Origin of the sequence: Polaromonas sp., from assembly GCF_029945895.1 — a bacterium.
Classification (GTDB): Bacteria; Pseudomonadota; Gammaproteobacteria; order Burkholderiales; family Burkholderiaceae_C; genus Polaromonas.
This window is the reverse complement of the sequence record NZ_JAQSDL010000032.1, coordinates 1-54,291: the sequence shown is the minus strand read 5'-3', so window position 1 is coordinate 54,291 and position 54,291 is coordinate 1. Positions and strand designations below refer to the sequence as shown.

Annotated in this window: 49 protein-coding genes and 1 pseudogene; 19 read left to right on the top strand and 31 right to left on the bottom strand. The window is 64.1% G+C overall.

The genetic code is table 11. The annotated features are described in order from the left end of the window. The coding region (locus tag PSV33_RS04070; protein WP_300558987.1) for a hypothetical protein at positions 1-361 on the top strand (361 nt) is incomplete at its 5' end. 114 nt (positions 362-475) lie between these two features. On the opposite strand, the gene lysS is transcribed toward PSV33_RS04070, so the two are convergent. From lysS to PSV33_RS03955, 23 genes are all read right to left on the bottom strand, one after another. Next, entirely contained in the window at positions 476-2,035 is a 1,560-nt protein-coding gene (lysS, locus tag PSV33_RS04065) for a lysine--tRNA ligase (RefSeq protein WP_300558984.1), read from the bottom strand. A gap of 135 nt (positions 2,036-2,170) precedes the next feature. Beyond that, positions 2,171-2,827: an LON peptidase substrate-binding domain-containing protein gene (locus tag PSV33_RS04060; protein WP_300558981.1), complete on the bottom strand. Its 657-nt coding sequence runs from the start codon at positions 2,825-2,827 to the stop codon at positions 2,171-2,173. A gap of 247 nt (positions 2,828-3,074) precedes the next feature. Next, positions 3,075-3,947, bottom strand: coding sequence for an acetyl-CoA carboxylase, carboxyltransferase subunit beta (gene accD / locus PSV33_RS04055; protein ID WP_300558978.1), 873 nt, complete (start codon positions 3,945-3,947; stop codon positions 3,075-3,077). Between the two features lie 82 nt (positions 3,948-4,029). Then, positions 4,030-4,863 carry a tryptophan synthase subunit alpha gene (gene trpA / locus PSV33_RS04050; protein WP_300558976.1) on the bottom strand — a complete coding sequence of 278 codons (834 nt, stop codon included), beginning with the start codon at positions 4,861-4,863 and terminating at the stop codon, positions 4,030-4,032. Beyond that, positions 4,860-6,128, bottom strand: a complete 1,269-nt coding sequence (gene trpB / locus PSV33_RS04045) for a tryptophan synthase subunit beta (RefSeq protein ID WP_300558973.1) — start codon at positions 6,126-6,128, stop codon at positions 4,860-4,862. The genes trpA and trpB overlap by 4 nt, the downstream gene beginning before the upstream one ends. Beyond that, positions 6,106-6,804: a phosphoribosylanthranilate isomerase gene (locus PSV33_RS04040; protein WP_300558993.1), complete on the bottom strand. Its 699-nt coding sequence runs from the start codon at positions 6,802-6,804 to the stop codon at positions 6,106-6,108. The genes trpB and PSV33_RS04040 overlap by 23 nt, the downstream gene beginning before the upstream one ends. Before the next feature lie 2 nt (positions 6,805-6,806). Further along, positions 6,807-7,589: a tRNA pseudouridine(38-40) synthase TruA gene (truA, locus tag PSV33_RS04035; protein WP_300558970.1), complete on the bottom strand. Its 783-nt coding sequence runs from the start codon at positions 7,587-7,589 to the stop codon at positions 6,807-6,809. Positions 7,590-7,618: 29 nt separating this feature from the next. Beyond that, positions 7,619-10,273, bottom strand: a complete 2,655-nt coding sequence (locus PSV33_RS04030; RefSeq protein WP_300558968.1) for a FimV/HubP family polar landmark protein — start codon at positions 10,271-10,273, stop codon at positions 7,619-7,621. Positions 10,274-10,524: 251 nt separating this feature from the next. After that, a complete protein-coding gene (gene asd / locus PSV33_RS04025) occupies positions 10,525-11,664 on the bottom strand; it encodes an aspartate-semialdehyde dehydrogenase (RefSeq protein WP_300558966.1) in 1,140 nt (379 codons plus the stop codon). 287 nt (positions 11,665-11,951) lie between these two features. Further along, the gene (gene leuB, locus PSV33_RS04020; RefSeq protein ID WP_300558963.1) at positions 11,952-13,028 is read right to left on the bottom strand and encodes a 3-isopropylmalate dehydrogenase; all 1,077 of its coding nucleotides are present in this window, start codon (positions 13,026-13,028) and stop codon (positions 11,952-11,954) included. Positions 13,029-13,114: 86 nt separating this feature from the next. After that, positions 13,115-13,765 (bottom strand): 3-isopropylmalate dehydratase small subunit, encoded by a 651-nt coding sequence (gene leuD, locus PSV33_RS04015; RefSeq protein ID WP_300558960.1) that lies wholly within the window; start codon positions 13,763-13,765, stop codon positions 13,115-13,117. Positions 13,766-13,776: 11 nt separating this feature from the next. Next, complete coding sequence (gene leuC, locus PSV33_RS04010) at positions 13,777-15,198, bottom strand: 3-isopropylmalate dehydratase large subunit (RefSeq protein ID WP_300558957.1); 1,422 nt, start codon at positions 15,196-15,198, stop codon at positions 13,777-13,779. A 27-nt stretch (positions 15,199-15,225) separates the two neighbouring features. Further along, positions 15,226-16,170, bottom strand: a complete 945-nt coding sequence (locus PSV33_RS04005) for a LysR family transcriptional regulator (protein ID WP_300558954.1) — start codon at positions 16,168-16,170, stop codon at positions 15,226-15,228. Between the two features lie 198 nt (positions 16,171-16,368). Next, positions 16,369-16,749 (bottom strand): hypothetical protein, encoded by a 381-nt coding sequence (locus PSV33_RS04000; RefSeq protein WP_300558952.1) that lies wholly within the window; start codon positions 16,747-16,749, stop codon positions 16,369-16,371. An 83-nt stretch (positions 16,750-16,832) separates the two neighbouring features. Then, entirely contained in the window at positions 16,833-18,143 is a 1,311-nt protein-coding gene (gene gltA / locus PSV33_RS03995) for a citrate synthase (RefSeq protein WP_300558950.1), read from the bottom strand. 21 nt (positions 18,144-18,164) lie between these two features. Further along, complete coding sequence (locus PSV33_RS03990) at positions 18,165-18,488, bottom strand: succinate dehydrogenase assembly factor 2 (protein WP_300558947.1); 324 nt, start codon at positions 18,486-18,488, stop codon at positions 18,165-18,167. A gap of 2 nt (positions 18,489-18,490) precedes the next feature. Beyond that, on the bottom strand, positions 18,491-19,195 hold the full coding sequence (locus PSV33_RS03985) for a succinate dehydrogenase iron-sulfur subunit (RefSeq protein WP_300558945.1): 705 nt from the start codon (positions 19,193-19,195) through the stop codon (positions 18,491-18,493). A gap of 16 nt (positions 19,196-19,211) precedes the next feature. Beyond that, on the bottom strand, positions 19,212-21,005 hold the full coding sequence (sdhA, locus tag PSV33_RS03980) for a succinate dehydrogenase flavoprotein subunit (RefSeq protein WP_300558942.1): 1,794 nt from the start codon (positions 21,003-21,005) through the stop codon (positions 19,212-19,214). A gap of 50 nt (positions 21,006-21,055) precedes the next feature. Continuing rightward, entirely contained in the window at positions 21,056-21,421 is a 366-nt protein-coding gene (gene sdhD, locus PSV33_RS03975) for a succinate dehydrogenase, hydrophobic membrane anchor protein (protein WP_300558939.1), read from the bottom strand. A gap of 16 nt (positions 21,422-21,437) precedes the next feature. Then, on the bottom strand, positions 21,438-21,881 hold the full coding sequence (gene sdhC / locus PSV33_RS03970; RefSeq protein ID WP_300558937.1) for a succinate dehydrogenase, cytochrome b556 subunit: 444 nt from the start codon (positions 21,879-21,881) through the stop codon (positions 21,438-21,440). Between the two features lie 214 nt (positions 21,882-22,095). Next, positions 22,096-23,679, bottom strand: coding sequence for a cryptochrome/photolyase family protein (locus tag PSV33_RS03965; RefSeq protein ID WP_366945579.1), 1,584 nt, complete (start codon positions 23,677-23,679; stop codon positions 22,096-22,098). A 55-nt stretch (positions 23,680-23,734) separates the two neighbouring features. Further along, the gene (locus PSV33_RS03960; RefSeq protein WP_300558931.1) at positions 23,735-23,914 is read right to left on the bottom strand and encodes a DUF2256 domain-containing protein; all 180 of its coding nucleotides are present in this window, start codon (positions 23,912-23,914) and stop codon (positions 23,735-23,737) included. Positions 23,915-23,922: 8 nt separating this feature from the next. Then, positions 23,923-24,693, bottom strand: coding sequence for a GntR family transcriptional regulator (locus PSV33_RS03955; protein WP_300558928.1), 771 nt, complete (start codon positions 24,691-24,693; stop codon positions 23,923-23,925). 212 nt (positions 24,694-24,905) lie between these two features. Between PSV33_RS03955 and PSV33_RS03950 the strand changes: the two genes are divergently transcribed. From PSV33_RS03950 to PSV33_RS03935, 4 genes are all read left to right on the top strand, one after another. After that, positions 24,906-25,892, top strand: coding sequence for a malate dehydrogenase (locus tag PSV33_RS03950; RefSeq protein ID WP_300558925.1), 987 nt, complete (start codon positions 24,906-24,908; stop codon positions 25,890-25,892). Positions 25,893-25,912: 20 nt separating this feature from the next. Beyond that, complete coding sequence (locus tag PSV33_RS03945; protein WP_300558922.1) at positions 25,913-26,902, top strand: aldolase/citrate lyase family protein; 990 nt, start codon at positions 25,913-25,915, stop codon at positions 26,900-26,902. A 39-nt stretch (positions 26,903-26,941) separates the two neighbouring features. Further along, entirely contained in the window at positions 26,942-27,556 is a 615-nt protein-coding gene (locus tag PSV33_RS03940; protein ID WP_300558920.1) for a hypothetical protein, read from the top strand. A 61-nt stretch (positions 27,557-27,617) separates the two neighbouring features. Then, entirely contained in the window at positions 27,618-30,233 is a 2,616-nt protein-coding gene (locus PSV33_RS03935) for a bifunctional aconitate hydratase 2/2-methylisocitrate dehydratase (protein WP_300558917.1), read from the top strand. A gap of 140 nt (positions 30,234-30,373) precedes the next feature. Here the strand turns inward: PSV33_RS03935 and PSV33_RS03930 are convergent, their stop codons facing one another. After that, complete coding sequence (locus PSV33_RS03930) at positions 30,374-30,757, bottom strand: hypothetical protein (protein ID WP_300558915.1); 384 nt, start codon at positions 30,755-30,757, stop codon at positions 30,374-30,376. Between the two features lie 17 nt (positions 30,758-30,774). Next, positions 30,775-31,275: a pyridoxamine 5'-phosphate oxidase family protein gene (locus tag PSV33_RS03925; protein WP_300514873.1), complete on the bottom strand. Its 501-nt coding sequence runs from the start codon at positions 31,273-31,275 to the stop codon at positions 30,775-30,777. Positions 31,276-31,711: 436 nt separating this feature from the next. On the opposite strand from PSV33_RS03925, the gene PSV33_RS03920 reads away from it, so the two are divergent. The 3 genes from PSV33_RS03920 (at position 31,712) to PSV33_RS03910 (ending at position 34,419) form a co-directional block, all read left to right on the top strand. Further along, positions 31,712-33,157 carry a DHA2 family efflux MFS transporter permease subunit gene (locus PSV33_RS03920; protein ID WP_300558913.1) on the top strand — a complete coding sequence of 482 codons (1,446 nt, stop codon included), beginning with the start codon at positions 31,712-31,714 and terminating at the stop codon, positions 33,155-33,157. An 83-nt stretch (positions 33,158-33,240) separates the two neighbouring features. Next, positions 33,241-33,603, top strand: a complete 363-nt coding sequence (locus PSV33_RS03915; RefSeq protein ID WP_300558910.1) for a DUF1428 domain-containing protein — start codon at positions 33,241-33,243, stop codon at positions 33,601-33,603. A gap of 18 nt (positions 33,604-33,621) precedes the next feature. After that, a complete protein-coding gene (locus PSV33_RS03910; protein ID WP_300558908.1) occupies positions 33,622-34,419 on the top strand; it encodes an SDR family oxidoreductase in 798 nt (265 codons plus the stop codon). A gap of 106 nt (positions 34,420-34,525) precedes the next feature. On the opposite strand, the gene PSV33_RS03905 is transcribed toward PSV33_RS03910, so the two are convergent. Together PSV33_RS03905 and PSV33_RS03900 are read right to left on the bottom strand one after the other, a co-directional pair. Beyond that, positions 34,526-36,742, bottom strand: coding sequence for a molybdopterin oxidoreductase family protein (locus PSV33_RS03905; protein WP_300558905.1), 2,217 nt, complete (start codon positions 36,740-36,742; stop codon positions 34,526-34,528). 46 nt (positions 36,743-36,788) lie between these two features. Beyond that, the gene (locus PSV33_RS03900) at positions 36,789-37,622 is read right to left on the bottom strand and encodes a helix-turn-helix transcriptional regulator (protein ID WP_300558902.1); all 834 of its coding nucleotides are present in this window, start codon (positions 37,620-37,622) and stop codon (positions 36,789-36,791) included. A gap of 171 nt (positions 37,623-37,793) precedes the next feature. Here PSV33_RS03900 and PSV33_RS03895 point away from each other — a divergent pair, with 171 nt between their 5' ends. From PSV33_RS03895 to PSV33_RS03875, 5 genes are all read left to right on the top strand, one after another. After that, positions 37,794-38,219 (top strand): hypothetical protein, encoded by a 426-nt coding sequence (locus PSV33_RS03895; protein ID WP_300558899.1) that lies wholly within the window; start codon positions 37,794-37,796, stop codon positions 38,217-38,219. A 99-nt stretch (positions 38,220-38,318) separates the two neighbouring features. Then, complete coding sequence (gene serC / locus PSV33_RS03890) at positions 38,319-39,401, top strand: 3-phosphoserine/phosphohydroxythreonine transaminase (protein ID WP_300558896.1); 1,083 nt, start codon at positions 38,319-38,321, stop codon at positions 39,399-39,401. Beyond that, positions 39,394-40,620: a phosphoglycerate dehydrogenase gene (locus PSV33_RS03885; RefSeq protein WP_300558893.1), complete on the top strand. Its 1,227-nt coding sequence runs from the start codon at positions 39,394-39,396 to the stop codon at positions 40,618-40,620. The genes serC and PSV33_RS03885 overlap by 8 nt, the downstream gene beginning before the upstream one ends. Positions 40,621-40,688: 68 nt before the next feature. After that, on the top strand, positions 40,689-43,550 hold the full coding sequence (locus PSV33_RS03880) for an aconitate hydratase (protein ID WP_300558891.1): 2,862 nt from the start codon (positions 40,689-40,691) through the stop codon (positions 43,548-43,550). 57 nt (positions 43,551-43,607) lie between these two features. Next, complete coding sequence (locus PSV33_RS03875) at positions 43,608-44,783, top strand: FAD-dependent monooxygenase (protein WP_300558889.1); 1,176 nt, start codon at positions 43,608-43,610, stop codon at positions 44,781-44,783. A gap of 150 nt (positions 44,784-44,933) precedes the next feature. Here the strand turns inward: PSV33_RS03875 and PSV33_RS03870 are convergent, their stop codons facing one another. Next, positions 44,934-45,689 carry an SDR family oxidoreductase gene (locus PSV33_RS03870; protein WP_300558886.1) on the bottom strand — a complete coding sequence of 252 codons (756 nt, stop codon included), beginning with the start codon at positions 45,687-45,689 and terminating at the stop codon, positions 44,934-44,936. A gap of 216 nt (positions 45,690-45,905) precedes the next feature. Here PSV33_RS03870 and kynB point away from each other — a divergent pair, with 216 nt between their 5' ends. From kynB to kynA, 3 genes are read left to right on the top strand one after another with little or no spacing between them, the layout of a single operon-like run. Beyond that, positions 45,906-46,574 (top strand): arylformamidase, encoded by a 669-nt coding sequence (kynB, locus tag PSV33_RS03865; protein ID WP_300558883.1) that lies wholly within the window; start codon positions 45,906-45,908, stop codon positions 46,572-46,574. Continuing rightward, positions 46,571-47,851: a kynureninase gene (kynU, locus tag PSV33_RS03860; protein ID WP_300558881.1), complete on the top strand. Its 1,281-nt coding sequence runs from the start codon at positions 46,571-46,573 to the stop codon at positions 47,849-47,851. The genes kynB and kynU overlap by 4 nt, the downstream gene beginning before the upstream one ends. A 2-nt stretch (positions 47,852-47,853) precedes the next feature. Continuing rightward, positions 47,854-48,693: a tryptophan 2,3-dioxygenase gene (gene kynA / locus PSV33_RS03855; RefSeq protein WP_300558878.1), complete on the top strand. Its 840-nt coding sequence runs from the start codon at positions 47,854-47,856 to the stop codon at positions 48,691-48,693. A 207-nt stretch (positions 48,694-48,900) separates the two neighbouring features. Here the strand turns inward: kynA and argF are convergent, their stop codons facing one another. Continuing rightward, the gene (gene argF / locus PSV33_RS03850) at positions 48,901-49,833 is read right to left on the bottom strand and encodes an ornithine carbamoyltransferase (protein WP_300558990.1); all 933 of its coding nucleotides are present in this window, start codon (positions 49,831-49,833) and stop codon (positions 48,901-48,903) included. Positions 49,834-49,913: 80 nt separating this feature from the next. Then, entirely contained in the window at positions 49,914-51,137 is a 1,224-nt protein-coding gene (locus PSV33_RS03845; protein ID WP_300558875.1) for an aspartate aminotransferase family protein, read from the bottom strand. Between the two features lie 233 nt (positions 51,138-51,370). On the opposite strand from PSV33_RS03845, the gene PSV33_RS03840 reads away from it, so the two are divergent. Beyond that, positions 51,371-51,682 carry a DUF3579 domain-containing protein gene (locus PSV33_RS03840; protein WP_300558872.1) on the top strand — a complete coding sequence of 104 codons (312 nt, stop codon included), beginning with the start codon at positions 51,371-51,373 and terminating at the stop codon, positions 51,680-51,682. A gap of 263 nt (positions 51,683-51,945) precedes the next feature. Here PSV33_RS03840 and rpsT read toward each other — a convergent pair whose 3' ends face one another. Continuing rightward, entirely contained in the window at positions 51,946-52,254 is a 309-nt protein-coding gene (gene rpsT, locus PSV33_RS03835) for a 30S ribosomal protein S20 (RefSeq protein ID WP_096667998.1), read from the bottom strand. Between the two features lie 266 nt (positions 52,255-52,520). Here rpsT and murJ point away from each other — a divergent pair, with 266 nt between their 5' ends. Together murJ and PSV33_RS03825 are read left to right on the top strand one after the other, a co-directional pair. Beyond that, complete coding sequence (murJ, locus tag PSV33_RS03830) at positions 52,521-54,086, top strand: murein biosynthesis integral membrane protein MurJ (protein WP_300558871.1); 1,566 nt, start codon at positions 52,521-52,523, stop codon at positions 54,084-54,086. A gap of 54 nt (positions 54,087-54,140) precedes the next feature. Next, positions 54,141-54,291, top strand: a pseudogene (locus PSV33_RS03825) (transglutaminase); the annotation flags it as partial.

Sequence of the window (54,291 nt, the reverse complement as noted above, 5' to 3'; positions counted from 1 at the left end):
TTCATGGCTCAATCTTCTCAAAGGTTGGAGCCTCCTCAAAACCCGGGGCGATTCAAACCTCATGGGACAGAAGCTCAGTGCACCTGACTTATCGCTGTATCGCGCCGTTGACGAAGTTCTGCATTACGTCTGGGACCCAATCGGCGTATGCGGGGTGCCGCAAGCACGGGACGAATACCGCGGCTACTTGCCGCAGGTCTTCGGCTTGTTGCGCGAGGGGGCGGACCAGTCCGCAATCGCGGCATTTCTCACATCTATCACGATGGAGCGCATGGGACTTTCGTCGCGACCGGATCATGACAGCGAAGTTGCTCGGGTTCTTCTCGACTGGAAGGAGAGCGTGCGTGAACATGAGGTTTAACTGGTCGTTCGTGTGGGACGGTTGCGCCGCCCCACAACTTCAACGTTAAACACAGAAGCAGATGCGGTCACCGGCCGATCCAAAGCGGAGTGCCTGCCTAGCCCAGACCGAGCCTCAAGCCTCGTGCCGCAGCGCCGGGAACAAGATCACATCGCGGATGCTGGCGCTGTCGGTCAGCAGCATCATCAGGCGGTCGATGCCGATGCCGCAGCCGCCGGTGGGGGGCATGCCGTATTCGAGGGCGCGCACATAGTCGGCGTCGTAATGCATGGCTTCCTCGTCGCCGCCGTCCTTGGCGTCTGACTGGGCGAGAAAACGCGCGGCCTGGTCTTCGGCGTCGTTGAGCTCGCTGAAGCCGTTGCCGAACTCGCGGCCGGTGATGTAGAGCTCAAAGCGCTCGGTCACTTCAGGGCGCGCGTCGTTGGCGCGCGCCAATGGCGAGATCTCGGTCGGGTGCTCCATGATGAAGGTGGGCTGCCAGAGTTTTTCCTCGACCAGCTCTTCAAAATAAGTCACCTGCAGGCTGGGCAGCGAGCGGGTATCGAGCCTGTCCCTGGCGCTGAACTTGCCGAGTTTTTTCAGCGCGGCCAGCAGCCAGGCGGCGTCGTCCACGTGGACGCCGGCGTCGGTGTGTTTGAGGATGGCTTCGCGGATGGTCAGGCGTTCAAACGGCTGGCCCAGGTCCACCGGCCGGCCCTGGTAGCTCAGCTGTGTGCCGCCGGTCACCCGGGTGGCGACATGGCGGATCAGGTCTTCGGTGAAGCTCATCAGGTCTTCGTAGTTCCACCAGGCGGCGTAGAACTCCATCATGGTGAATTCGGGGTTGTGCCGCACGCTGATGCCTTCGTTGCGGAAGCTGCGGTTGATCTCGAACACGCGCTCGAAGCCGCCGACGATCAGGCGCTTCAGGTAGAGCTCGGGCGCAATGCGCAAAAACATCTGCTGGTCCAGCGCGTTGTGGTGGGTCACAAAAGGCTTGGCATTGGCGCCGCCCGGAATCGGGTGCAGCATGGGGGTTTCGACTTCGAGAAAATCGTTGTCGACCATGAAGTTGCGCATGGCCGAGACGGCTTTGCTGCGGGCGGCAAAACGCTTGCGCGCGGCTTCGTCGGTGATCAGGTCCACATAACGCTGTCGGTATTTGACCTCCTGGTCGGCCACGCCGTGAAACTTGTCGGGCAGCGGCCGCAGGCTTTTGGTGATCAGGCGGATGCTGGTGGCGTGAATCGACAACTCGCCGGTCTTGGTCTTGAACAGTGTGCCGGTCGCGGCCACGATGTCGCCCAGGTCCCAGTGCTTGAAGGCGTTGTGAACCTCTTCCCCCACGCCCTCGTTGTTGATGTACACCTGGATGCGCCCGCCGGAGGGGCCGAAAGACGCGTCCTGCAGCGTGGCAAAACTGGCCTTGCCCATCACGCGCTTGAGCATCATGCGGCCGGCCACGCTGACGTTGACGGCCAGTGGCACCAGCTCTTCCTTGGTCTTGCCGTCGTACTGCGCAAACAGCGCTTCGGCCCGGTGTTCCGGTTTGACGTCGTTGGGAAAGGCCACGCCCTTGCCGTCGGCCTGGTGCTGGCGCAGGACCTTGAGCTTTTCGCGGCGCTCGGCCATGAGCTGGTTCTCGTCATGCGCGGGCACGGTAGCAATAGCGGGGCTGGTGATGGTGTTGGACATGAAAAGTTTTCTCGAACAAAAGGGGCTGGCCGGGCTGCGCCCTGCGGCGGGCTGGAAAAACCTGCAGGACCGGGCAAAGTGCCAAACCCCTGATTTTAGGCTGCGTTGCCGCCCGCACCGGGGGCGGCCTGGGGGCTACATGGCGATGCCGGTTTTTTCGAGGATGTCGCTGACCAGTTCCAGCCGGACCAGCGGGTTGTCCAGCTCCATCAGGCGCTGTTTCAGCTCCAGCGGCATGGGCAGCAGTTCGCACCAGCGGTTGGCCACCCAGCCGCAGTCGTCGAGCCGGTAGGGCGGCTCCAGCGGCATCTGGTCCGGTGGCACCCCGCGCTCCTGCAGGGTGCGGATCAACTTGCCCAGCGCATTGGCCGTGCCGCGCAAATCCTCGGGAACCGCAATGGTCTGGTCGTCGTCCAGCCGCGTCACGTCGGCGATCCACAGGCCGTGCCTGAGCTTCTCACGGCTGGAAATCTCGAACCGCTGGGTGCCGCTGCAGCGAATCACCATCAGGCCGGGCTGCGGCACGGAAAAGCTGGTGATGGTGGCCAAGGTGCCGACGTTGTAAAAGGCCTCGCTGGCAAAACCGTCGCCGCTGGGGCCATCCCCAGCCTTGCGCACTTCGGAGCCCTGGGTCAGGGCCACCACGCCGAAGGGCGCGCCGGTCTTGTGGCATTTGCCGATCATGTCGAGGTAACGCACCTCGAAAATCCGCAGCGGCAGCAAACCGCCGGGGTAAAGCACCGTGCCCAGCGGGAAGAGCGGCAGCGAGGAGAGGGTGAGCACGTCAGACATCGATCAGGCGGGGGAATTTCCGGGATGCACTATCTTCCCACGATCCTGTTTCCCCATGTGCGGGCTTGGGTGTCCGCCCGGTTCTTGCTGTCAGGCGCTTCGCTCGCGGGCAGTCCAGCCTGGCACCGCCCGGGGCGTGCGATCATGCATGAAATAGCCCTCCAGCCCTTTGCAGTAGGGCGCGGGCAGCTATCAATTCAGGAGTGATGGCGGCTGGAGTGGCGCCCGTGTTCGGGGCGCCACGGCCTCAGGCGACGGCGTCCGCCGGCTGGCGCAGCAGCATGGCCAGCGAATTGGCCACAGTCTTGCGCAGTTCACGCCGGTCGCAGATGAAATCGACCGCGCCCTTGGTCTGCAGGAACTCGGCACGCTGAAAGCCTTCCGGCAGGGTCACGCGCACGGTGGACTCGATGACACGCGGGCCGGCAAAACCGATCAGCGCTTTCGGTTCGGCAATCACGATGTCGCCGACAAACGCGAAGCCGGCGCTGACCCCACCCATGGTCGGGTCGGTCAGCACGCTGATGTAGGGCAGGCCTTTTTTGGCCAGGCGGGTCAGGGAGGCATTGGTCTTGGCCATCTGCATCAGGCTCAGCAGGCCTTCCTGCATGCGCGCACCGCCGGTGGCCGTAAAGCAGATGAACGGCACTTTCTGCTCGATCGCCGCATGCACGCCGCGCACGAAACGTTCGCCGACCACGCTGCCCATGCTGCCGCCCATGAAGTCAAACTCAAAGCAGGCCACCACCACGCCTATGCTGTGCACCGCACCGCCCATGACCACCAAAGCGTCGGTCTCGCCGGTGTTTTCCAGCGCCTCTTTCAGGCGCTCTGGGTACTTTCGGCTGTCCTTGAACTTGAGCGGGTCGACCGGCAGCACTTCCTGGCCCAGCTCGTAGCGCCCCTCGGGGTCCAGAAACGAGTCCAGCCGGGCCCGTGCGTCCATGCGGTGGTGGTGGCTGCACTGCGGGCAGACGTTCTGGTTTTTCTCCAGGTCGGTTTTGTAGAGAACGGCTTCACAGCTGGGGCATTTGACCCACAGGCCTTCGGGCACGCTGCGGCGCTCGGTCGGGTTGGTCGGGCTGATTTTCGGCGGGAGGAGTTTTTCTAGCCAAGACATGATGGGTCCTTCTGTCCTTGTGGGGTGGTGCCCCCGGGCGGCGCGGGCCGCTCGCAGGGGGCAAACCGGAAAAGAAAGGCGATTATGCGCTGTCTCCAGGCCCGACCGGCGCGTCCAGCGCCTGGCGGATGCCGGCGAGAAAATCACGCACCAGCGGCACCACTTGCCCGCGCGGCTGGTCGGTGATCAGCTGGATGATGCGGCTGCCGATGACCACCGCGTCAGCCACCCGGCCGATGGCCTTGGCGGTGGCGGCGTCGCGGATGCCGAAGCCCACACCCACCGGGATGCTGACGTGACGGCGTATGCGGGGCAGCATGGCTTCCACCGCGCCCAGGTCCAGCGTGCCGGCACCGGTGACGCCCTTGAGCGAGACGTAATAGACATAGCCGCTGGCCACTTTGGCGATCTGCGCCATGCGTTCGGAGGTAGAGGTGGGGGCCAGCAGGAAGATCAGGTCCATGCCGTGGTCACGCAAGGTGCCGGCAAAAGCCACGCATTCCTCGGGCGGGTAGTCCACCACCAGCACGCCGTCCACACCGGCCGCGGCCGCATCGCGCACGAAGGCGGTTTTGCCGCGCTTGAGGTCGTAGGCCTCGATCGGGTTGGCATAACCCATCAGCACCACCGGCGTCTTGTCGTCCTGCTGGCGGAACACCCGCACCATCTCCAGCACCTGCGCCAGGCCGATGCCCATTGCCAGCGCCTGGTCACCGGCTTTCTGGATGACCGGGCCGTCGGCACTCGGGTCCGAAAAGGGCACACCCAGTTCAATCACGTCGGCGCCGCCGGCCACCATGCCGTGCATCAGTTCTGGCGTGATGTCGGCAAACGGGAAGCCGCCGGTGACGTAGGGAATCAGCGCCTTGCGGCCTTCGGCCTGCAGCGCGGCCAGGGTGGGCTGGATGCGGCTCATCGCAGCACCTCGACCACGCTGGCGCCGCCTTTGACGCCCAGGCCCTGGCATGACGGCCTGCAATAAAAATCCGCCTTCGACAGGTCCGCCACGGTGCCGATGTCCTTGTCGCCGCGCCCTGACAGGTTGACCAGGATGGACTGGTCGGCCCGCATGGTTTTGGCGAGTTGCATGGCGTAGGCCACGGCGTGGCTGGACTCCAACGCGGGAATGATGCCTTCGGTGCGGCACAGGTAGTGGAAGGCCGACAGCGCCTCGGCATCGGTGATGCCGACGTACTCGGCGCGGCCGATGTCCTTGAGGAAGGCGTGTTCAGGGCCAACACCGGGGTAGTCCAGGCCGGCGCTGATGCTGTGCGTCTCGGTGACCTGGCCGTCCTCGTTTTGCAGCACATAGGTGCGGTTGCCGTGCAGCACGCCGGGCACGCCGCGCTGCAGGGAGGCTGAATGTTTGCCGCTGTCCATGCCTTCGCCGGCCGCCTCGACGCCGATCAGGCGCGTTTTTTCATGCGAGATATAGGGGTGGAAAATGCCCATGGCATTGCTGCCGCCGCCCACGCAGGCAATCACCGCGTCGGGCTGTTTGCCGCCCGTCATCTCGGGCATCTGGGTCAGGCATTCCTCGCCGATCACGCTCTGGAAGTCGCGCACCATCATCGGGTAGGGGTGCGGGCCCGCCACCGTGCCGATGATGTAGAAGGTGTTGTCCACATTGGCGACCCAGTCGCGCATGGCTTCGTTGAGTGCGTCTTTCAAGGTCTTGCTGCCGGACTCGACCGGCACCACGGTGGCGCCGAGCAGCTTCATGCGGTAGACGTTGGGGCTCTGGCGCTTGACGTCTTCGCTGCCCATGTAGACCACACATTCAAGACCGTAACGCGCGCAGATGGTGGCCGTGGCCACGCCGTGCTGGCCGGCGCCGGTTTCGGCGATGATGCGCGGCTTGCCCATGCGCCGGGCCAGCATGGCCTGGCCGATGGTGTTGTTGATCTTGTGCGCGCCGGTGTGGTTCAGGTCTTCGCGTTTGAGGTAAATCTGCGCGCCGCCCTGCTCGCGGCTCATGCGGGCTGCATGGTAGATCGGGGAGGGGCGGCCGACGAAATGCTTGAGCTCGTAGTGAAACTCTGCAAGGAACGCCGGGTCGTGCTGGTATTTTGCGTAAGCGTCTTTGAGCTCGTTGATGGCGTGGGTCAGTGTTTCGGAAACAAAACTGCCGCCGTAAATCCCGAAGTGGCCTGTCGGGTCAGGTTGCTGGTAGGTGTACATGATTCTTTGCAAGTATGTCGTCGGCGGCACGAACGGCTGCGACGAACTGATGGATCTTGTCGGCGCTTTTGATTCCTTTCGAAATCTCGACGCCCGAACTGACATCGACGGCCAGCGTCTTACAACGCGGCCGCACTTGCAAAATGCCATCGGTCACATTTGCAGGTGTGAGTCCACCAGACAAAACGAGGTGAGCGTTGACGCTTGGAGGAAGAAGTGACCAATTGAATGTTTTTCCGCCGCCCCCGAATCCGTCGACATGGGCGTCGAGCAGGATGGCCTGGGCGGCCTTGAAGTCCTGAGCGTATTTTACGAGATCAAAAGTGGTGCCGCCACCCGTGGGGCTTTCATCGAGAGGAATACGTGCCGCGCGCAGGAAAGGCCGCCCGGCCTGCAGGCAGTTTTCGGGCGTTTCATCACCATGAAATTGAAGCAAGGCCGTTGGTATGCGGGCGCAGGAAGCTATGATTTCAGGAGCATCCGCGTTGACGAAAAGCAGCACCGGCGTGACAAAAGGCGGCAGTCGGCGGGCCAGTTCGGCGGCGCGCTCAAGGCTGACGCTGCGCGGGCTGGGCGCGTACATGACAAAACCCACGGCATCGGCGCCCGCCGCCACGGCGGCGTCCACATCCTCTTCGCGCGTGAGGCCGCAGATCTTGATACGAGTCCTGTACATGGTCATGGCAACCAATCATAAGCCGCGGTGCGCTCGGGCAGGCCGTAGTGCGCCTCATAACGCGGACCGAGAAAATACAGGCCGTCGGGGGAAAACGTGGGCGCGGCCACATCCCGGCGGCGTGCGTCGCGGACCTCGGCCATCCAGCCGGGCGGCTGCTGGCCCTGGCCGATGGTGACCAGGCAACCCATGATGTTGCGGATCATGTGGTGCAAAAAGGCATTGGCCTCAAACTCGAAACGCCAGTAGCCGGCGCGTTGGGAGACCTCGATGCGCGCAATGGTCTTGACCGGGGTTTTGGCCTGGCACTGGGCGGCGCGGAAGGACGAAAAATCGTGTTCGCCGACCAGGTGGGTGATGGCCTCGCGCATGGCTGCGCCGTCCAGCGGGCGATAGACCCAGCCAACCCGGCCGGCCTCGACGCTGGGGCGCACCGGCGACTCGAGCAGCACATAGGCATAACGCCGGCTTGTGGCGCTGCCGCGGCAGTGGAAGTCGTCAGGCACCGCGCGTGCCCACTGCACGGCAATGTCGCGGGGCAGAAAAGCGTTGGTGCCGCGCACCCAGGAGGGCAGCTCGCGCTGCAGGGGGGTGTCGAAATGGACCACCTGCATCAGGGCGTGAACCCCGGCGTCGGTACGCCCGGCGCACAGGGTGCGCATGGGCTGGGCGGCAAACTTGCCGAGCGCCTTTTCGAGCCGGTCCTGCACCGTGTTGCCCGAGAGCTGGCTTTGCCAGCCCTCGTAAGCGGTGCCGCTGTAGCTCAGTCCCAGAGCGATCCTCACGGGCGGCCCTCAGGAGAAAGGTGCAAGGGTCAGGCCAGGGCGTTAAGAAATGCCTGGGCCTTGCTCTTGAGCGAGCCGCTCGATTGCGCCACCACTTCCTCGGCCAGCGAACGGGCGCCATCGACATCGCCAATCGCGCGGAACTCCTCGGCCAATGCAAACTTGGTTTCCAGCGGATCGTCACTGTCCACGGTCGGCGCGAGAGCGCTCGCGGCGGTGTTTTTCGGACTTTCGGTGGTCGGGCCATCGAGATCGAGCGACAGGGCGCCCATATCGAATTCAAGCATGCCGCCAGAGGTGTCCAGGTTGCCTGCGCCGGTGTTCAGGTTGCCGGCACCGGTGTTCAGGGCGGCCGGTTCTGTGGCGAAGTTCAGGCTGTTGTCTGCTGCGGGCGGGGGAGCGACGGGTTTCGCTGGAGCGGGTGCCGCCACAGGCGTCACCAAGGTTGCGGAACTGAAGTCCAGGCTGTTGTCGGTGGGCGCGGCTGCCGGCATGGCCAGGACGGGTTGGACCGGAGCCGCAGGGACCGGTGCCACCGGGGCCGGCGGGGCAAGGGCTACCGGCGCGTCGGGTTCGTCACCCAGCGAGAAATCAAGGTCCAGGTCGAAATCCACGGCCGCCGCCGCCGGTTCTGGCGCGGGACGGGCGGCCTGGGCCAGGGTTTGTCCAGCGGCCAATGCTGCGACGCTGGCGCCGGCGACAGCCATGCTGCTGGCGGTTGGAGACACGGGCTGTCCACCGGGTTGGTACATCGGGTTGGCAGGGTCCAGCTCACGGCCCATTTCAGCCATGTGCGCCCATTCAACGCCCTGGCCGCGGGTCAGGTTGTACGCTTCGGTCGCCACCATTTCAAAAGCCCTGGTGTCCCGGCGTTTGGCATAAATCTCCATCAGCTTCGCATGGATGGCCACGCGTGTGGGGCTCACACGGATGGCTTCCTTGAGGATTTCCTCGGCTTGCAGGTCACGCCCGTAAGCCAGGTACACATCGGCTTCCGCCACAGGATCCACATCACCGGCGGCGTCAAGCTGGCTCGGTGAATAAACCATCGACGAGCCGGTCACGTTGGCCTCGTTGGTGTCGATGCGCTGGCCGCCACTGGCGCCGAAGAAGGAGTCGGGCTGCAGTCGGCTTTCGAGGAAGGAGCTGTCGACCGAGGCGGCATTTTTACGTTGGCGGGAGCGGTACACGCCGAAGGCGGCCAGAAGCACCAGCAAGGCAGCGGCGCCGGCCAGCATCAGCGGGTTGTCAAGCAACTCGTCGATCAGGCTGGGTTCCGGAGGCGGAGGAGGAATCACAACGGGTTTTTTCACCGGCGCGGGGGCGCTTGCCGCCGGGGCAGCTGCTGCAGGCACCGGTGTGGCGGCGCTGGCTGCGGGCGCAGCCTCGCTGGCCGGGCTCGCCGCGGGCATGGCGACGGGTGCGGAAGCCGCGGGGGCTGCAGCAGCCAACGCGCCCGGTGCAGCGGATGCGGCTGCCGGTGTTGCCACGGCCACCCCCGGCACGGCCGGGCTGGTGGCGGCGGGCGCCATGGGGGGCGTGGCAGGCGTCGCCGGTGCGGCGGGCGCACTGGTGAGCTTGTTCAGGTCGCTGATGTTTTTCGACAGTTCGGCGACGCGGGCGGCCGCCTCCTTGGCCTGACGGTCCTGCGCGATTTTTTCTTCGGCCGCTGCCTTGCTCTGAACCGCACCTTTGGAGAGCGTCAGTTTGTCGGGCGTTGCAGCGGCAGGCGCCTTGTCCTCGACTTTGGCCTGGACCTGGCCTGCGGCCTTGCGGTCTGCGCCGGCGACCTGGGTCGTCGGGGCGCCTTCTGCCAGCTTGCGGCGGAATTCGTTGAAGTCCTTGCTCTGGGCAACGATGGTTCGACTTGCTTCGGCGGCAGGAATGTATTCTGCCTGGTCGCCCGTCGGGACTTCCAGGACGGCGCCGGACTTGAGTCGGTTCACGTTGCCACCGATGAAGGCATCGGGGTTGCTGCGCAGCAGTGCGACCAGCATCTGGTCCAGCGACACGCTGGCCGGTTTGGCCTGCGCCGCAATTTTCCCGGCCGTGTCGCCAGGTTTGACAACAATTTTCTGGCTGTCCGCGGAGGCTGTGCGCTCGGCGGGTACGGGCTGTGGCGCGGGCGCCTTGGCCATCGGGGCGGGCTGTGCCGGCGCGACGGACGGTCGCGATGGAGCGGGCATGGAGGCCAGCGGGGGCGGAGGGGCCGGTCGCGAAATGAGGGGCGCGGTCGGTGCCTGCATGGCCGGCGCGGCGGCCTGGCGCAGGTTCGGTGGATCAAACAGCATCGTGTAGTCACGCACGATGCGCCCGGATGCCCAGCGGGCTTCGAGGATCAGGTCGACAAAAGGCTCGCTGACGGGTCGGTCGCTGCTCAGGCGCAGGTAAGACCGGCCATCGGTGCGGCGCTGCAGGCTGATCTGGACATTGGCAACGGCGGCGGTGTATTCCAGGCCGGCGGCCTTGAAGGCATCGGCATTGGCGACGCTGGCGCGAAGGGAGGCGGCTTCGTCGGCGCTGATTTCGACAATTTCGATTTCTGCGCGGAGAGGTTCTCCCAAGGCGGACTGGACGATGACCCGGCCCAGCCCCAGAGCATGTGCCGGCAAGGTGGCGATGCTGCCCAAAACGGCCATGGCAGCCGCCACGGCTCCCATGCGCCAACGGACGGGTTGATTCATGGGAATTGGGGCCTCCGGTGCCCGGGTTGCATTAAATTTTATTCTGCTGGTCCGCACAAAAACCTCAACGCTAATTTTCGACAAAACAACATTAACATCAAGGCATTAGGCTGACAAGCTAAGACAGCACTTAAGTTTTGACACCCCGGGTTAGCATCAACTTACAACTTGCAGATGTTGCCTGACGACAACGGGCTGTCACAAGTGGTTACGGCTGGTGGCTGGGTATGACCAGCCACCCATGCCTTGTGTCAGTCCTGCAGCAGGATGCGCAGCATGCGGCGCAACGGTTCTGCCGCACCCCACAGCAACTGGTCGCCGACCGTGAAGGCGCCGAGGTAGTCCGGGCCCATGGCCAGCTTGCGCAGGCGGCCGACCGGAATACCCATGGTGCCGGTCACGGCGACGGGCGTCAGTTCAGTGATGCTGGCTTCGCGGGTGTTCGGCACCACCTTCACCCACTCGTTGTCGGCGGCGATCATGGCTTCGATGTCGGCCAGCGGCACGTCCTTTTTGAGCTTGAAGGTGAGCGCCTGGCTGTGGCAGCGCATCGCGCCGATACGCACGCAGAAACCGTCCACCGGCGTCTCGGCCGTGCCGAAGCTGGCGCCCTGACCCAGGATCTTGTTGGTTTCGGCGCCGCCTTTCCATTCTTCCTTGCTCATGCCATTGCCGAGATCCTTGTCGATCCAGGGGATCAACGAGCCGCCCAGCGGCACGCCAAAATTGGTCATTTCAGCGGGTGAGAGCGATTGCTGTTTCGCCAGCACGCGGCGGTCGATTTCAAGAATGGCCGATTTCGGGTCGTCCAGCAGCGCACGCACTTCGGCATTGAGCGTGCCGTACTGGGTCAGCAATTCACGCATGTGCTGCGCCCCACCGCCGGATGCCGCCTGGTAGGTCATGGAGGTCATCCACTCGACCAGGCCGGCCTTGTACAGCGCACCGACACCCATCAGCATGCAGCTGACGGTGCAGTTGCCACCAATCCAGTTTTTTCCGCCGTTGGCCAGCGCGTTCTGGATGACCGGCAGGTTGACGGGGTCCAGCACGATGATGGCGTCTTCATTCATGCGCAGGGTCGAGGCGGCGTCGATCCAGTGGCCGGTCCAGCCGGCGGCGCGCAGCTTGGGATAAACCTCGGAGGTGTAGTCGCCGCCCTGGGCGGTCAGGATCACGTCGCACTTCTTCAGGGCCTCGATGTCGAAGGCGTCTTTCAACGTGGTTTCGTTTTTCGCCTGCGCCGGGGCTTTGCCGCCGGCGTTGGAAGTCGAAAAGAAGACCGGCTCGATCAGGTCGAAGTCGCCTTCGGCCTGCATGCGGTCGATCAGCACCGAGCCGACCATGCCACGCCAGCCGACGAGTCCCGTGAGATTGCCCTTGAGTTTCATGATGTTGCCCTTCAAAAAGTCAAAAATATGGCTTTTGGGCCCGGCTCATCGAGCCGGCAGGGCACGACGAACCGGGCTTGTCAGCCTTTAATGGTGGTCGTTTTGGTGATCTGGGCAAAAACCGGCGCAGCGCTGATCGCGCGCGAAGCGGCGACGAAGCGGGTGGAAGCGGGGTTTTTACGCATGTGCCTATTGTAATCAAGGCCGGCCGGCCAGGCGCCCGAGAGCGCCATTTGCCGGTTTGGCCTGTGGCTGCCAGCCAACGACCAATCGTCGGCGGCGGCTTTTCAGGACTGGCTGAGGGCTTTGACCACCGCGTCACCCATCTGCACCGTGCCGACTTTGGTCGTGCCTTCGCTGTAGATATCCGGCGTGCGCAGGCCCTGCGTCAAGACCGCATCCACCGCCTTTTCGATACGCGCGGCGGCTTCCGGCTGGTTCAGGCTGAAGCGCAGCATCATGGCCGCGCTCAGGATGGTGGCCAGGGGATTGGCAACGCCCTGGCCGGCGATGTCTGGCGCGCTGCCGTGGCTGGGTTCGTACAGGCCCTGGTTTTTGGTGTTCAGGCTGGCCGAAGGCAACATGCCGATGCTGCCGGTCAGCATGGCGGCCGCGTCGCTGAGGATGTCGCCGAACATGTTGCCGGTCACCACCACGTCGAACTTCTTGGGCGCCTTGACCAGCTGCATGGCCGCGTTGTCCACATACATGTGGTCCAGCGCCACGTCCGGGTACTGCAAGCCGACTTCGGTGACCACGTCTTTCCAGAACTGGAAGGTTTCCAGCACGTTGGCCTTGTCCACGCTGGTCACGCGGCTGCCGCGCTTGCGTGCCGCCTGGAAGGCGACGTGGGCGATGCGTTCGATCTCGGGGCGCGAATAACGCATGGTGTCGAAGGCTTCCTCGGCGCCGGGGAAGTGGCCGTCGGTGGCCGTGCGGCGGCCGCGCGGCTGGCCGAAGTAGATGTCGCCGGTCAGCTCGCGGATGATCAGGATGTCCAGGCCGGACACCAGCTCGCGCTTCAGGCTGGAAGCGTCGACCAGCTGCGGGTAGCAGATGGCGGGCCGGAAGTTGGCGAACAGGCCCATGTTCTTGCGCAGACCCAGGATGGCCTGCTCGGGACGCAGGGGGCGGTCGAGCTTGTCGTATTTCCAGTCGCCGACGGCGCCGAACAACACCGCGTCCGAGGCCTGCGCCAGCTTGAGCGTGGCGTCGGGCAGCGGATGGCCGTGCGCTTCGTAGGCGGCGCCGCCGACCAGCGCAGTTTCCATCTCCAGTTTCAGGTCCAGCACCTGAAGGACCTTGACGGCCTCGGCGACGATTTCGGTGCCGATGCCGTCACCGGGAAGAATTGCGATTTTCATAGTTGCTCTTTTATTGATAGCTGTTGGCACCCGTCCCATAAGGGCTGGAGGCACTTTTTGTATATAAAAACAGGGGAATCAGGCGATCAGGCGATCAGGGTATGCGCCAGCCAGGGCTTGGTCGCCAGACGTTCAGCTTCAAAGGCCTTGATCTTGTCGCTCTGGCGCAAGGTCAGGCCGATGTCGTCGTAACCACCGAGCAGGCAGAACTTCTTGAAGGCCTGCACCTCGAAGGCGATCTCTTCCCCCTGCGGCTTGATCACCACCTGGCGCTCCAGGTCGATGGTGAGCTGGTAGCCGGGGAAAGCCAGTGCCTCGTCGAACAGCTGGCTCACCTGCGCTTCGCTGAGCACGATGGGCAGCAGGCCGTTCTTGAAGCTGTTGTTGAAAAAGATGTCGGCGTAACTCGGCGCGATGATGGCGCGAAAACCGTACTGGTCCAGCGCCCAGGGCGCGTGCTCCCGCGAGGAGCCGCAACCGAAGTTCTTGCGCGCCAGCAGGATGGAAGCGCCTTTGTAGCGCGGCTGGTTCAGCACGAAGTCCGGGTTCGGTCTGCGTGTGGCCGGGTCCTGGCCGGGAAAGCCCGGGTCGAGGTAGCGCCAGGCGTCGAACAGGTTGGGGCCGAAGCCGGTCTTGCGGATGGACTTGAGGAACTGCTTGGGAATGATGGCGTCGGTATCGACGTTCTCGCGGTCCATCGGAGCGACCAGGCCTTTGTGAACGGTGAATTTCTGCATGATGCGGCCTCTCAGGAAAATTTTCTGATATCAACAAAGTGACCGTGCACGGCGGCGGCGGCGGCCATGGCGGGACTGACCAGATGTGTGCGGCCGCCGGCGCCCTGCCGGCCTTCGAAGTTGCGATTGCTGGTGGAGGCGCAGCGCTCGCCCGGCTCGAGCCGGTCGGCGTTCATGGCCAGACACATGGAGCAGCCGGGCTCGCGCCACTCGAAACCGGCGGCGACGAAAATCTTGTCCAGGCCTTCACGCTCGGCCTGTTCCTTGACCAGTCCGGAGCCGGGCACCACCATCGCCAGCTTGACGTTGCCGGCGACCTTCTTGCCGATTTTCTGCAGGATGGCAGCGGCTTCGCGCATGTCCTCGATGCGGCTGTTGGTGCAGGAACCGATGAAGACCTTGTCGACCAGGATGTCGTTGATGGCCTTGCCGGGCTGCAGGCCCATGTAGGTCAGGGCGCGTTCGATCGCATCGCGCTTGTTGGCGTCTTTTTCCTTGTCCGGGTCGGGTACGCGGTCGTCGATCGACAGCACCATCTCGGGCGAGGTGCCCCAGGTGACCTGCGGCCGGATCTGGCTCGCGTCGAGCTGCACCACGGTGTCGAACACGGCATCGGCATCGGACTGCAGCGTGCTCCAGTACTGGACCGCCTGGTCCCACTCCACGCCGGTGGGGGCCAGCGGCTTGCCCTTGACGTAGGCGATCGTCTTGGCATCCACCGCCACCAGACCGGCACGGGCGCCGGCTTCAATGGCCATGTTGCAGACCGTCATGCGGCCTTCCATGCTCAGCGCGCGTATCGCCGCGCCGCCGAACTCAATCGTGTAGCCGGTGCCGCCGGCGGTACCGATCTTGCCGATGATGGCCAGCACGATGTCCTTGCCGGTCAGGCCCGGGGCCAGCATGCCGTCCACGCGGACCAGCATGTTTTTGGCTTTTTTGGCAAGCAGGGTCTGCGTGGCCATCACGTGTTCGACTTCGCTCGTGCCAATGCCGTGCGCCAGTGCGCCAAAGGCACCGTGGGTGGAAGTGTGCGAGTCGCCGCAGACCACCGTCATGCCGGGCAGGGTGGCACCGGTCTCTGGCCCCATCACATGCACGATGCCCTGGCGTTTGGACAGGAAGGGGAAGTAGGCCGCCGCGCCGAACTCGGCGATGTTGCTGTCCAGCGTGGTGATCTGCTCCTTGCTGACCAGGTCGGTGATGCCGTCGTAGCCGAGCTCCCAGCCGGTGGTCGGCGTGTTGTGGTCGGCAGTGGCAACGATGGAGCTGATGCGCCAGACCTTGCGGCCGGCCTCGCGCAGACCCTCGAAGGCCTGCGGGCTGGTGACTTCATGCACCAGGTGCCGGTCGATGTAGAGGATGGCCGTGCCGTCTTCCTCGGTGTGGACGACGTGTTCGTCCCATATCTTGTCGTAAAGGGTGCGTCCCATGGTGTTTTCCTTCGTGGTCTGTCGATTTTAAGTGGCTGAGGCCGTGTTGCCCGTGTCGTCCGCACGGGCTGTGAGGTGGTCGACCAGCAGGCGGGCAGTGACCGGCAAGCTGGAAAAATCGCGCGCCACCAGTGCGATCTGGCGTGATGCCCAGGCATCGGTCAGCGCGACCGATTCGAGTTCGCCGACGCCATGCATGAGCTCGAACGCCCGCTGCGGCATCACGCCGACACCCAGGCCGTTGTGGATCATGCGGCACATTGCGTCCAGCCCGGTGACGTGGATGCGCAGCTTGATCGTGCGCCCGGCCTGGGCCGCAGCGTCGCGCATGGCGAGGTAGATCGAGCTGTTCGAATGCAGGCCGACGTGGTCGAAATCCAGGCTGTCCGCAAAAGCGATGCTGTCCTGTCTGCCCAGCACATGGCCGCGCGGCACGATCATCACGAGCCGGTCCTGGCGGTAGTGCAGGGTCTGCAGCTGGCCAATGCCGTCGGCGGTGTTGCAGATGCCCAGGTCCGCCGCGCCTTCCTGCACCGCGCGCACGACTTCCGTGCTCAGGTGTTCCTCGAGGTCGATCTTGACCTCCGGATGCTGGCTGATGAAGGTGCCCAGGTCTTCGGGCAGGAACTGCACGATGGCCGAGATGCTGGCATGCACCCGCACATGGCCGCGCACGCCGGCCGCGTATTCGCTGAGCTCGCCCTGCATTTTCTCGAGGCTGAACAGCACCGAACGGGCATGGTGGAGCAGGCTCTGGCCGGCCGGTGTCAGGTCCACGCCGCGGGTGTGGCGGTAGAGCAGGGGCGTGTCGAGCGCGGCTTCGAGGTCGGACAGGCGTTTGCTGACGGCCGATGCGGCAATGAATTCCCGCTCCGCCGCCTTGCCGATGCTGCCAAGCTCACACACGGCCACAAACAATTGCAGCGACGTGAGGTCCATGCGGCGGGCGAAATTGCGTTCTGAGCTGCTCATCAAAAAGGGTGAAAGTCATCGCGGTTCACGATGCATGTCTATTTTGAACGCTTTATCCAGCCTTTGTCATCGCGGAATGCGATGACTGGCTTTCCCGCTGGCTGGGGCCTGCGGGGCCTCCCCGTGGCTGGTTTTGTGTGTGTTTTTGGCCTAGAGCCCAGCAGGGACGGGCGCGAACAGCTACTGATTTAATAGCACTCAGTCAATGATCCTGCCGGGATCGAGTGCCCGCACCCGGGGGTCCACGTTGTAGCCGCCGAACTCGGTGTAACGCAGCAGGTGCCGTTCGCAGCGGCCGCAGTGCCAGACCTCGCAGCGGTTGTAGGGGAAAAAGCCGACAGCCACCGGGGCATCGGGTGAGTCGTAACGCGTGCCTTCGGGATGTTTTTCTTCCAGCGTGGGTTCATCCACGGCGGGGTCGCGCAAGGTGGCGACCCGGGTCATCTGCCCGGCTTCCCAGCGGTATTCGGCCAGGCTCTCCCAACCGGCGCAGGCGCCCAGCGCGCACTCGCAGGCGCGGGGCGCAGTGGGGCGGACGATGGCCGCACGCAGTTCGGCGGCAGTGGGGATGAATGTCAAGGTCGGACTCCTCAAGCGGCCAGGGCCGCAAAAAAGCCCGCCCCTGTTGCCACGGGCGGGCCGGATTCAGGCGTCTTGGCAGATCAGCGTGCGTTGATCGGCTTGACGTCGCGCTGGACTGATCCGTTGAACAGCTGGCGCGGACGGCCGATCTTGTACTCGGGGTCACCGATCATCTCGTTGAGCTGGGCGATCCAGCCGACCGTGCGGGCCAGCGCGAAAATCGCGGTGAACAGCGGCACGGGGATGCCGATGGCGCGCTGCACGATGCCGGAGTAGAAGTCCACGTTGGGGTAGAGCTTGCGCGAAACGAAGTATTCGTCTTCCAGGGCGATTTTTTCCAGCGCCATGGCCAGCTTGAACAGCGGGTCGTTTTCCAGGCCCATCTCCTTGAGAACTTCCTTGCAGGTTTCCTGCATCAGCTTGGCGCGCGGGTCGTAGTTCTTGTACACGCGGTGGCCAAAACCCATCAGCTTGACGCCGGAGTTCTTGTCCTTGACCTGCTTGATGAACTCGCCGATGTTCTCGATGCCGCCGTTCTTCTGGATGTCGCCCAGCATGTTGAGGGCTGCTTCGTTGGCGCCGCCGTGAGCCGGGCCCCAGAGGCAGGCCACACCGGCTGCAATGGCTGCAAACGGGTTGGTGCCGGACGAGCCGCACAGGCGCACGGTAGACGTGGATGCGTTCTGCTCGTGGTCGGCGTGCAGGATGAAGATGCGGTCCAGCGCGCGTTCGAGCACCGGGTTGACCTTGTACTCCTCGCATGGCGTGGCAAACATCATGTGCAGGAAGTTGCCGGCGTAGCTCAGGTTGTTCTTGGGGTACATGTAGGGCTGGCCCATGGTGTACTTGTAGGCCATGGCGACCAGCGTTGGCATCTTGGCGATCAGGCGGATCGCGGCAATCTCGCGGTGCTCGGGATTGTTGATGTCGGTGCTGTCATGGTAGAAGGCCGACAGGGCGCCCACCAGGCCGGTCATGATGGCCATCGGATGTGCGTCACGGCGGAAGCCGCGCAGGAAAAACTGCATCTGCTCGTTGACCATGGTGTGGTTGGTCACGCGGCTGACAAATTCCTTTTTCTGGTCGGCCTTGGGCAGTTCGCCGTACAGCAGCAGATGGCAGGTCTCCATGTAATCGCAGTTGGTGGCCAGCTGCTCGATCGGGTAGCCGCGGTACAGCAGTTCACCCTTGTCGCCGTCGATGTAGGTGATGGCCGACTGGCAGGAAGCGGTGGACAGGAAGCCCGGATCGTAGGTGAACATGCCGGTCTGGGCATACAGCTTGCGAATGTCCACGACGTCGGGACCGACGCTGCCGTGGTACACCGGCAACTCAACACTGGGGCTGCCATTGCTGAAGGACAGGGTGGCTTTGTTGTCAGCTAGCTTCATTTTTGCGTCTTTCTTGTCAAATCAAAGGGGGTCGGTCAGGGAGCCTGTGGCTGCGGCGCGAATCAAGTTTAAGACCTGCACGGCCTCGTAAGTAGATGCACTTACCTGTGCATCCGTTTCTGAAAGCTGGCCGGGTTCCCGACGTTTTAGCAGAAGGTCCAGCAGGTCGTTGTCAGACAATTCCATTAAATCATTCAGGCCTTGGGCCTGGCTGACGGTCAGCGTGGCTTCGTGCTGCCTGAAAAACTTCTCGATCAGCAGGTCGTTTTCCAGCAGGCCGCGGCGGCAGCGCCACTTGAGTTTGCTCAGGGCGCGTTCGCCAAGAAGTTCGTCAGCTGTATGCATGCTCAGACGGCGCGCAGGACCATCATTTCCTTGATTTTTCCGATGGCCTTGCTGGGATTGAGTCCCTTGGGGCAGACATCGACGCAGTTCATGATGGTGTGGCAGCGGAACAGGCGGTACGGGTCTTCAAGATTGTCCAGGCGCGCGGCGGTGGCCTCGTCGCGACTGTCGGCGATGAAGCGGTAAGCCTGCAACAGGCCGGCCGGACCGACAAACTTGTCCGGGTTCCACCAGAAACTGGGGCAGGCGGTCGAGCAGCTGGCGCACAGGATGCACTCGTACAGGCCGTTGAGCTCGTCGCGTTCTTCAGGGCTTTGCAGGCGCTCTTTTTCGGGCGGCACGTTGTCGTTGATCAGGTAGGGCTTGATCGAGTTGTATTGCTTGAAGAAGTCCGTCATGTCGACGATCAGGTCGCGCACCACCGGCAGGCCCGGCAGCGGCTTGAGCACAATCTCGCCTGGCAGCGTGCGCATGTTGGTCAGGCAGGCCAGGCCGTTCTTGCCGTTGATATTCATGGCGTCCGAGCCGCACACGCCTTCGCGGCAGGAACGGCGGAAGGAAATGGTGGGGTCCTGCGCCTTGAGTTTCATCAGCGCGTCCAGTAGCATGCGTTCGCTGCCGTCGAGTTCGACCTCGATGGTCTGCATGTAGGGCTTGGCGTCGGTGTCCGGGTCGTAGCGGTAGATCTTGAAAGTACGTTTGGTCATGGGGTTCCCGCTTGTCTTAAAAGGAGCGAACGGTCAGGGGGATGGAGTCCACGGTCAGGGGCTTCATCTGCACGGGCTTGTAGCTCAGGCGATTGCCCTGGCTGTGCCACAGGGTGTGTTTGTGCCAGTCGGTGTCGTTGCGGCCGTTCGGATGCTCCGGTGTATCGCCGTAGTCGTCCACCGAGTGCGCGCCGCGGCTCTCGTGGCGTGCAGCGGCCGAGACAATGGTCGCCTGGGCAGCTTCAATCAGGTTTTCGACTTCCAGCGCCTCAATGCGCGCGGTGTTGAAAATCCTTGACTTGTCCTTGAGCCCGATGTTGTTGACACGTTCGCGCAGAGCGGCGACCTTGGCCACGCCTTCGTCCATGATGGCCTGGGTACGGAAAACGCCGGCGTGCTGCTGCATCGCTGCGCGGATGTCGTTGGCCACGTCCTGCGCGTATTCACCGCCGGTCGCGTTGTCCAGCCGCGCGATGCGCGCCAGCGTGGCGTCTGCGGCGTCGGCCGGCAGTGACTTGTGGGTGGTGGTTTTGTTGAACTCGACGATATGGTTGCCGGCCGCGCGGCCGAACACCAGCAGGTCGAGCAGCGAGTTGGTTCCCAGGCGGTTGGCGCCGTGCACGCTGACGCAGGCGCATTCGCCGACCGCGTACAGGCCGCCCACGACCTGGCTCTTGTTGTCGGCGTCCTGCGTGACCACCTGGCCGTGGATGTTGGTCGGGATGCCGCCCATCTGGTAGTGGATGGTGGGCACCACGGGAATCGGTTCCTTGGTGATGTCCACGTTGGCGAAGTTGTGGCCGATCTCGAACACCGAAGGCAGGCGCTTCATGATGGTCTCGGCGCCCAGGTGGGTCATGTCGAGGTTGATGTAGTCCTTGTTTGGCCCACAGCCGCGGCCTTCCTTGATTTCCTGGTCCATGCAGCGAGAGACATAGTCGCGCGGTGCCAGATCTTTATAAGCCGGTGCGTAACGCTCCATGAAACGCTCGCCGTTGCTGTTGCGCAAAATCGCGCCTTCACCGCGGCAGCCTTCGGTCAGCAACACGCCAGCGCCATGCACGCCGGTCGGGTGGAACTGCCAGAACTCCATGTCTTCGAGCGGGATGCCGGCACGCGCCGCCATGCCCAGGCCGTCGCCGGTGTTGATGAAGGCATTGGTTGACGCCGCAAAAATGCGGCCCGCGCCGCCGGTGGCCAGCAAGGTGGTCTTGGCTTCGAAGATATGCACGTCGCCGGTTTCCATCTCGATGGCCGTCACGCCGACGACATCACCGGCGGCGTCACGGATCAGGTCCATCGCCAGCCATTCAACGAAGAAGCTGGTTTTTTCCTTGACGTTCTGCTGGTACAGCGTGTGCAGCATGGCGTGGCCGGTGCGGTCGGCCGCGGCGCAGGCGCGCTGCACGGCTTTTTCGCCATAGTTGGCGGTGTGGCCGCCGAAGGGGCGCTGGTAAATCGTGCCGTCGGGGTTGCGGTCGAAAGGCATGCCCATGTGCTCGAGGTCGTACACGACCTTGGGCGCTTCGCGGCACATGTATTCAATCGCATCCTGGTCGCCGAGCCAGTCGGAGCCCTTGACGGTGTCGTAGAAGTGATAGTGCCAGTTGTCTTCGGACATGTTGCCGAGCGAGGCACCAATGCCGCCCTGGGCCGCCACCGTGTGCGAGCGTGTCGGGAACACCTTGGAGAGCACGGCGACGTTCAGGCCGGCACGCGCCAGTTGCAGGGAAGCGCGCATGCCGGAGCCGCCGGCTCCGACGATCACCACGTCAAATTTGCGTTTGGGAAGCTTGGAGGATGCAGTCATGGTTACTTCTTCAAAAGTCGGTCGTCAAAAGTGGATACCGGTACCAAGGATCACAGGCGCCACAGAACCTGGATGCCCCAGCCGGCGCAAGCCACCAGCCACACGATCGTGAACACGTTGAGGGAGAGCTTCAGCCACACAGGCTTGATGTAGTCCATCAAGATGTCGCGCATGCCCAGCCACACGTGGTAGAGCAGGGCAAGAATCACGACAAACGTCAGCACTTTCATCCACTGCGAAGAGAAGATGCCGGCCCAGAGGTCGTAACCGAGCGGGCCCTTGGTGAAAATCACCTGAGCCAGCAGCAGAACAGTAAAGAGGGCCATCAGGGCCGCGGTGACACGCTGGGCCAGCCAGTCAGTGGTACCGTAATGCGCGCCGACAACGAGGCGCTTGGAGCCGTAGTTCACAGACATGGGTTGCTCCTTGGTATCAGTAGAGGCCGAACAGCTTGGCACCCAGCATCAGCGTGAGCGTGATGCTCAGTACCAGCGTGACCAGTGCGGTGCTTTTGCCGAATTCGTTGCTCAGGCGGTGCGTGGCGTCCATGTAGAGGTGGCGCAAGCCTGCCAGAAAGTGCTGAAGGTAGGCCCAGATCAGCGCGAGGGCCACCAGCTTCCAGATGAAGCCCGGCAAACCCAGCATGCCAATGTTGAAGGCGGCCTTGAATTTTTCGAATGAAATTTCTGAAGAAATCGAGGTGTCGAACATCCAGATGATGAACGGCATCAGGAGAAACATGATGGCGCCACTGGCGCGGTGGAGTATGGAAACCCAGGCCGCGGCTGTCATGCGGTAGGTCGTCAGGTCTGTAAAAGCGTTGATGTTGCGGTACTCGGGCCGCTTGGGACGCTGTTTGGATGCCAGCTCTGTCATTGTTGGGCTTTCGTGGGGAGAGGACTGGTAACTGCCTGGTAACTGCCCGTGAAGCACGAAGCAGTTACAACTGAAAACCTTCGAATTCTATTGCAACGCAGCAATGAACCTGCCCGCTCAGACCATGGCAGCAGGGTTTTGTCAGGAAATTGGGGCGAAAAAAACGCCACAGTCCGGTCGAAGCGCGCGAAACCGGGGCAAGCTGACGGGAACATTACAGCTGATCCAGTCCGGCCAGCATGTCCTGCGCCTGTGCACGCAACAGCTGCCTGTCCTGCGGCGCCATGCGCTGCAGGTGCTTGATCATCAGCGCCGTCCGCGGGTTGGCTGTGAAAGCCGTTTCGTGCCGGTCCAGAAAATTCCAGTACAGCGTGGTCATCGGGCAGGCGTTGGGGCCGGTCCGCGTTTCGGGCTCATACCGGCAGCCGCTGCAATAGTTGCTCATGCGTTTGACATAGGCGCCGCTGGCCACATAAGGTTTGGAGGTGAAACGCCCGCCGTTGGCAAACAGCGCCATGCCGGCCGTATTGGGCAGCTCCACCCATTCCACCGCGTCGACATACACCGCCAGATACCAGTCGCACAGCTGCTGCGGACTGATTTGCGCAGTGACTCCGAACATGCCGGTCACCATCAGGCGCTGGATGTGGTGCGAGTAGCCATTGGCCAGTGTCTGGCTGATGCACTGGTGCATGCAGTTCATGTGGGTTTCGCCGGTCCAGTACCACGCGGGCAGGGGCCGGTCGTGGCCGAAGTGGTTGGCGGTCTTGAGCTCGGGCATGTCCAGGAAATACACGCCGCGGATGAATTCGCGCCAGCCCAGCACCTGGCGGATAAATCCTTCCACGCTGGCCAGATCAAGGTTGCGGGTCCGATAGGCGTTCTCGGCGGCAAGCACCACCTCCAGCGGGTTGAGCAGCTTGAGGTTGAGCGAGCTAGACAGCAGGGCGTGCCAGCCAAAGTCCAGACCGGTCCACATGGCATCCTGGTGTTTGCCGAAGTCGGGCAGGCGCTCGGTGATGAAGTCGGCCAGCGCCTGCAGTGCCTGCTCACGCGAAACCGGCCAGTTGAAGCGCTCCAGGTCACCGGGATGACCGGCAAACTCCTGCCCGACCAGCGCCATGACCTCGCGTGTGATGGCGTCGGGTTCAAACACCGGGGGGCGAGGCAGATGCTGCGGCCCGGCCTTGCCAAACCCCTTGCGGTTGTCGGCGTCGTAGTTCCACTGCCCGCCTGCCGGTTTCCCGTCGTCCATCAGCACCTGGTACTCCTGGCGCATCATGCGGTAGAAAAATTCCATGCGCAGGCTGCCCGACTGGCCGGCCCAGCGCCGAAACCGCGGCAGCGCGCACATGAAATGTCTGTCTTCACGCCATTCCATGAAGGAGGCCGGCTGTTCAGCCGCTGTGGCGGCGGACGGGGTGACGAGGGATTCAAGAGCTTCGTCCATCTGCCTGCGAACCCGCAGGTCGCCCGGCTCCACACCAATGACGCGTTCAGGCCGGTACCGGGCGATTGCGGCGCGCAGGCCATCGGCCAGTGTGAGGTCGCCTTCCGCATCGATGGCGCGGTAGGCCACGCGCCAGCCGCGCTGCCGGAGCGTGTCGGCGAAATGCCGCATGGCTGACAGAAACAACACCGTGCGCGCCTTGTGCGACCAGACGTGGGTGGACTCTTCCCGTGCCTCGATCATCAGCACGACGTCCCGGGTGGGATCGAGGTGGTCGAAAGCAGCGGAGTCGCCGTCGAGCTGGTCGCCCAGGATCAGGATCAGGTGGCGGCAGGAAGCGGGAGGCATTGCCTTCATTGTCCCTGAACCGTGCGGCCGTCAATGCCCCGCGCTGCAATACGGCCTATGTTTTGTCGGCTACTGGTGCCGGTTTTCCTGTTGCTGGTTTGTTCGCGCGGCAGGCCTGGGAGCAGTATTTGACCTGGTCCCAGTTTTTGGCCCAGCTCTTGCGCCAGCTCATCTCGCGGCCGCACGCCAGGCAGGTCTTGCTCGGCAGCGATGACTTGTTGCCTTTGAAGCCCATGGCCGCTTTCAGCTCAGGGTATTGCGGTAGTAGTGGGTGTCGGTGCGGTAATAACCGCGCCGCAATTCCATCGGCACATCGTTGTAGGTGTAGGCGATGCGCTCCACGCTCAGCAGGGGCGTGCCTTGCTCCACTTTCAGGAGCAGCTCGCGCCCGTCGGTGGCGGCCTCGGCGCGTATTTTTTCTTCGGCGCGAACCATGCGCACATTGAACTCGATCTCGAACAGCGCGTACATCGGGCCATGGTAGTCGGCCAGCCGCTCAGTGGTCAGCCCCTTGAACGGGGCCGCGGGCAACCAGAGGTCTTCCAGAATCGTCGGTGTTCCGGCAAAACTCAGCACACGGCGTGCCTGCAGCACGGCGTCGCCGGTGCGCAGCGCCAGCGCGCGGGCGATGTCGGCGCTGGCGCGCACGCGCCGGCAGTCGATGATGTCGCGCTGGGCCGGGCCTTCGCTGCCCGGTGTGCCGCTGTCAGGCACGAGTTTGAGAAAACGGAACTGCACATGCTGCTCGGCGTGCGTGGCCACAAAGGTGCCCTTGCCCTGACGCCGCACCACCAGGTTGTCGGCGGCCAGCTCATCAATGGCTTTGCGCACCGTGCCCTGGCTCACGCGGTAGCGCGCGGCCAGGTCCATCTCGGAGGGAATCGCTTCGCCCGGCTTCCACTCTCCCGATTGCAGGCTTTGCAGGATCAGGCCCTTGATCTGCTGGTACAACGGGCTGAAGGCCGGCGTGGCACCTGCAAAATCATCGGCGGACGGGGGAGGGATGGCGGCCATGGGGGGTGTGTGAAGCTGTCCGATCATATCTTATATAAGACATAAGACAAATTGACGTCTGCGGGTTTTCCAGCGTAAAATCTTTGGCTGAGTCGACGCAACGCTTTGCCCCCGTGTGATGTAGGTCACATGCGTTCGGGGCGCCCAGGCTGCGCAAACCACTTCATTGTTACCTCTTCAACCGATTTACAACCTTCCTGGAGTTCTCCACCATGAGCAAAAAACCCGTCCGTGTTGCCGTTACAGGGGCCGCTGGTCAAATCGGTTACGCACTTCTGTTCCGCATCGCTTCCGGTGAAATGCTGGGCAAGGACCAGCCGGTGATCCTGCAATTGCTGGAAGTGCCGGTGGAAGGCCCGCAAAAGGCGCTCAAGGGCGTGATGATGGAGCTCGACGACTGCGCCTTCCCGCTGCTGGTCGGCATGGAGGCGTATGACGATCCCATGAAGGCCTTCAAGGACGCCGACTACGCGCTGCTGGTGGGTTCGCGTCCCCGCGGCCCGGGCATGGAGCGTGCCGAACTGCTGGCCGTCAACGGCGCCATCTTCACGGCGCAGGGCAAGGCACTCAACGCCGTGGCCAGCCGCAACGTCAAGGTGCTGGTGGTTGGCAATCCCGCCAACACCAATGCCTACATCGCGATGAAAAGCGCGCCCGATCTGCCGCGCAAGAACTTCACCGCCATGCTGCGCCTGGACCACAACCGTGCTGCCAGCCAGCTCGCCGCCAAAACAGGCAAGGCCGTGGCCGACATCGAAAAACTCACGGTCTGGGGCAACCACTCGCCGACCATGTACGCCGACTACCGCTTTGCCACCATCAATGGCGAAAGCGTCGCCAAGATGATCAACGACCAGGAGTGGAACGCCAACACCTTCCTGCCGACCGTCGGCAAGCGCGGCGCCGCCATCATTGAAGCGCGCGGTTCGTCTTCCGCCGCTTCGGCTGCCAACGCCGCCATCGACCACATGCGCGACTGGGCGCTGGGCACCAAGGGCAAATGGGTCACCATGGGCATTCCATCGGACGGCCAGTACGGCATTCCCAAGGACGTCATGTTCGGCTTCCCCGTCACCTGCGAAGGTGGCGAGTACAAGCTGGTCGAGGGCCTGGAGATCGACGCTTTCAGCCAGGAGCGCATCAACAAGACCCTGGACGAGCTCAAGGGTGAGCAGGACGGCGTCAAGCACCTGCTCTGATTGCGCAGAAGCACACAGTAGTGACACATCCCCGCGACGTTCTTCTTGGCGCCCAGGCCTCGGCAGCTTTGTTGCCGGTCTGTGACCACTACAGCGGCGTCGAGGCACGGATGCGCAAAAGCCTGCAGCTGCAGGCGGAGATGACCGAGGAGTTCGGCACCTGCGTGTTTGACGTGACGCTGGACTGCGAGGACGGCGCGCCCGTTGGTGGCGAGGCCGATCACGCGGCGCTGGTGTGCGCGCTGGTCGCTCAAGCCGCCGACGGCGCGCGTGTGGCGGTGCGGGTCCATGCGGTGGACCATCCGGCGTTTGAAGCGGACATTGCCACCCTTGCCGGCCAGGTCGGCGACAGGCTCTGCCACCTCATGGTGCCCAAGGTCGAATCGGTGGCCGATGTCGAACGCGTGGTGGCTGCCCTGGCCGCGGCCTCGCGGCCTGACCTGCCTGTCCATGTGCTGCTGGAATCGCCCGCGGCAGTGCATCATGCCTTCGCCATCGCGGCCCATCCGCGTGTGCAGTCGCTCAGCTTCGGCCTGATGGACTTTGTTTCCAGCCACGGCGGCGCCATTCCCGCCGCCGGCATGAGCAGCCAGGGCCAGTTCACGCATCCGCTGGTGGTGCGCGCCAAGCTCGAGATCGCCTCTGCCGCCCATGCCTGCGCCAAAGTCCCCTCGCACTGTGTTGTCACCGAATTCAGTGACACTGCAGCCATGAAGGCGGCCGCCCAAAAAGCCGCCCGCGAGTTCGGTTACACGCGGATGTGGAGCATCCACCCGGGCCAGATCCGGCCCATTCTCGAGGCTTTTGCGCCCAGCGAAGGCGAGATCGAGAACGCTACAAAAATAATAGCTGCTGGCGCACATGCCGATTGGGCGCCCATCAGTTTTGAAGGCCAGTTGCACGACCGCGCCAGTTACCGCTATTTCTGGCAGGTGCTGGAGCGGGCGCACCAGACCGGCCGCGTATTACCGCATGAGGCGCAAGCGTATTTTTCTGCCGCGCTTCATTAATTGCTTGCTAGATTGCCGACCTTTTCCCAAGGAAACCCCATGAAACGCACTGTTCTTGCTGCCCTGGCGCTTGCCGCCCCCGCCCTGCTGCTGGCCCAGACCGCCACGCCCAAACCCGCGCCCAAGGCTGCCGCCGTCAAGCCCGCACAGGCGGCCAAACGCGCACCGATCAAACGCTCTGCGGCCAAAGCGGTCGAAGAAGTGACCCCCATCGATGACGACCCCAGCGTCACGCTGACTCCCGAAGACCTGGAGCTTGCCAAGCGGGTTTATGTGGGCACCATTCCGTGCGAACTGGGTGCGTCGGTGACTGTCACGCCAAGCACCAAGCGTCCGGGCTTTTTCCTGGTGCAGACCAGCACCGCGAAGTTCTACATGCACCCGGTGGGGAGCCGCACTGGCGCCATTCGCCTCGAAGATGGCCGGAGAGGCGCGATGTGGCTGCAGCTGGGCAACAAGTCCATGCTGATGAGCCAGAAGCTGGGCCAGCGCCTGGCCGACGAATGCATGAGCCCCGTGCAGTCCACTTTCGCCGAGGAGATGAAGAAGAACCCTCCGGTGAGCATTCTGGAGCCCTTGCCGGCAGCCAAGCCGGCAACCGCGCTGGCTGGCACGGGTTCAGCGCAACCGGCGCTGCCCGCCAAAGCGGAATAGCAGCTGACCGACAACGGCGCGCGCTGCTTTGAATTTTTTTTGAGTACAGGAGAGAAAAACCATGGTGTCCGAGTTCATAACAAGTTATCGCAACCACGTGGCCGAGCGCGCCGCGCTCGGCATCCCGCCGCTGCCGCTGTCGGCCAAACAGACGGGCGAAGTCATCGAGCTGCTCAAGAACCCGCCCACGGGCGAAGAGGCCTTCCTGGTCGAGCTCATCACCCACCGCGTGCCTGCCGGCGTTGATGACGCGGCCAAGGTCAAGGCCAGCTACCTGGCCGCGGTGGCCCACGGCACCGAGAAGTGTTCGCTGATCTCGCGTGAAAAAGCCACGCAGCTGCTGGGCACCATGCTGGGCGGCTACAACATCAGCCCGATGATCGATTTGCTCGACGACGCCGAAGACAGCGTCGCCACCCAGGCCGCCAGCGGCCTGAAAAACACCTTGCTGATGTTCGACCAGTTCCACGACGTCAAGGAAAAAGCCGACAAGGGCAACAAATACGCGAAGGCCGTGCTGCAAAGCTGGGCCGATGCCGAGTGGTTCACCAGCCGCCCGGAAGTGCCGGCGTCCATCAAGCTGACCGTGTTCAAGGTGGCCGGCGAGATCAACACCGACGACCTGTCGCCGGCACCCGACGCCTGGAGCCGCCCCGACATTCCGCTGCACGCGCTGGCGATGCACAAAAATGCCCGTCCCGGCGTCACACCGGAAGAAGACGGCAAACGCGGCCCGGTCAAATTCATCGAGGAGCTGAAAGCCAAGGGCAACCTCGTGGCTTATGTCGGCGACGTGGTGGGCACAGGCTCGTCACGCAAGTCGGCCACCAATTCGGTGCTGTGGTTCACCGGTCAGGACATCCCTTTTGTGCCGAACAAGCGTTTCGGTGGTGTCTGCCTGGGCGCAAAAATCGCGCCGATTTTCTACAACACCATGGAAGACTCAGGCGCGCTGCCGATCGAGCTCGATGTGAGCCAGATGGCCATGGGTGATGTGATCGAGCTGCGACCCTACGAAGGCAAGGCGCTGAAAGACGGCAAGGTCGTCGCCGAGTTCAAGCTCAAGAGCGAGGTGTTGTTTGACGAGGTGCGCGCCGGGGGCCGCATTCCGCTGATCGTCGGGCGCGGCCTGACGGCCAAGGCACGCTGGGCGCTGGGCCTGCCGGTCTCCACCCTGTTCCGCCTGCCGCAGCCACCGGTTGCCAGCGAGCGTGGTTTCACGCTGGCGCAGAAAATGGTGGGTCGTGCGGTTGGCCTGCCCGAAGGCCAGGGCGTGCGCCCAGGAACCTATTGCGAGCCGAAGATGACGTCCGTGGGTTCGCAGGACACCACCGGCCCGATGACCCGCGACGAACTGAAAGACCTGGCCTGCCTGGGCTTTTCGGCTGACCTGGTGATGCAGTCCTTCTGCCACACGGCGGCCTATCCCAAGCCGGTCGATGTGAAGATGCACCACGAGTTGCCCGAGTTCATGAGCGACCGCGGCGGCATCCCGCTCCGCCCGGGTGACGGCATCATCCACAGCTGGCTCAACCGCATGCTGCTGCCCGACACGGTCGGCACCGGCGGTGACAGCCACACACGTTTCCCTATCGGTATCAGCTTCCCGGCAGGCTCCGGCCTGGTCGCTTTCGGCGCTGCCACCGGCGTGATGCCGCTGGACATGCCCGAGTCGGTGCTGGTTCGTTTCAAGGGCCAGATGCAGCCGGGCATCACCCTGCGCGACCTGGTCAACGCGATTCCGCTGTATGCCATCAAGGCCGGCCTGCTGACGGTTGCCAAGCAGGGCAAGAAGAACATCTTTTCCGGCCGCATCCTTGAAATCGAGGGCTTGCCCGATCTGAAGGTCGAACAGGCGTTCGAGCTGTCCGATGCATCGGCCGAGCGTTCTGCCGGCGGCTGCACCGTGCACCTGAACAAGGAACCCATCATCGAGTACATCACCAGCAACATCACCATGCTCAAGTGGATGATTGCCTCGGGTTACTCGGACGTGCGCACCATCAAGCGCCGCATCGCCGCCATGGAAGCCTGGCTGGCCGACCCGCAGCTGCTCAAGGCCGATGCCGACGCCGAATACACCGCGGTGATCGAGATCGACCTGGCCGACATTCACGAACCCATCGTGGCCTGCCCGAACGATCCGGACGACGTCAAGACCCTGAGCGAAGTGGCCGGCAGCAAGATCGATGAAGTGTTCATCGGCAGCTGCATGACCAACATCGGCCATTTCCGCGCGGCTTCCAAGCTGCTCGAGAACAAGCGCGACATCCCGGTCAAACTCTGGATGGCGCCGCCGACCAAGATGGACGCCAAGCAACTGAGCGAAGAAGGTCACTACGGCGTGCTGGGTTCGGCCGGCGCGCGCATGGAAATGCCCGGCTGCAGCCTGTGCATGGGCAACCAGGCGCAGGTGAAAGAGGGTGCGACCGTTTTCTCGACCTCGACCCGTAACTTCCCGAACCGCCTCGGCAAAAACTCCAACGTTTACCTGGGTTCTGCCGAACTTGCCGCGATCTGTTCCAAGCTGGGCCGCATTCCGACCAAGGCCGAGTACATGGCCGATATGGGGGTGCTGACCGCTGCCAGTGCCGAGGTCTACCAGTACCTGAACTTTGACCAGGTCAAGGACTACACCGACATGGCGGATACGGTGAAGGACAGCGTACCTGCCTGATTCCTGCCGCTACGCTGACTGACTGCCTGTGCAGCGAGCCCCGTGACTTCGGTCCCGGGGCTCTTTTCATTCAGTGAAGAAATTGCGGATGCCGGCGCGAGACGCTGACATTGTTGCCATGGCCAGGCGGGCTTGCTCGCTTACAGCCCCGCTGGCAGCGGATCAATGATGCGCAGTTCCGAACCATCCGCGAAGCACACGTACCAGAAGTCCGGCGAGGCCGGCAGGTTGGGCCGCGCATGGCTGACATTGATGGGTGAGATATACACGGTGCTCGCCCCATCGTCGGGCGGCGGCGAGAGGTAGTGGCGCCTGGCGGCGACCAGACCGCCAATGGCACTGACCACGGTGGCGGTGGACTGCGTGACCGCGTTGACGCTTGTGCCCTGCCCCAGCAGGTGGATGGTGGTCTGGCCGAGCAGGTCCGCCCGCGACGCTTCCACGTAGAGCACGGCCGCCGGGTTGATGCGCAGGTCGTCGGGGGCGGCCGGGTCAGTCGCCTTGTTGAAGCAAAGGAGTGGCATGTCGTGCAGCCCGTGCTTCAGGACAGTTTCAGCTCTTTGTGCTCGCCCAGGTTTTTCGGCGGCTCGCCGGTCAGCGCGGCTTTGGCCATCTTGGCCAGTTGCACCATCTTGCTTTCCTTCACGTCCCAGTATTCGGCGTGGCGGATGCTGATTTCCAGCAGCCCGAGATCCGGATCCGTGGGGCCCTGAAACCAGGCCTTGGCCATCGGCGACCACAGGGCCGCCTTTTTCGCGCTGTCTTCGACAATCGCGCCCTGGCCGGACAGAGACACATAGCTGTCCTGGCCGGGGTCGGCGTATGACACGTTGACATTGCCGTCCTGCCCCAGGCGGCGGGCGATTTCGCTGTTGCGTGAAACAAAGAAATAAAGGCGCGCGTCTTCGTCGGCAGACTGATTCTGGGTGGTCAGCGGGTGGCTGTGCAGCATGCCGTCGGTATGGCGGTGCGTCAGCATGCCGAATTTGATGTCCTTGATCAGGTCCCAGAGGGTTTGCTTGTCGGCAGTAGGGGTGTTCATGCGGGCTCCGTGAGTGCTTGCGTGGTGAATGGATTCAGGATCCACCTTAGGCGTCGGCGGCACGCTTTTTCATCAGTCGCGGTCCCCGCTGACTGTCAGTGCATGCCGACAGCCCGGCGTGGCACCGGCGCCGGTCCCTGCTGGCGTATGGCAGTAAAAAGTGCCTGCAGCCCTTTACGGACGAGCGGATACAGCTATCAAAAACAGAGCAAACTGGTCCCGATGAGGGCGCCAGCTACAGCGGGAGTCCGTGATGTGGACGCTGTTCATGATCTTTGGTATGCTTTTGTGTACGCCGTACACAATTAATGAAAGGGTGGGGGTGCCCCCCCCCCTTGTTGCACATTTTCCTTGAAAGCAGAACCATGGACTTGCCGATGTCTCGTTTTTCCGTCCAACCCGCAGCGCCGGTGTCCGGCTGTCCCGGGCGGTGCGCATGAGTGGCGCGATGGACAGCCGCAAACGCTGGTGGGCGCTCACTGTGCTTTGCCTCGGTGTGCTGATGATCGTGCTCGACACCACCATCGTGAACGTGGCCCTGCCGTCGATACGCACCGACCTGGCTTTTTCGGAGACCTCGCTGGTCTGGGTGGTCAATGCCTACATGCTCACGTTTGGCGGCTTTCTGCTGCTGGGCGGCAGGCTTGGTGACCTGTACGGCCAGCGCCGGCTGTTCCTGGCCGGCCTGGTGCTGTTCACGCTGGCGTCACTGGCCTGCGGCCTGGCCGATTCCCGATGGCTGCTGATTGGGGCGCGCGCCGTGCAGGGCCTGGGCGGCGCCGTGGTGTCCGCCATCGCGCTCTCCCTCATCATGAATCTGTTCACCGAGCCGGCCGAGCGGGCCAAGGCCATGGGCGTCTACGGCTTTGTCTGCGCCGGCGGCGGCAGCATAGGCGTGCTGCTGGGTGGCGTGCTGACCGATGCCCTCAACTGGCACTGGATCTTTCTCGTCAACCTGCCCATAGGCGCGGCTGTCTTCGCCCTGTGCCTGGTTCTGCTGCCTGGCGGGCGCGGGCAGGCGGCAGGCGCGCGTCTTGACGTGGCGGGCGCATTCGCGGTGACTTCGTCGCTGATGCTGGCGGTCTACGCCATCGTCAACGGCAACGAGACCGGCTGGACTTCCCTGCAGACGCTGGGGATGCTGGCCGCAGCAGCCGTGCTGATGGGCGTGTTCCTGCGCATCGAGTCGCGCGTGCTCACGCCGCTGGTGCCCCTGGGCCTGTTTCGCCTGCGCAATGTGACCGTCGCCAACATCGTCGGTGTGTTGTGGGCGGCTGCCATGTTTGCCTGGTTCTTCATTTCCGCGCTCTACATGCAGTTGGTGCTGGGCTACAGCGCACTGCAGGTCGGGCTGGGCTTTCTCCCGGCCAACCTGATCATGGCCGCGTTTTCACTGGGCCTGTCTGCCCGCATCGTCATGCGTTTTGGTATCCGCTTGCCGCTGGCGGCGGGCCTGCTGCTGGCGGCGCTGGGGCTGGCGCTGTTTGCGCGCGCGCCGGTGGCTGGCCAGTTCGTGGCCGATGTGCTGCCGGGCATGCTGTTGCTGGGTCTTGGTGCAGGCATGGCCTTCAACCCTGTGCTGCTGGCCGCCATGAGCGATGTGGCGCCTAGCGAGTCGGGCATTGCGTCGGGCGTGGTCAACACCGCCTTCATGATGGGCGGGGCGCTGGGGCTGGCGGTGCTGGCCAGCGCAGCCGCCGCACGTACCGGGCAATTGGCATCGGGTGGCACTGAGGCGCTGGCAGCCCTCAATGGCGGTTACCAGCTGGCCTTTCTTCTGGGGGCCGTGTTTGCGGCCGTCGCGGCGCTGCTGGGCGCGGTGCTGATGCGTACCGGCGTTGCGGCTGCCGCATTGCCAGCCGCGGGGCAGGGCGCGGAGTAAGCCGCAGCTCCCCGCCGACAACGGGCAAGGCTGCGGCCTGCAACCGTTCCCTGTTCTTTTCAGCAAACCCGAGGAGATTTCAGATGAGCCGTTATGTTGATGGATTTGTGGTTCCGGTACCCACGGAAAACCTGGATGCCTACCGCCGCATGGCGCGCAAGGCCGGCAAGATCTGGCGCGAGCACGGCGCGCTGGAGTACGTCGAATGTGTGGCCGACGATGTGAAACCGGGCAAGACCACGTCGTTTCCGCAAAGCGTCAAGCTCAAGGCCAGAGAGACGGTGGTTTTTTCGTGGATCGTCTACACCTCGCGCAAGCACCGCGACGCGGTCAACGCCAAGGTCATGAGTGCCCCGCGTCTGGCCGACATGATGGACCCGAAAGCCATGCCCTTCGACGGCAAACGCATGTTCTGGGGCGGCTTCAAGACACTGGTCGAGCTGTAAACCACCGGAACAAAAAAAATGATCCTGAGAAGCAAGGTGGCCGTGGTCTACGGCGGGGGCGGCGTCATAGGCGGCGCCGCAGCGCGTGCGTTTGCCAAGGCCGGTGCGCGTGTGTTTCTTGCGGGCCGTTCGCCTGAAAAACTCGACGCGGTGGCGAGCGACATTGTGGCCGCCGGCGGCAAGGCGGAGACCGCACTGGTGGATGCGCTGGATGAGGACGCGGTGAACCGGCATGCGGATAAAGTGGCGGCCGAAGCCGGCAGCATTGACATTGCGTTGAACGCAGTCGGTTTTTTCCACGTGCAGGGGGTGCCGCTGGCCAGCCTGGCGCTGGCTGACTACAGCTATCCGGTGGAAGCCTACACCCGCACCAACTTCATCACCGCCAAAGCGGTGGCCCGGCACATGGTCCGGGAAGGGGCGGGTGTGATCCTGATGCTGACCACGCCGGCGGCAAAAATGGTGGGCCCGGGTTTCCTGGGCCACTGCGTGGCGTGTGCGGGTGTTGAGGCCATGACGCGGCATCTGGCTGGTGAACTGGGCGCCGACGGTGTGCGCGTGTTGTGCCTGCGCTCGCATGCGATCCCGGAGGCCGTGACGCGGGGCTCTCACAGCCGCGATGTGTTTCGCCAGGTCGCCTTGCCCGCGGGCATGGACATTGACGAGATGCTGGCCGGCGCTGCCGAAGGCACGCTGCTCAAGCGACTACCGCGCCTGGTGGAGATTGCCAACACCGCCGTGTTCCTCGCGTCGGAACAGGCCGGCGCCATGACAGGCACCGTGGTCAACCTCAGTTGCGGCATGTCGGTCGATTGAAGAGCCACTTCAATCTGCTATTTTGCTATTCATTAGATAGCTGCTTGCGCCCGTGCAGCAAGGGCCAACGCGCGATTTCATTCGCAAGCTCGCGAAAACGCGGGTCTCAGGCGCTGACAGCATGAAGTTCCACCGGCACGCCGCTGAGCACCGCGTTGCCCGACAGCGGGTCGCGCCAGTCTTCGTCGAGCAGTGCGTTGAGGTTGACGCCGGGCCGCTCGGCGGCCAGCGCCATGCGCGTGCCTGGGAGGCCGTGGCCCCAGCCGTGCGGCAGGCTCACGACGCCGGGCATCATCTCCTCGCTCACGTGCACCTGCGCTTCAATGCTGCGTCCCTGGTTACTGATGCGCGCCAGCGCGCCGTCCATCAGCCCCAGGCGCTTCGCGTCGTCCGGGTGAACCAGCGCCGTGCAGCGCATCGGCCCCTTGGCGAGGACGGGCAGGTTGTGCATCCAGCTGTTGTTGGAGCGCACATCGCGCCGGCCGACGATGACCATCGCCGGTACCGGCTGCGTGATGGCGCGCGCGGCGCGCTGCAGGTCCTGCAGCAGGGCGGGCGGCGCGAGTTCAATCTTGCCGGAGGGCGTGCGTAGCAGCTCGGGCATGCGCGCCTGCAGTTCACCCAGGTCGATGCCGTTGGGTGCGGCCCGCACCTTGGCCAGGGTCAGGCCTGCGGGGTCACGTCCAAACTGGTCGCCGTACGGGCCGGTGCGCAGCGCAAGTTCGAGCAGGCGCTCCGGCCCGCGCAGGCCTTGCGTGGCTTCGATCACCACCGCGGCCTGTTCGCCGAACAATTTTTTGGCATCTTCGGCAAAGTGGCGATCGTCGAGTTGCGCGGCATCGGCACCCGCGCCTTCGCCCTGCACGATGGCCGCCAGCCTGAGCAGGGTTTCCCACTCGGCCGGCTGGCCTTCGGGCGCGGCGAATACCGGCGCACTGTAGCGCGCATGGTTGCGCCAGGAGAACTGCGGAAAAGCCACGTCGTAATGCATGTCTTCCAGCGGTGACGGCCCGGGCAGGATCACGTCGGCATGGCGCGAGGTTTCGTTGACGTAGATGTCCAGGCTGACCATGAAGTCCAGGCTGTCGAGCGCCTGCGCGAGCCGTGCGCCGTTGGGCGAAGACAGCACCGGGTTGCTGGCCACGGTGATCAGCGCGCGCACCTGGTCAGAGCCGGGCGTCTCGATTTCTTCGGCCAGGCAGGTCATGGGCAGTTCACCAAAAACCTCGGGCGCACCGCTGACCCGGCTGCTGTGCCGCCCGGTCGTGATGCCGCGGCCGCTGCCTGGCTGGCCCGCGGTGTTGTGCGCAAAGGCCGCGGCTTTCGGGAACATCGCGCCGCCGGGCTCGTCGAGGTGGCCGGTCAGCACATTGAGCACGTCGATCAGCCAGCTTGCCAGCGTGCCGTATTCCTGCGTGCAGGTGCCGATGCGGCCATACACCGCGGCACGCGGTGTGCCGGCCAGTTGCCGCGCCAGGCCGCGTATGGTTGCTGCCGGGATGCCGCAGCGTGGCGCCACCACCTCGGCACTGAAGTCTTTCACGGCGGCTTCCACAGCGCCTACACCGTTGACCAGCGGCGCGATGTGTCCCAGTCGCACGAGCTTTTCGTCAAACAGCGTGTGCACCAGACCCAGCAGCAAAAACACATCGGCACCGGGGCGGATGAAGTGGTGGGCATCGGCCATGGCGGCGGTTTCCGTGCGGCGCGGGTCGATCACCACCAGCTGGCCGCCGCGCGCCTGCATGGCCTTGGCCTTGCCCTTGAAGTCGGGCACCGTCCACAGGCTGCCATTGCTGGCCAGCGGGTTGGCGCCCAGCACCAGCAGAAAGTCGCAGCGCGTGATGTCGGGCACGGCAATGCTGAGCCAGTGGCCGAACATCAGCCCGCTGGACAGCTGCTTGGGCATCTGGTCGAGCGTGGATGCTGAAAACACATTCCGCGAACCCAGCGCCTTGGCCAGGCGCGAGAAATAAAGCAGCAGCCCGATCTTGTGCGCTGACGGGTTGCCCACGCTGATGGCGGCAGCCTGGCGGCCATGCTGCGCCAGGATGGGTGGTAGCCGGCGCTCGATTTCGGCAAAAGCTTCGTCCCAGGTGGCGGGAACGAATTCCCCGTTGCGCTTGATCAGCGGCGTGCGCAGCCGGTCCGGGTCTTCGTGCAGGTCTTTCAGCGCCACGCCCTTGGGGCAGATATAGCCGGCGCTGAAAACATCGCTGTCGTGGCCGCGGATGCTGATGACCTTGCCGTCCCGGACCTTCAGTTCCAGGCCGCAGCAGGCTTCGCACAGCGGGCAAATTCGGCGGTGAATGCTTTCGCTCATGTTTGTCTCCTGACTGCATGGTGCGCGAAGCGCCGCTGCCACGCGATCACGCGGGCGACAGCACCTTGCGCAAAACTTCGCCGGTCAGCGCGTCCGCCGGAAAGAAGGTCTCCAGCATCAGCTCTTGCAGCGTCACGTCCACCGGCGTGCCAAAAATCGTGACGGTGCTGATGAAACTCAGCACGCCATGGTCTGTGCGGAACTGGAAGGGCATGACTACACCCAGGTGTTCGCCGGCCAGATGCGTCTCGTCGGCGCCTTCGGGCAGGGGGTAGGCCTGCAGCTCGGCCAGCAGTTCGGCCAGAACCGGGTCGGCGGTGGCGGCAATCTGCTGGCGCAGGCGCTCAAACAGGTGGTTGCGCCACTGCGCAAGGTTGACGATTTTGCTGGCCAGGCCGCGCGGGTGCAGGCTCAGGCGCAGCACGTTGATCGGGGCCTGCAGCAGCTCCGGGTCGGCGCCGGCCAGCAAATGCGGCAGGGCGGCGTTGGCGGCCAGCAGGTTCCAGTGCCGGTCCAGCGCCAGCGCGGGAAACGGTTCATGGCTTTTCAGGATCAGCTCCACCGCCTGCCGGGCCGAAGCCAGCGCCGGGTCGTCCAGACGGCGTTCGCGGTACATGGGCGCATAACCGGCGGCCACCAGCAGTGTGTTGCGCTCGCGCAGGGGAATCGCCAGGCGCTCGGACAGGCGCAGCACCATTTCACGGCTGGGCACGGCGCGGCCGGTTTCCACAAAACTCAGGTGCCGGGTCGAGATGTCGGCCTCGCTGGCCAGGTCCAGCTGGCTCAGGCGCCGGTGCTGGCGCCAGTGGCGCAGGTGTTCACCAAAGGGCCGTGGGGTGGAGCGGGCAGGCCGGGCGATGGGGTGCAGGTTGGCAGTCATGGCGCCATCGTAAGGCCGGCAGGGCCGGATGCCATTACCTGTGAGGTCATAGCCACGATACACCTGCGCGGTAATCATGACGTCACCACCGCAGCAGATGGACAGCCGCTGCGGTACCTCCCTCAAGCCGCTGTCCCTTTGTCCATCGACCATTTATCCAAGGAGTTTTTCATGTCTGCTGTTGTTTCCTTCTCCTCGCTGACATCTTCCCCACGGTTCCTGCGCAGTGTCCTCTGGCTGGACGCCGCCACCGGTGTGGCCACGGGCGCCCTGCAGCTGTTGCTGACGGGTTTGCTGGCCAGCCTGCTCGGGCTGCCTGAAGCGCTGCTGCAGGTGTCTGGCTGGGCGCTATTTGGCTACGTGGCGTTGATCAGTTTTATCGCCACGCGCCAGTTTCTAGCCGCGGGGCTGGTCTGGCTGCTGATAGGCGCCAACCTGATCTGGGTGGCGGGTTGCCTGGCCCTGCTGCTGGGTGACTTTGTCACACCCACCCTGGTGGGCAAGGTGTTTATCGCGGTGCAGGCGGTGGCGGTGGGCCTGCTGGCCGAAATGCAGTGGGTTGGCCTGCGCAAGGCCGCGGCGCAGCCCGGCTGGTGAGGCAGGGGGCCGGCGCGGGACTTTCTTGTATGCTGTGCGTCTGGCCCTCTCTCAGGGGGCCGGACAGTTCCCCATCACCTCTCCTGGAAAGCCCTCTTCATGACACGCGCCTTGAACTTCAGTGCCGGACCGGCCACCCTTCCTGAAACCGTGCTGCGGCAGGCCGCCGCCGACATGCTGGACTGGAACGGTTCCGGCATGTCGGTGATGGAGATGAGTCACCGCGGCAAGGAGTTCATCTCCATCCATGCCCAGGCCGAGGCCGATTTGCGTGAACTGCTGGCGATTCCGGCCAACTACAAGGTGCTGTTCCTGCAGGGCGGCGGGCTGGGGCAGAACGCCTTCATTCCGATGAACCTGCTGCGTGGCCATGCCGGCGCGGACTTCATCAACACTGGCGAGTGGATGAAAAAATCCATCAAGGAAGCGAAGAACTTCTGCAAGGTCAACGTTGCTGCCAGTTCGGAAGCCAACGGTTTCACCAGCGTGCCGAAATTTGACACCTGGAAGCTGGACCCCGATGCAGCCTATGTGCACATCTGTTCCAACGAAACGATTGGCGGTGTCGAATACCACTGGACACCCGACACCGGCGCGGTGCCGCTGGTGGCCGACATGTCGTCCAACCTGTTGTCGCGTCCCATCGACGTCAGCCGCTACGGCCTGATTTATGCCGGCGCGCAAAAGAACATCGGCCCCTCGGGCCTGACCCTGGTGATCGTCCGCGAGGACCTGATCGGTCAGGCGATTCCCCACACGCCTTCCGTGTTTGACTACAAGCAGCAGGCCGACAACGACTCGATGTACAACACGCCGCCGACCTATGCGATCTACATCGCCGGCCTGGTGTTCAAGCACCTCAAGGCGCAGGGCGGACTGGCCGCCGTGGAAGCGCACAACCGCCGCAAGGCGGCCGTGCTGTACGACTACCTCGACGCGACCTCGTTTTACAGCAACCCGGTGGCGCGCGAAGACCGCTCGCTGATGAACGTGCCCTTCAAACTCAAGGACGAGTCGCTCGACGAGGCTTTCCTCAAGGGTGCGCAGGCACGCGGCATGGTGCAGCTCAAGGGGCATCGCTCGGTCGGCGGCATGCGTGCCTCGATCTACAACGCCATGCCGCTCGAAGGCGTGCAGGCGCTGGTGGCCTACATGAAGGAGTTTGAGGCCAGCCATGGCTGAGGTTGCGGCCCTGCCGGCGCGGCGCTTTGAGGTTCTGGTGCTTAACCAGATCTCGGCCAATGGCCTCAAACGCCTGCCGGCAGAACGCTACAGCACGGGCAAGGACATGGCGCGCCCCGATGCCGTGCTGGTGCGCTCTGCCGACATGCATGGCATGGCCCTTCCCGACAGCGTGCAGGCGATTGCCCGCGCTGGCGCCGGCACCAACAACATCCCGGTGCAGGCCATGAGTGCGCGCGGCGTGCCGGTGTTCAATGCACCGGGCGCCAACGCCAATGCAGTGAAGGAGCTGGTGCTGACCGGCATGCTGCTGGCGGCGCGCAACATCGCGCCGGCGCTGCGTTTTGTCGCCGGCCTGGACCCCACCATGGTGGAGATGGACAAGGCAGTGGAGGAGGGCAAGAAACACTTTGCGGGCTTCGAACTGGCCGGCCACACGCTGGGCATTGTGGGCCTGGGCAAGGTCGGCTGCCTCGTGGCCGACGCGGCCATCAAGCTCGGCATGCATGTCCTCGGTTACGACCCGGACATCACGGTCGACGCCGCCTGGAGCCTGCCGGCGCAGGTCAAAAAGGCAGCCAGCGTGGCCGAGGTGCTGAAAAATTCGGATTTTGTGACCCTGCACGTGCCGCTGGTGGCGGCCACGCGCGACCTGGTCAACGCCGACAACGTCAAGCTCATGCGGCCAGGTGCGGTGCTGCTCAACTTCTCGCGCGAGGGCGTGGTCAGCGAGACCGCGGTGCTGGCCGCGCTTGACGCGAAGCAACTGCGCGCCTATGTCTGCGATTTTCCCTGCGCCACGCTCAACCACCACCCCGGGGTCGTGGCGCTGCCGCATCTGGGTGCGTCCACCCGCGAAGCCGAGGAAAACTGCGCCATCATGGTGGCCGAGCAGTTGCGCGACTACCTGGAACACGGCAACGTGGTCAATGCGGTCAACTTCCCGGCCGTGGTCATGGCGCGGGAGTCGGCCTACCGGGTGGCCATTGCCAACGCCAACGTGCCCAACATGCTGGGCCAGATTTCCACCGCCATGGCCCAGGCCGGCCTGAACATCCACAACATGGTCAACAAGTCGCGCGGCGACATGGCCTACACCCTGGTCGATGTGGAAAGCCCTGTCAGCGACGCCGTGCTGGACCACCTGCGCGCCATTGAGGGCGTGCTGGGTGTGCGTTACCTGCCCGACCCGGAGCGGCCGCAAGCTGGGGACAAGTAAGCCCTGCAGTTGTTGCGAGAAACCCGACGGGGCGACAATAGCGAAAACCACACACCCAGGAGTCCGCCATGGCCCACGAGTTCGCCAAGACCCTCAAAACCTTCTCCACCGCGTCCGGCAAGACCGGCAGGTTTTACTCCCTGCCAGCGCTGGCCAGACAGTATCCGAAGATCTCCCGCCTGCCGGTGTCCATGCGCATCGTGCTGGAGTCGGTGCTGCGCAACTGCGACGGCAAAAAAGTCACGGCCGAACATGTGCGCCAGCTGGCCAACTGGTTCCCGAATGCCGACCGCACCGAGGAAATCCCCTTTGTGGTCTCGCGCGTGGTGCTGCAGGATTTCACCGGCGTGCCGCTGCTGGCCGACCTGGCGGCGATGCGCAGCGTGGCGATCAAGCTGGGCAAGAACCCGAAGGCCATCGAGCCGCTGGTGCCGGTGGACCTGGTGGTGGACCACTCCATCATGGTCGATTACTACGGTAAAAAGAACTCGCTGGACCTGAACATGAAGCTGGAGTTCCAGCGCAACAACGAGCGTTACCAGTTCATGAAATGGGGCATGCAGGCCTTTGACACTTTTGGTGTCGTGCCACCGGGCTTCGGAATTGTCCATCAGGTGAATCTGGAGTATCTGGCCCGTGGCGTGCACAAGCGTGCCGACGGCGTGTATTACCCCGACACCCTGGTCGGTACCGACAGCCACACCACCATGATCAACGGCATCGGCGTGGTTGGCTGGGGCGTGGGCGGCATCGAGGCCGAGGCCGCCATGCTCGGCCAGCCGGTCTACATGCTGACGCCCGACGTGGTCGGCTTCGAGCTGACCGGCCGCCTGCGTGAAGGCGTCACCGCCACCGACCTGGTGCTGCGGGTGACCGAGCAACTGCGCAAGGAAAAAGTCGTCGGCAAGTTTGTCGAGTTTTTCGGCGAAGGCACCCGCACACTGGCGCTGCCCGATCGCGCGACGATTGCCAACATGGCGCCTGAATACGGCGCCACCATGGGTTTTTTCCCGGTCGATGAAAAAACCATCGAATACTTCACCGGCACCGGCCGCACCAAGGCCGAGATCGAAGCCTTCGAGGCCTACTTCCGCGCGCAGGGCCTGTTTGGTGTGCCGCTGCCGGGTGAGATCGACTTTTCGCAGGTGGTCAAGCTCGACCTCGGCGATGTTACGCCCAGTTTGGCCGGCCCCAAGCGCCCGCAGGACCGCATCGAGCTGGGTCAGGTGGCGACCCAGTTCGCCTCGCTGTTCAGCAAGCCGAATGCCGAGAACGGTTTCAACCAGCCGGCCGCCCTGTTGGCCACGCGCCACTTGCTGCACCAGTCGGGAGCGGCCCAGCCCGACATTTCCCCGGGTGCGCCGCCGACACCAGCCGGCGCGCCGCGCATGGTGGTCGAAATGGAAGGCAACCGTCCCACGCTGGCAACCGCGCATGCCGACGAGCCTGCGCCTGCCCCTAAAACCGGGGGCATCACCATCGGCAACGGCGACGTGCTGATTGCCGCCATCACCAGCTGTACCAACACCTCCAACCCCAGCGTCCTGCTGGCGGCCGGTCTGCTCGCCAAGAAGGCGGTGGAAGCCGGCCTGCAGGTGCAGCCGCACATCAAGACCTCGCTGGCGCCGGGCTCGCGCATCGTCACCGAGTACCTGACCAACACCGGCTTGCTGCCTTATCTTGAAAAGCTCGGCTTTGCACTGGCTGGTTATGGCTGCACGACCTGCATCGGCAATGCCGGCGATCTGACACCCGAGATCAACGAAGCCATCACCCAGAGCGACCTGGTGTGCGCCGCCGTGCTGTCGGGCAACCGCAACTTCGAGGCGCGCATTCACCCCAACCTGAAGGCCAACTTCCTGGCCAGCCCGCCGCTGGTGGTGGCGTATGCGATTGCCGGCACGGTGCTGCGCGACCTGATGACCGAGCCGGTCGGCAAGGGCAGGGGCGGCAAGGACGTCTACCTCGGCGACATCTGGCCGACCAGCGACGAAATCTACAAGCTCATGAAGTTCGCGATGAACGGCAAGGCCTTCCGCGAGAACTACGCCAAGGTCAAGACCGAACCCGGCAAGCTCTGGGAAAAGATCCAGGGCGTGACCGGCACCGCCTACACCTGGCCCAGGAGTACCTACATCGCGGAGCCACCTTTTTTCGCGGACTTTGCCATGGACCCTGCGGCGGGCGGCCAGAAAGACGCTGTGTCGGTCAAGGGCGCGCGAATCATGGCGCTGTTCGGCGACTCCATCACCACCGACCACATTTCACCGGCCGGCTCCATCAAGGGCAGCTCGCCGGCCGGCCAGTGGCTGCTGGCGCACGGGGTGCAGAAGGCCGACTTCAACAGCTACGGCGCGCGCCGCGGCAACCACGAGGTGATGATGCGCGGCACCTTTGCCAATGTGCGCATCAAGAACCTGATGATTCCCGCCGGCCCCGATGGCTCGCGCGAGGAGGGCGGCGTGACGCTGTTTCAGCCGGGTGGCGACAAGATGTTCATTTACGACGCAGCCATGAAATACATGGAGCAAGGGATGCCCACGGTGATTTTTGCGGGCGAGGAGTACGGCACCGGTTCCTCGCGCGACTGGGCCGCCAAGGGCACCCAGCTGCTGGGCATCAAGGCGGTGGTAGCGCGCAGTTTCGAGCGCATCCACCGCAGCAACCTGGTCGGCATGGGGGTGTTGCCGCTGCAGTTTCTTCCCGGCGATTCGTGGCAGAGCCTGCGCCTGAACGGCCGGGAAGTGATTGACGTGTTGCCCGATCCCGAGCTCAAGCCGCAAAGCCGGGCCCGGCTGGTGGTGACGCGCGAAGACGGCTCGCGCGAGGAACTGGAAGTCATCCTGCGCATCGACACGCCTATCGAGGTCGACTACTACCGGCACGGTGGCATTCTGCCTTTCGTTCTCAGGCAACTGCTCGCTGCGTGAGCCGGTGGCTGACGAAAGAGCCGAAAGAGCCGGCGGTGTGATTTTCTGGGAGTTGCTATGCAGGCGCTGATTGCCGGTGGCGGCATTGGCGGGCTGGCGGCCGCGCTGGCCGGCGCGCGGGCGGGCTGGGATGTGCGCCTGTACGAGCGTGCGTCCGCCTTCAGCGAAGTCGGCGCAGGCGTCCAGCTCGGCCCCAACGTCGTCAAGGTGCTGCATGGCTGGGGCCTGGCCGATGCGCTGGCCGCCGTGGCCGCCTTTCCCGATCGTCTGGAGGTGCGCAGCGCCGTCACCGGCGAAACGCTGGGCGTTCTGCGGCTCGGCGAGGTGATGGCGCAACGTTACGGCGCGCCTTACGCGACGGTGCACCGCGCCGACCTGCATGGCCTGCTGCTGACCGCGGTGCAGCAAGCCGGTGTTGTTCTCAAGCTCAATCACACCCTCAGCACTTTCACGCAGAGCCCGGACGCCGTCACCGTGCAGAGCGGTGACGACCCGCCGGTGGAAGGCGAGGTGCTGGTGGGTGCCGATGGCTTGTGGAGCCCGGTGCGGCAGTGGTTGCTGGGCGACGGGCCACCGCGCATCACCGGCCACCTGGCCTACCGCGCCTTGCTGCCCCAGGCCGACCTGCCCGACACCCTGCGCTCCGGCCAGGTCACGGCCTGGTTGGGACCGAAGCTGCATGTGGTGCAGTACCCGGTGTGCGGCGGCCGGTCGCTCAACGTGGTGGGCATCGTCGAGGGACGCAGCGGCGGCGATCCTGACAACTGGGACCAGGGCACAGATGGCGCCGGCCTGCACGCCGCGCTGGCCGGCAGCTGCGCGCCGCTGCAGAACCTCGTGCGCGCCATTCCCGCCTGGCGTCTCTGGGCGCTGTGCGACCGCCCGCCCATGCAGGGTGCGTACCAGCATGCGCTGGGCCGCGTCGCGCTGCTCGGGGATGCGGCGCACCCGATGCGCCCCTACCTGGCCCAGGGCGCGGGCATGGCCATCGAAGACGCCGCCGAGCTGGGCCGTGCGCTGACGCAGGCGCTGGACCCGTCCCTGGATGTGCCTACCCTGCTCAATCGTTACGCCCTGAACCGTTGGGAACGCAACGCCCGGGTGCAGGCGCGGGCGATCCGCAACGGGCAGATCTTTCATGCAAGCGGGGTGGCGCAGCTCGGGCGGGACATGTCGCTCAAACTGCTGGGTGAGCGCCTGCTTGATGTGCCATGGTTGTATGGCGGGCCTTGAGGTGCTACTGAATTTGTAGCTGCTTGCGCCGTATTCATGAGGGCTACGGGCCTTTTTTGGTGCTGATCTGCTGCTGATTTGATCCGGATGTTGCGGCCTGCCTGCAAGCTGGGTAAAGAGGGGGGGATCGTCCCCCGCAGCCCTGTGGAACTAGCCTCGTCCCACAAACGGCATCTTCGTCGCCATGATGGTCATGAACTGCACATTGGTCGCCAGCGGCAAGGCCGCCATGTGCACCACCGCGTCGGCCACATGGTTCACATCCATCAGCGGTTCTATCGCAATTTCGCCATTGGCCTGCGGCACACCCTTGGCCATGCGGGCTGCCATCTCGGTCTGGGCATTGCCGATGTCGATCTGGCCACAGGCGATGTCGTATTGGCGGCAGTCCAGCGAGATCGCCTTGGTCAGGCCGGTGATCGCGTGTTTGGTGGCGGTGTAGGGCGCTGAATTAGGACGCGGCGCGTGCGCCGAGATCGAGCCGTTGTTGATGATGCGGCCGCCCTGCGGTGTCTGCGCCTTCATCAGGCGGATGGCCTGCTGCGCACACAGGAAGGAGCCGGTCAGGTTGATGTTGACGACGTTTTGCCACTGCTCGAAGCTCAGCTCTTCCATCGGCACGGCGGGCGCGCCGACGCCGGCGTTGTTGAACAGCAGGTCCAGCCGGCCAAAGGTCTGATGGACCTTGTCGAAGGCCGCACGCACCGCGTCGGGGTGGCTGACATCGCAGGGCACAGCGAGCGCCCTGTCGCCGGCGGCCGATGCCTGGGCCACCTCGTTCAACGGCTCCACGCGCCGACCCACCAGCGCCACGCGGTAACCCTCACGCAGCAGCGCCAGCGCCACCGCCTTGCCAATGCCGGTGCCTGCGCCGGTAACGAGTGCAACCTTGCCGTTTGATGTCATGGGTGAGCCTTTGTCTCTGGGTGTTGTAGGGGAAAGGGCGGCCTGTCGGCACGTGGCCCGACCTGCGCAGATTGTGCCCCAGCGGCGCGGGTCCCGCTCGTGTTCGGGCCCCGCTGCAGGCAGCGTCACGGGCAACTGCTTTAGGTTTCAACTATTTTGAAAACCTGTTGGAAATTACCGACACCACGCCATTTGCAGCGGTGCTACCTTTGTGCCATGACGTCCCGCGCCACCTCTTTCCCCTCTGAACACGCTGCCACCCGGCCGCGGAAAATCTGGGACATCTCGCCCGCCGTGGACGAGCAGGCCGCCGTGTTTCCGGGTGACGCGTTGTATGCGCAGAAGCTGCACTTTGCGCTCTCGCCCGGCTGCCCGGTCAATGTCAACACGCTCACCTTCTCGCCGCACACCGGAGCCCATGCGGACGCGCCCATGCACTACGCCAACGGCGCGGCGGCCATTGGCGCGGTGGACCTGCTGCCCTACCTCGGGCCTTGCCGCGTGATCCACTGCCTGGACAGTGGTCCGCTGGTGCAGCCGCAGCACATTGCCCACGCGCTGGCGGACCTGCCGCCGCGGGTGCTGCTGCGCACCGCCGCCGCAGCCAGCCAGTCGTGGACATTGTTTACGGCCATAGCCCCCGCCACGCTTGCGCTGCTAGCTAGCAAAAACATAGCGCTGGTCGGCATCGACACGCCCAGCGTGGACCCCGCCACCAGCCAGGACCTGCCCAGCCACCACCTGTTGCTCAAGCACGATCTGCGCGTGCTGGAAAACCTGGTGCTCGACAACGTGCCCGAAGGCGACTACGAGCTGATTGCCCTGCCTCTGAAATTAACCCGGGCCGATGCCTCGCCCGTTCGAGCCATTCTGAGAGAGCTATGACCATCACCCTGAACGACTGCCGCGCGCTCGATGCCCGCGACGCACTGCGCCCGCTGCGCGACCACTTTGTGCTGCCCGAGGGTGTGATTTATCTGGACGGCAACTCCCTGGGCGTGTTGCCCAAAAAAGCCGCGGCACGTATTGCCGACGTCATCACGCGCGAATGGGGCCAGGACCTGATCCGTTCATGGAACAGCGCCGGCTGGTTTCACATGCCGCAGCGCCTGGGCGACAGGATTGCGTCGCTGATTGGCGCCGGGCCGGGCGAGGTGGTGGCCACCGACAGCACCTCCGTCAACCTCTACAAGGTGTTGAGTGCCGCGCTGAACATGGCCGCCGAAGATGCACCGTCCAGAAAGACCATCGTCAGCGAACGCAGCAACTTCCCGACCGACCTCTACATTGCCGAGGGCCTGTGCCGCGAGCGCGGCTACCGCTTGCAGCTGGTCGAGCCCGATGACATTCCTGCCGCCTTGACGCAGGACACCGCCGTGCTGATGCTGACCCATGTGAACTACCGCACCGGCGCCATGCACGACATGGCCGCACTGACAGCCGCAGCCCATGCGGTGGGTATTCTGGCGGTGTGGGACCTGGCGCACAGCGCGGGCGCCGTGCCGGTGGACCTGAAAGGTGCCAACGCCGACTTTGCCATCGGCTGCGGCTACAAATACCTCAACGGCGGCCCCGGCGCGCCGGCCTTTGTCTGGGTTCATCCCCGGCACACCGACCGTTTCCGCCAGCCGCTGTCGGGCTGGTGGGGCCATGCCGCGCCGTTCGAGTTCACACCCGACTACCGGCCCGCGCCCGGCATCACGCGTTACCTGTGCGGCACCCAGCCCATCCTGAGCCTGGCCGCGCTCGAGTGCGGGCTCGACGTGTTCGGCGCCGCAGGGGCCCTCGGCGGCATGGCTGCGCTGCGGGCCAAGTCCTTGGGCCTGACCGATCTGTTCATCACGCTGGTGGAAGAACGCTGTGCCGGCCACGGCCTGGAACTGGCGACACCGCGTGAGCATGCAAAGCGCGGCTCACAAATATGCCTCTCGCGCGGCGAAGGCGCCTACGCCATCGTGCAAGCGTTGATTGCACGCGGCGTGATCGGCGACTTCCGGGCCGGGTCCGGTGACGGCTGGCATCCGGATATCCTGCGCTTCGGCTTCACGCCGCTGTACATCGGCTTCGAGGATGTCTGGCACGCCGTCGAACACCTGAAGCAGGTGCTGGAAACTGCTGAATGGCAGCGCCCCGAATTCAACCAGAAACATGCGGTGACCTGATCATGACCAGCCCCGAAAACATCGTCACTGACGAAAAAGCCAAGCTCGATTTCAGCCGCGACATGAGTTACGGCGACTACCTGCAGCTGGACGCCATCCTGAACGCGCAAAAACCACTCTCGCCTGCGCACGACGAGATGCTCTTCATCATCCAGCACCAGACCAGCGAACTCTGGATGAAGCTGATGCTGCACGAGCTGGGCGCAGCCATTGCAAACGTGGCCCGGGACGAACTCGGCGACGCTTTCAAGAAGCTCGCGCGCGTGAGCCGCATCATGGAGCAGCTGGTGCACGCCTGGGACGTGCTGGCGACCATGACCCCGCCCGAATACAGCGCGATACGGCCTTACCTGTCCAACTCGAGCGGCTTCCAGAGCGCGCAATACCGCTGCATCGAATTTGCGCTTGGCAACAAGAACGCCGCCATGCTCAAGCCGCACGCGCACCGGCCCGACCTGCTGGCGAAGGTCCAGGCCGCCTTCGAAGCGCCCTCTCTGTACGACGAAGCCCTGCGCCTGCTGGCCCGCCGCGGCCTGGCCGTACCTGGTAGCCACACGCAGCGCGACTGGACCCAGGGCTATGTGGAAAGTGAGGCTGTCGAGCAGGCCTGGCTGGTGGTCTACCGTGACCCCAAGCAGTACTGGGACCTGTACCAGCTCGGTGAAGAACTCACCGATCTCGAAGACGCCTTCCGCCTCTGGCGCTTCCGCCATGTGACGACGGTGGAGCGTGTGATCGGCTTCAAGCGCGGTACCGGCGGCACCGGTGGCGTGAGTTATCTGCGCAAGATGCTCGATGTGGTGTTGTTTCCGGAGATCTGGAAACTGCGGACAAATTTGTAAGCAAAACAGGGTGCCAGTCCTTACGCTGTTTGCGCTGGAAGCTATCGATTTGATAGCAATTGTCCGGCCGCTCAGGGGCCGGCACGATCAGCAGCGTTCAGCCGGTTTTTCCGGCAGCAGAAATGTCATCGAGGCCCTCAGCACACCCATGAGCCTGCGCCTGAGACTGAACAGATTGCAGGCGCTGGCGCACCAGCGGGTCGGGCGTTATTCGACCCGTCCGAGCAGAAGGAACTCCATGAGTGCCTTCTGCACGTGCAATCTGTTTTCCGCCTCGTCCCAGACCACCGACTGTGGCCCGTCGATCACTTCGGCTTCGACTTCTTCCCCGCGGTGCGCCGGCAGGCAATGCATGAAGAGTGCGTCGGGTTTGGCGGCCTTCATCATGTCGCTGTCCACGCACCAGTCGGCAAACGCCTTTTTGCGTTCTTCGTTCTCGGCCTCGTAACCCATGCTGGTCCAGACGTCGGTGGTGACCAGGTCGGCGCCGGCGCAGGCCTGCATCGGGTCCTTGAAAACCTGATAGCTGTCGGCCGAGCGGATGCCGGCCACCGACTGGTCGACCTCGTAACCGGTCGGTGTGCTCAGGTGCACCTTGAAGCCGAGGATCTCGCTGGCCTGCAGCCAGGTGTTGGCCATGTTGTTGCCGTCGCCGACCCAGGCCACCGTCTTCCCCTGAATGGAGCCGCGGTGCTCGATGTAGGTGAAGATGTCGGCCAGGATCTGACACGGATGGAATTCGTTGGTCAGCCCGTTGATCACCGGTACGCGCGAGTGTTCGGCGAACAGCTCGATCTTGGTCTGCTCGTAGGTGCGGATCATCACCAGGTCCACCATGCGGCTGATCACCTTGGCGCTGTCCTCGATCGGCTCGGCGCGGCCCAGCTGGCTGTCGCCGGTGGTCAGGTGCACCACGGAACCACCCAGCTGGTACATGCCGGCTTCAAAACTCACGCGTGTGCGGGTCGAGGCTTTCTCGAAAATCATGGCCAGCGTGCGGTCCACCAGCGGCTGGTGTTTGTCGTAGGCCTTGAATTTTTTCTTGATCAGGGCGGCGCGCCCGAAGACGTAGGCGTACTCGGCGGCGTTGAAGTCGCTGAATTGCAGGTAATGCCGCAGCGGTGTCCCCACGCTTGTCACTGCGTGTACTACGCTGCCCCCCAAGGGGGCTGAACTTGCTTCGGGCGGCCCTGCGCTGCGTTCGCTGTTTGTTTTTGTGCTCATGGTTTCTCCGCCAGCAACTGCTTGATCAGCGGGCACAAAATCGCCACGATCTCATCGGCCTCGGCCTGCGTGAGGATCAGTGGGGGAACCAGGCGGATCACGCTGTCGGCCGTCACACTGATCAGCAGGCCTTTGTCGGCGGCGCGCTTGACCAGGTCACCGCAGGGTTTGGCCAGGTCGATACCCAGCATCAGGCCCATGCCGCGGATTTCCCTGACCGCGCCCGAAGCCAGCTCGGCGGCCAGTTCGCGGGTGAGGGCGGACTTCAGATGTGCGCCCACCTTCGCGGCGTTGGCCAGCAGGCCTTCTTCCTCCATGATCCGGATGGTTTCCACCCCGGCGCGCATGGCCAACGGGTTGCCGCCGAAGGTGGTGCCGTGGTTGCCGGGGGCAAAGATGTGGGCCGCTTTCGGACCCGCCACAACCGCGCCCACCGGCACGCCCGAGCCCAGGCCTTTGGCCAGGGGCATCACGTCCGGCTTGATGCCGGCCCACTGGTGGGCAAACCACTTGCCGGTGCGGCCCATGCCGCACTGCACTTCGTCAATCATCAGCAACCAGTCGTGTTCGTCGCACAGGGCGCGCACCTGCCGCAGGTAGTCGGCGTCCATCGGGTTGACACCGCCTTCCCCCTGGATGGCTTCAAAAAAGACGGCCACCACGTTCGGGTTGCCGGCGGTGGCGGTTTCCAGCGCGGCCACGTCGTTGAGCGGCACCCGGATGAAACCCTCGACCAGCGGGCCGAAGCCGGCCTGCACCTTGGGATTGCCGGTGGCGCTCAGGGTGGCGATGCTGCGGCCATGAAAGGCTTTTTCATACACCACGATTTCAGGGCGCTCGATCCCCTTGTCATGGCCGAACTTGCGCGCCAGCTTCAATGCGGCCTCATTGGCTTCGAGGCCGGTGGAGCAGAAAAACACGTTTTCAAGGCCGGACAGTTCGACCAGCTTGGCGGCCAGCACTTCCTGGTTGGGCACGTGGTAGTAGTTGGAGCTGTGGATGATTTTGGCGATCTGGTCCTGCAAGGCGGGCACCAGTTTCGGGTGGTTGTGGCCCAGGGTGTTGACCGCAATGCCGCCCAGCCCGTCCAGGTACTCCTTGCCGTTGACGTCCCACACGCGGCAGCCCTGGCCATGCGACAAGGCTATCGGCAAGCGGCCGTAGGTGTTCATCACGTGGGGGGACGCGGCTTCGATGTGTTTGGGAAGGGCAGCGGTCATGGGGAAACTCCGGAAAAAACGGGGACTGAAAAACAGACGGCCGCGAGGGGAGCGGCGCTTCTGCAGTGATTTTAGGCGCAGACCCTGCGGCCTTTGGTGAGGATCCTGCATCACAGCCATGCGCAGCGGCGAAGGCCACAAAAACAGTCCTGAGTCTTATATAAGATAGAATCGTTGTGCGCTGCAACATGGGGCTCGATCCTGGCCCCGGGCACGCAAAAACCCTCCACCCGATGGTCTCCAACACCGCCAAAGAAGTCTTCATTCAAGGCATCACCCGCGACGGCAAAACCTTTCGCCCCAGCGACTGGGCGGACCGGCTGTGCGGCGTGATGAGCCAGTTCCGCCCCGGTGGCCCGCAACCGGGCAGTCACCTGACCTATTCCCCGTGGTGCGTGCCCACGGTGGTCAACGGCGTCAAATGTGTGGTGGTCAATAGCGAGCTGCGCAATGCCGAGCCCATGGCCTGGGACTTTGCGATCAATTTCGCCAAGGACAATGATTTGCAGATCGCCGAGGCCTGCCTGATTCCGGACAAGCCATAAAGCTACTGCGCGGGCGCGATGCGGCGTTGCGCGGTGCTCGTCATCCTCCTGTACCTCAAATACATTTCCGGTTGCTGCGCTCCGTGCGCCTTGCCTCGCGCCCGCTCGCTACGCTTTCTGGCATATCCGGGGCGAAGTTTGAAGCGCAAACAAAAAAGCCGTCGAAAGACGGCTTTTTTGCTTTGCTGGCAGCGCACCCTGCAGAACGGCGGACTGAAGAAGATCAGCCCGGGCGGGTTGCCTGATTGCTCAGGCGGTGGGTTTTACGCGGCGGGAGTGGCCAGGGCGAGTGCCTTGACCTTGGTGGACAGGCGGCTCTTGTCGCGCGCTGCCTTGTTCTTGTGGAAGATGCCCTTGTCGGCAATCGTGTCCACAATGCTCTGCGCCTTGGCGAAGAGTTCGGTGGCTTTGGTCTTGTCGCCGGCGGCGACAGCTTTTTCGACGTTTTTCACGGCGGTGCGGTATTTCGAGCGCAGCGAGGTGTTGGCGGCATTGAGTTTGCTGTCCTGGCGGACGCGTTTGCGGCCGGAGGCCAGGCGGGGGTTCTTTTTCTTGGGTTTGGCGGTAGCCATATAAGTGTTCCTTAAATGAGGAAAAGTCTGCGGATGATGCTTAGCAAAGCTTTCCATTATACCCCCACGGTCGCTCACTGCGTGTAGCTCCCGAGGCCTTGCAGGCCGCGGCTCGCTGGAAGCTTCGCCTCTGTCGCCTGTCCAAACCTGCGCAGGCAGGTTTGGAGCCCGCAGGCTCCAGCCCCTCGGGGCCGCTGCGCCTGCGGCCCCCTCGGGGGGCAGCGCAGTACGCGAAGCGACAAGCGTGGGGGCCTTAAACTCCCCGGGTGACTTTATTCAAATCCGCGTCCACCGTTTCCCTGTTCACGCTGGTGTCCCGGATCACCGGTCTGGTGCGGGAGCTGCTGGTGGCTTCGACGTTTGGCGCCAGCGCCATGACCGACGCCTTCAACGTCGCTTTCCGCATTCCCAACCTGTTTCGCCGCCTGTTTGCCGAAGGCGCATTCAGTCAGGCCTTTGTGCCGGTGCTGGCCGCCAGCAAGGCCCAGAACGGCGAAGCGGCCACCCAGGTACTGGTCAACCGGGTCGCCACCCTGCTGGCCTGGGCGCTGCTGCTGACCTGTGTGATCGGGGTGGCGGCGGCCCCGGCGCTGGTCTGGCTGATGGCCAGCGGCCTGAAGCAGGAGCCGCGCGGCTTCGAGGCGGCGGTCTTCATGACGCGCTGGATGTTCCCCTACATCGGCTTCATGTCGCTGGTGGCCCTGTCGGCCGGCATTCTGAACACCTGGAAGCGTTTTGCCGTGCCCGCCGCCACACCGGTGTTGCTGAACTTCTCCATGATTGGGGCGGCCTGGCTGGGCGCGCCCTGGCTCAAGACCCAGGGCGTGGAGCCGATTTACGCGTTGGGCGCCGGCGTCATGCTGGGCGGGGCCCTGCAACTGGCGGTGCAGGTGCCGGCCCTGCTCAGGATCGGCATGTTGCCGCGCATCGGCCTGGGCTGGACCGCCATCCGCAGCGCCTGGGACGACCCCGGAACAAGAAACATTGCCCGCCTGATGCTGCCGGCCCTGCTGGGGGTGAGCGTGGCCCATGTGTCGACCATCATCAACACCCAGATCGCCTCGCACCTGACCCCGGGCAGCGTCAGCTGGCTGACCTACGCGGACCGGCTGATGGAGTTCCCCACCGCCATGCTGGGTGTGGCCATCGGGGTGGTGCTGATGCCGCAACTGGCCGCCGCCAGGGCCGCAGGCGATGGTGACGCCTATTCCGCCATGCTGGACTGGGGTCTGCGTATCGTCGTGCTGATGGCGGTCCCGAGCGCCGTTGCCCTGCTGACCTTTGCCCAGCCGCTGGTGGCCACGCTGTACCACTACGGCGCCTTCACCGACCGCGATGTGCAGCAGACGACCACGGCATTGATGGGGTATGGCGCCGGGCTCGTGGGCCTGGTGGCCATCAAGGTGCTGGCGCCGGGTTTTTACGCCAGCCAGGACATCCGCACGCCCGTGAAAATTGCGCTGGTGGTGCTGGTGATCACGCAGTTGCTCAACCTGGCCTTTGTGCCGCTGCTGCAACACGCCGGGCTGGCGCTGGCCATCGGCATAGGCGCGCTGGTCAATGCGCTGTGGCTGCTGATCGGCCTGCGCCAGCGCGGCAGCTACCAGCCCGCGCCGGGCTGGGGCAAGTTCGCGCTGCAGGTGCTGGCCGCCACAGCGCTGCTGGCGGTCTTTTTGCTGTGGGCCGCCCAGGCTGTCAGCTGGACCGGGCTGCGGGTCGAAGCCTTCAAGCGAATCGGGTTGCTGGCCCTTGTGTTGCTTGCGTCAGGTGCTATTTATTTCGGAGCGCTTTGGGCGACCGGCCTGAAAGTGCGAAAGTTGATGCGGCGCTGACGGTTTCCGGCGATGGCACTCGCGTCGCCCGACGGTTTGTGAGAAAGTAGCGGCATGCTTCTCAATCTGGATGTTCCGTCGCCCCTGCAGTACTTTGCCAGCCTGGTTCAAAGCGATGAACATTTCCCCCTGCTGGAAGCAGCGGTCAGCGTGGCCCAGGACGAGTACCCGGATCTGGACGTGGAGCAGGTGCTCGGTGATGTGG

Excerpts from the sequence above, each read along its gene's own strand:
- PSV33_RS03840 (WP_300558872.1), top strand. The coding sequence starts at position 51,371 with ATGGTCTCCAACACCGCCAAAGAAGTCTTCATTCAAGGCATCACCCGC.
- PSV33_RS03900 (WP_300558902.1), bottom strand. The coding sequence starts at position 37,622 with ATGACTGCCAACCTGCACCCCATCGCCCGGCCTGCCCGCTCCACCCCA.
- sdhD (WP_300558939.1), bottom strand. The coding sequence starts at position 21,421 with ATGTCTGTGAACTACGGCTCCAAGCGCCTCGTTGTCGGCGCGCATTAC.
- PSV33_RS04005 (WP_300558954.1), bottom strand. The coding sequence starts at position 16,170 with ATGAGCAGCTCAGAACGCAATTTCGCCCGCCGCATGGACCTCACGTCG.
- sdhC (WP_300558937.1), bottom strand. The coding sequence starts at position 21,881 with ATGACAGAGCTGGCATCCAAACAGCGTCCCAAGCGGCCCGAGTACCGC.
- PSV33_RS03920 (WP_300558913.1), top strand. The coding sequence starts at position 31,712 with ATGAGTGGCGCGATGGACAGCCGCAAACGCTGGTGGGCGCTCACTGTG.
- PSV33_RS03915 (WP_300558910.1), top strand. The coding sequence starts at position 33,241 with ATGAGCCGTTATGTTGATGGATTTGTGGTTCCGGTACCCACGGAAAAC.
- kynB (WP_300558883.1), top strand. The coding sequence starts at position 45,906 with ATGACGTCCCGCGCCACCTCTTTCCCCTCTGAACACGCTGCCACCCGG.
- trpA (WP_300558976.1), bottom strand. The coding sequence starts at position 4,863 with ATGAGCCGCATCCAGCCCACCCTGGCCGCGCTGCAGGCCGAAGGCCGC.
- PSV33_RS04040 (WP_300558993.1), bottom strand. The coding sequence starts at position 6,804 with ATGTACAGGACTCGTATCAAGATCTGCGGCCTCACGCGCGAAGAGGAT.
- leuD (WP_300558960.1), bottom strand. The coding sequence starts at position 13,765 with ATGCAGAAATTCACCGTTCACAAAGGCCTGGTCGCTCCGATGGACCGC.
- PSV33_RS03885 (WP_300558893.1), top strand. The coding sequence starts at position 39,394 with ATGGCTGAGGTTGCGGCCCTGCCGGCGCGGCGCTTTGAGGTTCTGGTG.
- PSV33_RS03925 (WP_300514873.1), bottom strand. The coding sequence starts at position 31,275 with ATGAACACCCCTACTGCCGACAAGCAAACCCTCTGGGACCTGATCAAG.
- serC (WP_300558896.1), top strand. The coding sequence starts at position 38,319 with ATGACACGCGCCTTGAACTTCAGTGCCGGACCGGCCACCCTTCCTGAA.
- PSV33_RS04030 (WP_300558968.1), bottom strand. The coding sequence starts at position 10,273 with ATGAATCAACCCGTCCGTTGGCGCATGGGAGCCGTGGCGGCTGCCATG.
- rpsT (WP_096667998.1), bottom strand. The coding sequence starts at position 52,254 with ATGGCTACCGCCAAACCCAAGAAAAAGAACCCCCGCCTGGCCTCCGGC.
- PSV33_RS03960 (WP_300558931.1), bottom strand. The coding sequence starts at position 23,914 with ATGGGCTTCAAAGGCAACAAGTCATCGCTGCCGAGCAAGACCTGCCTG.
- leuC (WP_300558957.1), bottom strand. The coding sequence starts at position 15,198 with ATGGGACGCACCCTTTACGACAAGATATGGGACGAACACGTCGTCCAC.
- PSV33_RS03935 (WP_300558917.1), top strand. The coding sequence starts at position 27,618 with ATGGTGTCCGAGTTCATAACAAGTTATCGCAACCACGTGGCCGAGCGC.
- PSV33_RS03940 (WP_300558920.1), top strand. The coding sequence starts at position 26,942 with ATGAAACGCACTGTTCTTGCTGCCCTGGCGCTTGCCGCCCCCGCCCTG.
- trpB (WP_300558973.1), bottom strand. The coding sequence starts at position 6,128 with ATGTACACCTACCAGCAACCTGACCCGACAGGCCACTTCGGGATTTAC.
- PSV33_RS03985 (WP_300558945.1), bottom strand. The coding sequence starts at position 19,195 with ATGACCAAACGTACTTTCAAGATCTACCGCTACGACCCGGACACCGAC.
- PSV33_RS03895 (WP_300558899.1), top strand. The coding sequence starts at position 37,794 with ATGTCTGCTGTTGTTTCCTTCTCCTCGCTGACATCTTCCCCACGGTTC.
- lysS (WP_300558984.1), bottom strand. The coding sequence starts at position 2,035 with ATGTCCAACACCATCACCAGCCCCGCTATTGCTACCGTGCCCGCGCAT.
- accD (WP_300558978.1), bottom strand. The coding sequence starts at position 3,947 with ATGTCTTGGCTAGAAAAACTCCTCCCGCCGAAAATCAGCCCGACCAAC.
- PSV33_RS04060 (WP_300558981.1), bottom strand. The coding sequence starts at position 2,827 with ATGTCTGACGTGCTCACCCTCTCCTCGCTGCCGCTCTTCCCGCTGGGC.
- PSV33_RS03905 (WP_300558905.1), bottom strand. The coding sequence starts at position 36,742 with ATGAGCGAAAGCATTCACCGCCGAATTTGCCCGCTGTGCGAAGCCTGC.
- PSV33_RS03870 (WP_300558886.1), bottom strand. The coding sequence starts at position 45,689 with ATGACATCAAACGGCAAGGTTGCACTCGTTACCGGCGCAGGCACCGGC.
- kynU (WP_300558881.1), top strand. The coding sequence starts at position 46,571 with ATGACCATCACCCTGAACGACTGCCGCGCGCTCGATGCCCGCGACGCA.
- asd (WP_300558966.1), bottom strand. The coding sequence starts at position 11,664 with ATGAAACTCAAGGGCAATCTCACGGGACTCGTCGGCTGGCGTGGCATG.
- leuB (WP_300558963.1), bottom strand. The coding sequence starts at position 13,028 with ATGAAAATCGCAATTCTTCCCGGTGACGGCATCGGCACCGAAATCGTC.
- PSV33_RS03950 (WP_300558925.1), top strand. The coding sequence starts at position 24,906 with ATGAGCAAAAAACCCGTCCGTGTTGCCGTTACAGGGGCCGCTGGTCAA.
- PSV33_RS03965 (WP_366945579.1), bottom strand. The coding sequence starts at position 23,679 with ATGCCTCCCGCTTCCTGCCGCCACCTGATCCTGATCCTGGGCGACCAG.
- sdhA (WP_300558942.1), bottom strand. The coding sequence starts at position 21,005 with ATGACTGCATCCTCCAAGCTTCCCAAACGCAAATTTGACGTGGTGATC.
- gltA (WP_300558950.1), bottom strand. The coding sequence starts at position 18,143 with ATGAAGCTAGCTGACAACAAAGCCACCCTGTCCTTCAGCAATGGCAGC.
- PSV33_RS03845 (WP_300558875.1), bottom strand. The coding sequence starts at position 51,137 with ATGACCGCTGCCCTTCCCAAACACATCGAAGCCGCGTCCCCCCACGTG.
- PSV33_RS03910 (WP_300558908.1), top strand. The coding sequence starts at position 33,622 with ATGATCCTGAGAAGCAAGGTGGCCGTGGTCTACGGCGGGGGCGGCGTC.
- PSV33_RS03930 (WP_300558915.1), bottom strand. The coding sequence starts at position 30,757 with ATGCCACTCCTTTGCTTCAACAAGGCGACTGACCCGGCCGCCCCCGAC.
- kynA (WP_300558878.1), top strand. The coding sequence starts at position 47,854 with ATGACCAGCCCCGAAAACATCGTCACTGACGAAAAAGCCAAGCTCGAT.
- PSV33_RS03880 (WP_300558891.1), top strand. The coding sequence starts at position 40,689 with ATGGCCCACGAGTTCGCCAAGACCCTCAAAACCTTCTCCACCGCGTCC.
- PSV33_RS03875 (WP_300558889.1), top strand. The coding sequence starts at position 43,608 with ATGCAGGCGCTGATTGCCGGTGGCGGCATTGGCGGGCTGGCGGCCGCG.
- PSV33_RS03990 (WP_300558947.1), bottom strand. The coding sequence starts at position 18,488 with ATGCATACAGCTGACGAACTTCTTGGCGAACGCGCCCTGAGCAAACTC.
- PSV33_RS03955 (WP_300558928.1), bottom strand. The coding sequence starts at position 24,693 with ATGGCCGCCATCCCTCCCCCGTCCGCCGATGATTTTGCAGGTGCCACG.